Raw genomic sequence first — 57,671 nt, 5'->3', positions numbered from 1 at the left:
CTCATGGTTTATAAAGATCTTACTACGCAGGTGATGAAAGACAGGTATGTTGTAATGCTGCTTTCGTTTATCCTGGTAATTGTATTCTGGGGGGCTTTTGAACAGGCCGGTGGGCTTATGAATATCTATGCTCTAGAGAAAACCGACAGGTCATTGCCTTTTAGCTTGCCATTGATAGGCAGCGAAGTGCCTGCTTCCTGGTTTCAGTCTTTAAATGCACTTTTCATTATTATTTTCGGAGTGATCGTCGCCAACTTCTGGGCTAAGAGAAAATTGAAGAGTAAAGAAGCTTCTTCTATCTTTAAAATGGCAATTGGGGTTATCATCATGGGGCTTGGATTTGTTTTCATGGTATTTGCCTCTATGGAATTTCAGAACAATGGAGCTTCGGCTATGTACTGGCTGGTATTGGCTTATCTATTCCACACTATAGGAGAATTGAGTTCGTCGCCGGTGGCACTTTCATTCATTACCAAGCTTGCACCGGTAAAATACGCGTCTTTAATGATGGGAGTTTATTTTGCAGCGACAGGTCTTGGAAACAAGGTTGCGGGAATTGTGGGAGAATATTCTTCTGAAGCTGGTGATGGAACCATCTTTATGGGTATTACCATCTTCACCGTTGCCTTTGCTATTCTTGTCCTGTTAATGCTTAAGCCTCTTAAACGTCTTACTCACGGAGTAGAAGATGAAGAGCGCGAGTTACCACAGCAGGAAAAATTTGAACTCGGTGACGATGATCTTGTAGAAAAAGAAGCAAATAAAAGAAGAAGATAATGGCAGCTACGGTTCCAGCGGCAGAGAACGATTTCTTTAAATCAAAAGTTTTGGGCCATCCCGCCGGCCTATTTGTTCTTTTCTTTACAGAGATGTGGGAGCGCTTCTCGTTCTACGGGATGCGGGTGCTCCTCATCAACTTCCTTACAATGGCAATTGTGGGTGTTGATAATCCCGGATGGGGTTGGAGTGCAGAGAACGCAGGTGCCCTTTTTGGGACCTATGCAGGTTTACTTTACCTTACCCCTATTGCAGGTGGTATCATTGCCGATAAAATTACCGGCTATCGCTGGGCGGTGGTTATTGGTGCTGCAATTATGACCCTGGGGCATGCTTCTATGGCGTTAGAAACCGAATTCTCCCTGTACTTTGGGCTTGCGTTGCTGGTTATAGGAACAGGTTTCTTTAAGCCCAATATTACCTCGATTATTTCTGAAATGTATGATGGTAAGCCCGATAAGAAAGATGGGGCTTACACCATATTCTACATGGGCGTAAATGCCGGGGCTTTCTTCGGAATGATGTTATGCGGCTACCTGGCCGAAAGAGTAGGATGGAGCTGGGGCTTTGGTCTTGCTGGTATCTTTATGTTCCTTGGAACCCTGCAGTTCTGGCTGGCAAAACCTCTCTTTGGTAACATAGGTGGGGTGCCCGATAAAGCTAAACTTGCCGAAGAAAAGGCTAAAGAAGAAGCATCTGGAGTAAAAGATCATTCTCACAACCCATTCACGCTTTTAGACAAGATTCTGGTGGTTGCTACTTCAGTTATAGGGTTGTTGTATTTGATCAACGATCCGGTTTCCAGAATCGCTAATCTAAATTTACTTCCGGCTGTTATGCCTTTCGACTTTCAGGGGGAGCCTTTTTCGGGACCACTAGGGTTGGCATTAATTGGCCTCGGGCTGTTTCTGGTCCTGGTCATTTCCCGTATCTCACGATATGCTAAAGTGGTACGCGACCGGATGATCGCTGTAATTATCTTCGCATTTTTCACGGTTTTCTTCTGGATGTCTTTTGAGCAGGGAGCTACTTCCCTCATCATCTTTGCACGAGACTCTGTAGACAGGGTTTTAGTGGGCGCAGGCGCCACTGTTTTCAATGTTTTTAATACGCTCCTTACGGTGGTGCCGCTCATGATCATCACCTGGGTTTTGTATTTGTTATGGAAGCAGACTCATAAGCGAGTGCTGGGATCTAATGTTGTCCTGGTAATTTGCTTCGGAATAATTTGGGCTATCGTGATCTGGATGCTTGTAAGAGAATTCCAGGGAGACGCGACTGAAATCACTGTTTCATGGTTCAGTATTCTCAACTCATTCTTTATTATCGTATTTGCCTCTTTCTTCTCAAAATGGTGGGAAAGCAAGTACAATCCTTCCGCAGCATGGAAGTACAGCTTTGGTTTGATCCTGCTCGGGATTGGCTTCGGATTGCTGGCCTTTGGGTCAAGTGGTGTAGCCGAAGGAGCCAAAGTAAGTATGATCTGGCTTATTCTCGCATATCTTTTCCACACACTGGGCGAACTTTGTCTTTCTCCACTTGGTCTTTCTTATGTAAGTAAGCTTGTGCCGGCAAGGATGATTGCCTTTATGTTTGGGATGTGGTACCTGGCTATTGCGATTGGGAACAAACTGGCCGGTTCTTTTGGGGGTATGATCGATGAGATTACACAACAATACAGCCTCTCTACTTTCTTTCTTATTTTTACTGTTGTTCCTATCAGCGCCGGGGTTTTAGTGGCAGTATTGAATCCTTTACTAAAGAAATTGATGCACGGGGTTAAATAATTTCCTCCCTAAAATGCTATTTTTACGCCCTCATTCCCGAGGGCGTAGTTTTTTTGAAAATTTCGGAATGACTATTGCTAAAAGACAAAGAAAAAGTATGAAGAAAATTATTCTTAGCCTTGCTGTTTTGCTGTTTTCGGCTTCTGCCATGCTGGGGCAGGAGATCAAGTGGATGACCATGAATGAGGCCCTTGAAGCTCAAAAGAAAGCGCCTAAAAAAATATTCATGGATGCCTATACCACCTGGTGTGGCCCGTGCAAGATGCTCGATAAGAACACTTTTTCAAATAAAGATGTCATTAAATACATCAACCGGCATTATTATCCAGTAAAATTCAATGCTGAAGGTACCGAGGAGATCAATTACCAGGATATGTCCTTTAAAAACCCTAATTACGATCCTAAGAGAAGAGGTCGAAATAGTCAACATGATTTTGCAAGGGCCATGAAGATCACCGGCTACCCAAGTCTGGTCTTTTTTGATGAAGAGGCTAACCTCATAGGGCCAATTCCCGGGTACCGCACCCCGCAGCAGCTCGAGCTGTTTTTAAAGATGTTCGTAGATGAAGATTACAAGAAAATAACCAGTCCCGAAGCTTTCCAGGAATATTCCGCGGCTTTCGAAAATGAATTTACAGATTCAAAATAGCTTTTTTGAACATGAAATTTCTGGTCTCCCGGGTTTTTAAAACTGGTGAGGCCTTTTTTTATTCCAGGATATAAGCCCCGTCTTCACCGGTGTAGAAAAATGTAATGTGGTTCGCGCTTGCAGTTTTCTCCCACCTTTTTATAACCGCAGGATAATTACTGCCATCGGCAATGATCACTTCAGGTTTAAAATTCATTAATACCCGCTCCAGGTTGATCCTGGGAGTGCCCGAAAGTAGCAGGTGAGTGTTCAAAGGCGTTTGCTTCGGAAAGATTCCGCTACTGTCAGTCACCACTAAAAAATGCCTTTTTTGAAGGTATATATTTTGAAGTGGCACTTCCCTGATTTGTTGAAGATCTTCTCCCACCATGAAATTTTGAATTAGCTTCAGGTCTTTCGCAGGTGTTGTGAGGTTGTGGTAAAGCTTTAATCGTTCACTATTTTGTTGTGCTATCAGGCTGCTTCGGCTTTTGTGAAAAACAATAAGCCGATTCTCCCTATTTACTTCGGAAGAAATATAAACCAATTGCAGGATTATTACTGAAATAAGTACAGGGATGAGGCTTTTATAGCTGAAGTTTTTCCATAGCAGAAATGCAGCGAAAAGAAAGAAATACCAGCTCCATACTTCCGGTAAACTGAAGGCAATGTCTTTAAAGAGGAATTGTTCGTGCCCGGCAATCCAGTCCACGGTTTTAATCAGGATTTTGATGATGATTCCGTAGGTTTCAGCAATAAAAGAGGGCAGTACATCTACAACAGCCAAAAAGATGACCAGCACGCCCACAATAAGAATGAGACCCAGGAACGGAAGGATGAGCAGGTTTGTGAGAAAGAAGAGGCCGGGAAACTGGTGGAAATAATAGAGGCTTAGGGGCAATACTCCTATTTGCGCAGCAAGCGTAACGCTGAGTAAATCCCAAAGATATTTTACAATGCGGTTTGTAGGAGCGTATAGCCTGTTAAACAAAGGCTGAAAAAGCACAATAGAAAGCACCGCCAGATAGCTCAGTTGAAAACCGACTTCAAAGATCCATCCCGGCTTTATGAGTAGCAGTAGGAGCAGCGAAAGGAAGATGGAATTGAGGGTTCCGGTACGTCGTTTAATTTCCAGGCCCACGGCAATAAAGCTGAACATGGTCACTGCCCGCACCACCGAGGGCGAAAGTCCTGCCAGAACAGCAAAGCCCCAGAGGCATAAAATGACCAGGAAAGTCTTTAAGAATTTGCCATTTTTGAGACTTGTAAGAGGTTTAAAAAGCCAGTGTAACATCAATAAAATGATTCCCACATGCAGGCCCGATACCGCGAGGATGTGTATGGCTCCTGCAGCTGCAAAATTGTTGTAGGTCTGCGCTGAAATATCCTGTTTTTGACCCAGCAGCAGTGCCTGTACCAAAGAAAGTTCCTCCTGCTTAAAATTATTCTTTTTAAGTGCTAAAGTGATTTCACGCCTTAAGTTTGCCGCTGCTACTTTTATTCCGGATTCTTTTTTATGCAGGGTTTTTGAAACTCCATGGCGGAGATTGGCCTGTCGCCAAATTCCTTTTCTGTTCATAAAAGCAGCATAATCGAACTGGTGTGGATTGAGGGGCGCGGGGATGGGGGCTAAAGTGGAAGAAATAAGTAGATGCTCACCTTCCAAAAATGGCATTTTAAGACTGTCTTTTGGAATCAATAGCAGAAGCTTTCCGTGCGCAGATTTTCCGTTGACCGCGTTCACTTCAGCAAAATATTTATCGCTGTAGCGATCGGGTTTTAGTGTTTCCAGGATATTTAGCTTCAGAAGTGGTATTTCTTCCGAAGAAATCTTGTTAATGTAGTGCTGTGGCTGGTTTTTGGGAAGGTGAAGGCTTGCAGAAAAAATTCCGAAGAGAAAAAAGAGGAGGGCGACACTGCTTCCGAAGAAAAGATCTGGGAAAAGCAATTTTCGGGCTCTAATAAAAGTCAGGAGAAATAATAGGATTCCCGGCAGCAGTGCCAAAAATGCCATTTTTAGCGAGAGCTCCAAATAAAAGCCGATGCATGTTCCCAGCAGCAGCAAAATGGTAAGCCGAATGATTGCAGTGTTCAAATTATTATCTACCAGGTGTTTAGCCTAAGATAATAATTTACAGGATGCGGCGGGCCATCACAAAATGCTCTTTCCAGTAATTTTCATTGAGTGCCGAAATAATGACGCCGCGGGAAGTGCTGGAGTGAATAAAAAAGATATTGTCTTCATCAAGCTCTACCACCAAACCTACATGATTGATGTTCTTTTTGCGCCTGTCGGTCTTAAAAAACAGGAGATCGCCCAATTTTAGCTGCTTAAGTTCGAGCTCGTCACCCAAAAGAGCCATGTCTCTGGAAGAACGCGGTAATTCGATATTATTTTCGAGGAAGCAGGTATAGACCAGACCCGAGCAATCCATGCCCTGCGGGGTGGTGCCGCCGTATTTGTACTTTGTACCAAGAAACTGAAGGGCGTAATCTATGATGCTGAAGGTCTCTTCACCCACCTCTTCAATAATGTCTTCGGCATCGTTGTAGAAATCGGGAAGTTGGGCATAGTCATCCTGTCTGTCTACAACTGTAGCCTGATTCCCCACTGCAGATTTGCGTGCCCCGCAGGAAGTGAGGGTAAAGATGAGGGCCAGCAGCATGAACCTCAGGAACATCATTGAGCAGAGATCTTTTTAAAGATTAATTCGGCTGTCTTTTCACTTGCTCCTTTACCGCCGAGTTTTTGTTCCAGTTCGTGGTAATCGCTAAAGATCCTTTTCCTGTTTTCTTTATCGAGAATTTTGGTGAGTTCGGTTTTTAGATTTTTGCGGTTGAACTCGTTTTGGATGAGCTCTTTTACTACTTCGCGATCCATAATGAGGTTCACCAGAGAAATATAGTCGAGATTTATGATGCGTTTGGCAATTTGATAAGAAATGAAGTTGCCTTTGTAGCAAACTACTTCGGGCACTTTGAGCAAAGCAGTTTCCAGCGTTGCGGTACCCGAGGTTACCAGTGCAGCCGTGGATATTTCAAGAATATCATAGGTGCGGTTCATGACGAGGTGCACGTTTTTCTTTTTGATATACGGCCGGTAGAAGCTCTCTTCCTGGCTGGGTGCACCTGCGATAACAAACTGGTACTCTTTAAAATCATCGGTCACGCTAAGCATAACTTCCAGCATTTTGGATATTTCCTGTTTTCTGCTTCCCGGCAGGAGAGCGATTATTGGGCGATTATCAAGATTGTGCTCGGTTTTGATCTTTTCAGCCTGTACGGGAGGTCTTCCTGCAATCGCATCAATAAGCGGGTGGCCTACAAAATTGACTTTATAGTTGTGTTTCTTTTCGTAGAAATCTTTCTCGAACGGCAGGATCACGTACATTTCATCAATATCGCGCTGAATGTCTTTGATCCTGTTTTCTTTCCATGCCCAGATTTGTGGAGAAATGTAGAAATGGGTTTTATAACCTTCTTTGCGGGCCCATTTTGCAATACGCAGGTTAAACCCGGGATAGTCAACAAAAATGATGACATGAGGTTCCCATTTTTTAATGTCTTCCTTACAAAATGAAATATTGCGAAGAATGGTACGCAGGTTCATAAGCACTTCAGCAAACCCCATAAATGCGAGGTCGCGGTAGTGCTTCACCGGGGTGCCGCCTTCCTGTTGCATGAGATCTCCTCCCCAAAACCTGAACTCAGCCTGGGGATCGGTCTTCTTAAGGCCTTTCATGAGGTTTGCCGCATGTAAGTCTCCCGAAGCTTCTCCTGCAATAATGTAGTATTTCATATTAACTAAGCTTTATTACCGCAATCACAAGTGCAGCAAGTATAGAGGCCATTAAGACTCCTCTTGCTCTATAGGTGTATTCTTTTTTTATAAAATAAAAGAAAGGCAGGAAATTTAAAATTGCGCCTGCGGTGATAAGGGTACCAATAAAGCCGCCGCGCATAGATTCCTGTAGGGTTTCCCAAATGGGTAGATCAGAAAAAATGAGGATATAAATGAGCATTCCAACCAGATTGGCTGCAATCCCTGTTACAAAACCTAAAAAGATCTCTTTCTTAATCATTGAGTTCCCACGAATTTAGATCGCTTAGAAATTGATGTGCCGTAAGGTCAAACTGAACCGGCACCACCGATACATATCCCTGAGAAAGGGCATGTTCATCACTGTCTTCTCCTTCGTCTTCATTTATAAATTTTCCCGATAACCAGTAGTAGTCGCGACCCTGCGGATTGGTTCTCTTGTCAAATTCTTCTTCCCAGCGGGCCTTGGCCTGCCTGCAAACTTTAATCCCTTTTATCTCGGCCTCACTTAGCTTTGGAAGGTTTACATTTAAAACCACTCCTTTTGGAAGGCCGTGTTTTAGCACCTGCCTGGTAATGCGTTTTACAAATTTCTTGCAGGGTTCAAAATCGGCGTTCAGTGAATAATCAAGTAAAGAAAAACCAATGGCCGGGATGCCTTCAATACCGGCTTCTACTGCGGCACTCATGGTACCCGAATAGATCACATTGATAGAAGAATTAGAACCGTGGTTAATACCACTTACACAAAGATCTGGCTTGCGGTGAAGGATCTCCTGGGTTGCGATTTTTACACAATCGGCCGGTGTGCCCGAGCAACTGTATTCTTTATGCTTGTAGGTTTCTTTGACTGTAATTTGATCACAAAAGAGGGTGTCGCTAATGGTGATGGCGTGTCCCATCCCGCTTTGGGGACTGTCTGGGGCGACCACGATCACGTCTCCCAATTGCTTCATGACCTCAATAAGGGCTCGAATTCCGGGAGCCGTAATTCCGTCGTCATTGGTGACTAAAATGAGCGGTTTTTCCTGAGACATTATGAAAAATTTATGGCTGCTAAATTAAATTAATTTCCTGAGGAAAGGCTTATATTCGTAAATTAACAAAAAAGGAGAAAACTATATAAGTTGGCATAGTTTTTACTGTAGTACAGGTATACTAATGATGAAAATAAAAACCATAATGAAAAGGAACTATAAGCTACTGGTGCTGGTCTTGCTGTTTGCCGCGGCTTCTTGCAGCTTTACCACCAAGACATTCAATGACCCCAATAAAGATAAAACCCTAATTGAACTGATTTCTTATGTTCTTAAAAACGGACATTATGATGCCAAGGAGGTAGACGATTCCTTTTCTTCTGAAGTTTATAAAGATTACCTCGAGGCGCTTGACCCTCTAAAAAGGTATTTTTACGCAAGTGATATAGAGGAATTTCAGCAATATGAAACCCTTCTTGATGATCAGATAAAGAACAGCGAGATCACATTCTTTGATCTTACCCATACCCGACTTTTAGAGCGTATGGCTGAAGCTGAAGGAATCTATAAGGAAGTTCTTGATAAGCCTTTCAACTTTGACAAAGATGAAGTTCTAGATACCGATTACAGCAAACGCGATTATGTAAGCTCAAAGAAAGAGATGAAGGAAAGATGGAGAAAGCAGCTTAAGTTTTCGGCTATTTCCAATTATTACGATATAAAGAAAGAACAGGAAAGAAAGCTGGAGGATGATGCCGATTATGTTGCAAAATCTGACGCCGAGCTGGAAAAAGAAGCACGGGAGTTAACCCTAAATTCTCTCGATGAGTACTTCGATTTCAGTGATGACCTTGAAAGAAAAGATTGGTTTTCAGTATATGTAAATGCAATTGTTGAAGAATTTGACCCCCATACATTTTATTTTGCACCACAAGACAAAGATCGTTTTGATATGGCCATGAGTGGTAAACTTGAAGGGATTGGTGCACGCCTGCAAAAGAAAAACGACAATGTGAAGATTGTTGAAGTAATCTCGGGAGGGCCAGCCTGGAGAGGAGAAGAAGTAGAAGTTGGTGACGAGATCATAAAAGTAAAACAGGAAGACGAGAAAGAACCGGTAAGTGTGGTTGGAATGAGGCTTGACGATGCTGTAAACCTTATAAAAGGCCCTAAAGGTTCTAAAGTTACCCTTACTCTTAAAAAAGTTGACGGTACCATTGAAGAAGTAGACATTATTAGAGATGTTGTAGAGATAGAGGAGACTTATGCAAAAGCGGCTAAAGTAGAGAAGAATGGCCGTGTTTACGGAGTGATCAACCTGCCCAAGTTCTATTTTGATATGGAAGATTATTCTGAAAGAAATGCAGCTTCTGATGTGAAAGAGGAAATTGTAAGGCTAAAGAAAGAAGGAATGGATGGGTTGGTACTTGACCTGCGAAACAATGGAGGGGGATCTTTAAAGACGGTTGTTGATATCGCCGGATTGTTTATCAAGGAAGGGCCTATAGTACAGGTGAAGTCTAAACTTGAAGGCCAACAGGTTCTTGAAGATACAGATTCCTCAATTTTATGGGATGGTCCTTTGGTGATCCTTGTAAATGAGCTTTCTGCCTCGGCTTCCGAGATTCTTGCCGCTGCAATGCAGGATTATAAAAGAGCAGTTATTATTGGAAGTAAACAAACCTACGGAAAGGGAACCGTGCAAAACGTACTTGACCTTAACCGATGGATCAAGAACAACGACCTTGGTGACCTTGGAGCCTTAAAGATCACCACTCAAAAATTCTATAGAGTAAATGGAGGTTCTACCCAGCTTGAAGGTGTGAAAAGTGACGTTGTGGTGCCCGATCGTTATTCCTTTATTGATATAGGTGAGAAAGATCAAAAGAATCCCCTGCCATGGGATCAAATTGAAGCAGCTTCTTTTGAAGAATGGAACGGCTATATAGATTTTGAAGAAACCCTTTCCAACAGCCAGAAGAGAATGGCTGAAAATGAACATATCGACTTAATCAGGGAGAATGCCGAATGGATTAGAGATCAGCGTAACAGTACTACTTTTCCACTTAATTATGCTGAATACAGCAGGGAAATGGAACTGAATGAAGAGCAGGCAAAGAAATTTGACAGGCTCTCAGAATACCAGTCAGACCTCAGTTTTGAATCACTTCCTTACGAGATTAAATTATTTGAAGTAGATACTGTACTTTCTGAGAAAAGAGAAAGATGGCACGAGAATCTTAAGAGTGATATCTACATGGAAGAGGCGGTGCATGTACTGGAAGACATGAAGATGAATAACATCAAGAAGTCTGGTTTGGCCGATGTCAAAAAATAAAAGTAGAGAAACATAGTATTCAAAAAGGGCTTTTTTAAGCCCTTTTTTTATGGCTTATTTCAGCGTTCATAGTGATGACTAAAAAGAGGAAGCTAATGAGGAGTTTCTTGGTGGAATGTGTGTTGCGTTAATAACAGTTTTCGGGTTTAGATTGTGAAGAAAAAGCCTTATCCCGATTTAACCAAAGCACAGGTTTCTTGTGTCTAATTTCTTCGGAATAATTCAGTCGTAAAACACCTTTTTTGAGGTGTAGATTAGATATTTATTCCCGGCTGTAACCATGATCGTGACTCTAAACTATCGACTACCGACTACCGACTACTGACTATCAAATGAATCCATCGAAAGCACAGGTTTTTGTGTCTAATTTCTTCGGAAAAATTCAGTCGTAAAACGCCTTTTTTGAGAGGTATAGATTAGATATTTTTTCCCGGCTTGTAACCATGATCATGACTCTAAACTATCGACTACCGACTACTGACTACTGACTATCAAATGAATCCATCGAAAGCACAGGTTTTTGTGTCTAATTTCTTCGGAAAAATGCAGTCGTAAAACACCTTTTTTGAGAGGTATAGATCAGATACTTATTCCCGGCTGTAACAATGGTCGTGACTCTAAATTATCGACTACCGACTACTGACTATCAAATGAATCCATCGAAAGCACAGGTTTCTTGTGCCTAATTCTTCGGAATAATGCAGTCGTAAAACACCTTTTTTGAGAGGTATAGATTAGATATTTATTCCCGGCTGTAACCATGATCATGATACTCAACTACCGACTATCGACTACCGACTACTGACTATCAACCAATCTACCAGAAAGACATTCGGTCAGAATCTAGTTTCAGGAATATGAACAGGAGTATGGTAAAGCCCCACAATCCGGAGCCGCCGTAACTAAAGAACGGCAAGGGAATCCCCACGGTAGGGAAGATGCCAATTACCATCCCGATATTGACAAAAAAGTGTAAAAAGAGGATCCCGGCCACACTGTAGCCGTAAACCCTGTTAAACTGGGATTTTTGTCTTTCGGCCAGGTGAATTATCCGGAGGATCAAAAAGATAAAGAGAAAAATAACCACAGCACTTCCAACAAAGCCCCATTCTTCACCCACTGTACTAAAGATGTAATCTGTATGTTGTTCGGGAACAAAATTTCCTTTGGTCTGGGTGCCTTCAGTCCATCCTTTTCCAAACCAGCTGCCACTGCCAATAGCTATTTCACTTTGATTGGTGTTGTAGCCTATTCCGCGGTTATCTACTTCTTTTCCAAGAACGATGTTGAAACGGTCGCGATGACGTTGTTCAAATATGTTTTCAAAAATATAATCTACAGAAAAAGATAGCGCAATAGCTACAATAAGTAAGCTGAGAGAGGCCATTAGACCTGCTATCCTCTTTTTCTTTAAGAAGAACAGTAGCGCCACCAGGATCGTTGCCCCAACAGAAACCCAAATAGGGCCAAATAATAGGGTGAAAACGAAAACCAGCACGCCAATGACCACAACTATTAGATATCCTCCTGAGAGTCCTTCTCTGTACAGCGGAAAGAAGAAAGCAGCATACACCATTGCACTTCCTGCATCGGGCTGCATTAAAATGATCACAGCCGGTAAGGCTATAATAATAAAGGCCTGGAATTGATGGGAAAGACTATGGATGTTCGTTTGAATGTCGCTTATGAACTTGGAAAGCGCCAGGGCTGTGCCCACCTTTGCAAATTCAGCAGGCTGAAAGGTAAAACTTCCTATGGCATACCAGGAAGTGGCGCCATTAATTGTTTTTCCGAAGAAAAATAAACCTGTAATAGAAATCAGGGAGATGATATAGAATATACTGGAAAAGCGTTCATAAAACTTAGCTTCCAGGGAAAGAAGAATAACTATAAGAAAGACACTTAAAATGATAAACAACATTTGCTTACCGTAGATTTGATCAAGGTCAAAGAATGATCTTGCGGTGTCATCGAGAGATGCCGAGTAGATATTTACCCAGCCAATGATTACCAGTAAAAAATAAACAAGTATAGAAAGCCAGTCAAACTGGGAAATAGTTTTAGGCATAGTTACTGGTTAATTCTAAAAGGTTCCCCGCTTAATGGTTTTGCATATTCTTCTTCCAGGCTGTGGGTAAGTATCCATTCTTCCATATCCTTTCGGGTAATCTCTCCCTTTATGTATTTTTCAATCATTAAGCCTGCAATACGACCTGCGTAACGGCCTCCCCAATATCCATTTTCCACAAAGATTGCCAAAGCTATCTTAGGGTTATCTACAGGAGCAAAGGCTACGAAAATGGAATGGTCTGTAAGTTGTACCCTTTTTCCGTCGATCCTGGTAAAATTCTCGGCAGTTCCGGTTTTCCCTGCAATCTCTATCCCGGGGATTTGAAGCGCAGATGCGGTTCCCGACTTATATACCTGGTGCATTCCTTCTACCACAGGTTCAAAATGGCGGGGCTCTACAGTGGTGATTTTCTTTTCGGTAAACTCCTTTTCCTTAATGGGATTTCCTTCAATTTCCTTTAAAACATGAGGAGTATAGAACCATCCGCGATTTGCGATTGCAGCTGTCATATTTGCCAGCTGAATGGGGGTCATAAGAACCTCGCCCTGCCCTATGGCGTTAGAAAGTGTAGCTGTAGAAAACCATTTATAGGTGGGGTAATCATAGATCTTGTTGTAATATTTTGAAGTTGGGATCTTACCTGGCCTTCCGGTAGAAAGGTCAGATCCAAGATAATCACCCAAACCAAAACTTTTTAGATGATTGGCCCATACATCTACGCCCTCTTGCGGAGTGGGGTATTTTTCAACGATCCTTCGGTAAACATTTGCAAAATATGCATTACAGGACTGGGCAATCCCGGGAATCATGTTCAAGGGGCTGGAATGGGCGTGACAACCCATTTTTCGGCCTCTACCATAGAAATATCCTCCATGGCATGAGAAACTTTCCTGGGTAGTTACAACGCCTTCCTGTAAGGCAATTAAAGCATTAATGGTCTTAAAAGGTGATCCGGGAGGATACTCGGCCAGTAGTCCTCTGTCAAATAAAGGTTTTGAAATGGAATCAAGCCAAAGCTTGGTAAAGTTTTCTGATCTCTTTCGCCCCACCAAATCGGCAGGATCATAATTTGGAGCTGTTACCAATGCCAGGATCTCGCCGGTTGCCGGTTCAATAGCTACAATACCGCCTCTCTTATTCTTCATGAGGAGCTCTCCGTATTTTTGCAGTTCGGCATCAATGGTAATGGTAATATCTTTTCCCTTTTTTGGAAGGGTGTCGTAGATTCCTTCTTTATAAGGCCCTATATCACGGTTAAACCTGTCCTTCTGAATATATTTTACTCCTTTTACACCGCGCAGGAGTTCTTCGTAATAGCCTTCCACTCCCTGGCGGCCAATAAGGTCTCCAGAGAGGTAATAAGGATTCTCATTTACTATACGCTGGTTAACTTCGGTTATGTATCCCAACACATTTGCGCCATGTTCGGTATAATAATCACGCAGGGAACGTTTCTGGATGTAGAAGCCTTCGTATTTACGCATCTTTTCAGCAAGATAGGCGTATTCACTTTTGGTAAGCTGTGGGATTACTACCGATGGCAGGCGGGGGGAGTAGATCTTGGCTTTGTCAAGTCTCTCTACCAGCTGTTCTGTAGTAATACTTAGAATATTGCACAATTCGGTGGTGTCAAAAGGCTTGAGGTTGCGCGGTATCACCATAACGTCATAAGACGGTTGGTTGGAGACCAGCAGCTCTCCATTTCGGTCAAAGATAAAACCGCGTTGCGGGTAATCGTAGACTACCTTTATAGCATTATTCTCTGAAAGCCCTACAAAAGAGTCATCCATTACCTGTAGGTAGAAAAGCCGGGCCAGAAAGATAAGACCGGAGGTAATGACTATTATGTAGAGTAAAATTTTTCTCATCTTGACCTTTTGTTAAATAAGGCAAGCGTTATAAACACCAAAATTATTGTAAACGCTGCCGAAAAAAATGTTTTTTTAAGAAGTAACAATAAGTGTGCAAAATTGAAAAATTCTAATAAAAACAATACCAGGTGATGTACAAGTACAATAATTAAGACATAACTTATTCTTGAACCGGGCTGCGTACTTGAGAACTTGATAGTTTGATAATCATAACTCACCCCAAAAGAGAAACGAAGAACTGCCGGACGAATGTATGCAGCTACTACACATGCCGCAGCATTTATACCACCGCTATCTTCAAAAATGTCAATTCCCCAACCCAGTAAAAAACTCAGAAAGATGAAGAGGGTTTGATTTGCATTAAAAGGGTACAGCAGGATGAATACCACATAAAGGTATGGGTTGATATAACCCAGAAAATTGATATTGTTCAACAACAACACCTGTAGCATTAGTAATACTATAAAACGAAGGGCGTTATTGAATATCACACTATTCATCTTTAGAAAGATTTTGTAATTCTCTTATTTCAGTCTGGCTGGTGTTTTCAATAATATAAACATACCCAATGTTGGTCATGTCATTAAACAATTCAATATCTATATTATAGTAGCTCTCGCTTTGATCCAGGGAAAAGTTTTTTACTGCACCAATAGGTAAACCTTTTGGGAAAATGAGGGAGCGTCCTCCGGTAATTATAGTATCTCCTTCGGCTATTGGGGCTACAGATGGCACATCTATAAGCTGTACAATATTGGGATTATCCCCATTCCATACTAAAGTTCCAAAATGGTTGGAGCGTTTGAGCTGGGCATTGATTCGGGAGTTTGAATTGAGTATGGAGATCACTGTGGAATAGTTTGGGGAAACATTCTCCACTATTCCCACAATCCCTTTACTGGTTACCACCCCCATGTCTCTCTCAATACCATCCCGGCTTCCGCTTTTAATGGTAAGATAGTTATCTACCTTAGCGTAGTTGTTATTAATAACTTCTGAAGCTCTAAAGATATAATCGGCGTCAAAGCTACTGGTGTCTCGGTAGGTCTTTATTTCTAACGAGTCTTCATAGGTTGCCAGCCGCGTGCGCAGTCGCTCATTTTCCTCAAGTAAACGCAAATTGTATTCTTCAAGGTAAAAATAGCTGTTGATGTCGCTGGTCCAGCTATAGATACCACCACTTAAAAAATTAGCAGAACTAATAAATTTACTCTTCTGGTAGGAGTGAGACTGAATGGTTAAAAACAGGGAAAAGGTGAGCAGCAATAAGAATAGGATATTGTTCTTATTGCGAATAAGAAAATTAATTATTTGCTGCATAAATTACTCCTACTTTATCAGGATTCCCTTGTAACGATGAAGGGTCTTCAGGCAAATACCCGTTCCTCGAACAACTGCCCGTAAAGGATCTTCGGCGATATAAACCGGAAGATCGGTCTTTTGTGATAACCTTTTGTCCAGTCCGCGCAGCATTGATCCCCCACCGGCAAGATAGATCCCGGTGTTGTAGATGTCGGCTGCGAGCTCCGGCGGAGTTTGTGAAAGCGTCTCCATCACGGCATCTTCAATTCTCAATATCGACTTGTCCAGGGCTTTGGCGATTTCTCTATAGGAGATATTCACCTGCTTTGGTTTTCCTGTTAAAAGATCCCTTCCCTGCACATTCATTTCATCTGGTGGTACCTCAAGATCTTCGGTAGCGGCACCAATCTGAATTTTTATTTTTTCAGCAGTACGCTCACCCACATAAAGGTTGTGCTGCGTACGCATATAGTATACAATGTCATTTGTGAAAACATCTCCCGCGATCTTGACCGATTTATCACACACAATTCCCCCAAGGGCAATAACCGCGATCTCGGTAGTACCACCACCTATATCAACGATCATATTTCCTTTTGGCTGCATGATGTCAACACCAATACCTATAGCTGCAGCCATAGGTTCGTGTATCAGGTAAACCTCTTTTCCATTCACTCTTTCTGCACTCTCTTTAACTGCCCGCATCTCCACCTCGGTAATACCGGAAGGGATACAAATCACCATCCTTAGAGCAGGAGTGAACATTTTCTTTTTAAGCGCAGGAATTTCTTTTATAAACATGGTAAGCATCTTTTCAGATGCATCAAAATCGGCAATTACCCCATCTTTCAAAGGCCGAATTGTTTTGATATTCTCATGCGTTTTCCCCTGCATCATGGCAGCTTCCTTTCCTACTGCTATGATCTTTCCGGTAGTGCGGTGACGGGCTACGATAGAAGGACTGTCAACCACCACCTTATCGTTATGTATAATAAGGGTGTTTGCAGTTCCTAAATCTATAGCAATTTCTTCAGTGAGAAAATCGAAAAATCCCATGTTAAGTCAATTAGTTGAGGTTCGGTAAATGTAATAAAATTAATGTTTAAAATGTCTTGTTCCGGTCATTACCATAGCGAGATTATTATCGTTGCAATAATCTATACTTAGCTGGTCCTTAATGGATCCGCCGGGCTGGATAACAGCAGTGATTCCCGCTTTATCTGCAATTTCCACACAGTCTGGGAAAGGGAAAAAAGCATCACTGGCCAATACTGCGCCATTTAAATCAAATTCAAAAGAATTCGCTTTTTCAATACTCTGTCTCAACGCATCTACCCGTGATGTTTGTCCCGTACCACTGGCCAGTAACTGGTTGTTTTTTACCAGAACAATAGTATTTGATTTTGTGTGCTTGCAAATTTTGGAAGCAAACAACAGGTCATTTAACTCCTGCTGTGACGGTTTATTGTTGGTAGCATAAGTTAAATCTTCTGTAGTATCTGTTTTGGAGTCTTTATCCTGAACAAGAATACCGTTCAAACAGGTGCGTACCTGCTTTTGCGGCAGTTCGGTTTCTTTCTGTACAAGCAAGACCCTGTTTTTCTTCCCTTTTAAAACTTCCAGGGCTTCTTCGGAATAGCCAGGGGCAATGACCACTTCACAAAATAGCTCATGTATCTCTTCGGCAGTAGCCTTGTCTATTTCTTTGTTCGCAATAAGAATACCTCCAAAAGCCGAAACAGGATCTCCCGCCAAAGCATCTTTGTAAGCCTGAAGCAGGGTTTCCCGCTGCGCCAGTCCGCAGGCGTTATTGTGCTTTAAAATGGCAAAAGTTGGGGCTTCATTTTGAAACTCATTCATCAGGTTTACAGCAGCATCTACGTCCAGTAGATTGTTGTACGACAATTCCTTGCCGTGCAGCTTATCAAACATGGCCGAAAAGTCACCGTAAAAATGCCCTTTTTGATGGGGATTCTCCCCGTATCTTAATTCCAGCCCGCCGTTGAAGCTTTCCTTATAAGATTGTTCTTCGTTATTAAGGTAATTGAAGATCGCAGTGTCGTAATGAGAAGACACGTTAAATGCCTTTGCAGCAAATCTTTTGCGGTCATTCAGGCTTGTCTGGCCTTTTCCTTCAGTAATAATTTCTAAAAATTCGGCGTAATTGTCTACTGAAGGTACACAAATCACATCTTTATAATTCTTGGCAGCTGCCCTGATTAAAGAAATGCCGCCAATATCAATTTTTTCAATGATCTCTTCTTCCGAAGCATTTGAAGCAACCGTTTTTTCAAACGGGTAAAGATCAACAATTACAATATCGATCTGTGGGATTTCATACTGCTCCAGTTCGGCTTTATCCTGCTCGTTTTCACTGCGGTTAAGAATCCCGCCAAATACCTTGGGGTGCAACGTTTTTACACGTCCTCCAAGAATGGAAGGATGGGATGTTATATCCTCTACCGGTACTACATTTATTCCCAGGTTTGTAATAAACTTTTCAGTTCCTCCTGTAGAGTAAATAGTGATACCCAGCTCGTTAAGCTTTTTAACAACAGGTTCAAGTCCTTCTTTGCTGAAGACAGAAATAAGTGCAGATTTAGCCGATTTTAGGTCGCTCATTGTGTTGGTTTTGTTGAGGTTGCAAAAGTAATTATTTCAGTATAAAATAAAGAGGCTGCCGCTCTTATTTAAATAATTATTTTGTAACGAATATTTAAACCCGGCGTCTTATGATGTGCAGGTTTATAATAATACAGGAAAAGTACCATGTTAATATATCTAAGGGTTCTTAAAGAGAGTTTTTTTTTCGCCATTAACGCTCTTAAAAACAACAAGCTGCGAACCATGTTATCCCTTTTGGGGGTAACTATTGGAATTTTCTCTATCATAGCCGTACTTGCGGCAGTAGATTCTCTGGAGAAGGAGATTAAGGGTAGCCTTAGCGCGTTAGATAACCGCACCATGATACTTACCCGGTTTTCTTTTGGCTCTAATGAGGTGCCACAGTGGAAGAGGGAACAGTTTCCCGATGTGAGTTATGAAGAGTACGAATATTTGAGCCGTAGTGTGCCCGAAGTTTCTGCTATGTCTTACGTGCTTAACGTTCCTCCCGAAAATATTAAGTACAGCGACAAAACTGCCTCAGATGTGGGAATAGCTGCTGTCTCTGCTGAATATTACGACATTGAAGCCCTGCAAATTGAAGAAGGCCGCTTCTTTAATATGGCCGAATCTGTAAGTGGTACTCCTGTAGTTGTACTGGGCCACGATGTGTATGAAAATCTCTTCGGAAGTCGAAACGCCCTGGGCGAACAGGTGAGGCTTTATGGCAGAAAATTTTCGGTGATAGGGGTATTGGAAAAAAAGGGGGCAAGCCTGTTTGGAGGTAGTCATGACACCAATGTTTTTGTGCCGGTGAATGTGGTAAGAAGGATCTACGGCGGAAGCAATCGCGGTACCTTTCCGCAAATTGTGATTAAACCCGAACCCGATGCCGACACTAATGAACTTATAGCATACATTTCTCAACAACTCCGCAACTTTAGAGGCTTGAGGCGCGACGATATTAACAACTTCTTCGTGAATCAGCTGGAGGGTTTTACCGATCTCATTGATAATATGACCGGGCAACTCAATTTCTTCGGACTCATCATTAGCGGTTTCTCCCTTCTGGTAGGGGGCTTTGGTATTGCAAACATCATGTTTGTAAGTGTAAAAGAACGCACCAACCTCATCGGGATCCAAAAGTCGTTGGGGGCCAAGAATAAATTCATCCTCTTTCAGTTCTTGTTTGAAGCGGTAATTTTAGCGGTAATTGGTGGGCTTATTGGGTTGTTCCTCGTGTGGCTTGCATCTCTCATAGTTTCGCAATTTACCGGCAGCTTTGAATTCATCCTTTCTACCTGGAATATGTTTATAGGTACGGCGGTATCGGCAGTTATTGGGCTTATCTCGGGAATTGTTCCTGCAATTTCAGCCTCAAAATTAGACCCTGTAGAAGCTATTAGAACGGGAATGTAAATCCGAATGTACTTTGTATAGCATAATGCTTTTTTATGTATATTTTATTTGTCAATCAATCATTTAAAACAATCATTTACATGAAAAAATTATTTACAGTACTGGCTTTGGTTTGTTCCCTCTTTGCGGCAGCTCAGGATTTTGACAGGCAAAAAATGGACAGCCTTTTTACCGTTGTTGAAAAAAACGACAGGGGAATGGGCAGCTTTGCAATTCACAAACAGGGGGAGCCTGTCTACACGAATACTATTGGCTATAGCGATATATCAAAAGGAACTAAAGCCAATGCACTTACAAAATACCGTATAGGATCAATTTCAAAGACTTTTACGGCAGCTATGATCCTGCAACTGGTTGAAGAAGGAAAACTTTCACTGGATACCCAACTCTCAAAATTTTATCCCGGAATTCCTAATTCCGAAAGCATCAGTATAGAAGACCTTTTAAGGCACCAAAGCGGGCTTTTTAATTTCACTAATGAAGATGCTTATCTCAATTATATGGAGCAGCCAAAGTCGAAAGAGGAACTTCTCGCAATATTCAAAGCCCAGGAGCCGGTTTTTGCGCCCGGCGAGAAAAACGATTATTCCAATACAAATTACGTGTTGCTTTCTTTTATTCTTGAAGATTTAGACGGAAAGAGTTACGCCGAGATCCTGAAAAATCGAATTGCCCAACCGCTCAACCTCGAAAATACCTACTACGGAAGAAAAATTGATTCCGGTAATGCTGAAGCTTATTCCTATCAGAAAAAGAAAGACTGGCAACCTGCTACAGAAACCGATCTAAGTATCCCGCTGGGAGCCGGGGGCGTAGTTTCAACTCCAACAGATCTCAATTTGTTCTTCACTGCTCTCTTCGACGGAAAAGTTCTAAAATCTGACACTTTTGAAAAGATGAAAACACTCAAAAATGGCTTCGGAATGGGCCTTTTTAGCTTTCCTTTTAATGAGAAGACTTTTTATGGGCATACCGGCGGCATAGATGGGTTCAATTCTATGAGTATGTATTATCCTGAAGGTGATCTCGCTGTTTCTTATATTTCAAATGGAACCGTCCTGTCTCCAAACGATATAATGATTGGAGCACTCAGTATTTTTTGGAACCTTGATTACAGTTTACCTTCTTTTGAACCTGCCATCGAGGTTTCGCAAGAAAAACTTGAGCAATACACCGGCACCTATGGAAGCGAAACCTTTCCGCTGGAAGTAAAGATCTTCATTGAAGATGAAACGCTTATGGGGCAGGCTACCGGGCAACCTACTTTTCCGCTTGAAGCTTACGAGGAAAATAAGTTTCAGTTCACCCGCGCCGGACTCAAACTGGAATTTAATCCTGAAGCCAATAAGTTAACACTCCTTCAGGGAGGGGGAGCTTACGAACTAACGCGAAAGTAAAGACCTATTGCGATAACAAAAACGGGGTGCCAAAAATGACATTTTTGGCACCCCGTTTTTGTATGGTCTGGCCTGGCATCGGGGAATTGATAACAGTCTGTAGTACATTCAGAATTCTAGATGATCTCGGCCACCTTTTCGTTCACAAACTCGAGGAATCGCTCATCTTCTTCAGTAAATGGATCGGGAACATTGGAATCTATATCGATTTGTCCAATGTTTTCTCCATTCTTGAACAAAGGCACAACTATTTCGGCTTTTACATGTATGCTGCAGGCAATATAATTGTCCTGAGCGCTAACATCGGGAACTACAAAGTTTTGATTGGAAACAGCAACCTGTCCGCAGATGCCTTTTCCGAAGGGAATAATGGTATGATCTGTAGGTTCTCCCGCAAAAGGCCCTAATTTTAATTCATTTTTGTCCCCGTTCTTGAAATAGAATCCTACCCAGGTGTAATAATCTACTTCAGCTTTTAAAAGTTCGCACACTTTAGAGAGCCGCTCTTCAACCTGAACTTTATCATTCGCAAGGATTTCAGTAACCTCTTGTTTTAATCTTTCTAATGCCATTGTTTACTTTTTAAGCAAAAGTATTTAAAAAAACAGCTTTTTAAATAGGTATAAATAAATACTTTTGATGAAACCATTGGCTAAATTTTGCGACAACTCCTTCAAAGATACGCGCCGGTAATCCGCTTCATTTTTACCTTTTTAGGAGTTTACCTGCTGTTGGCCCTGCTGTACAACCTCTACCTGCAAAATTTTTATTACCCTGATTATTACCCCGATTTTCTTACACATCTGGTGGCGCTGCAAAGCGAGGCCGTGGTCTCTGCCATGGGGTACCACGCACAGGTGGCGCCGGGTTATCCCGAAACCAACATGCATCTTTTTGTAAATGGCAAGTTTGTGGCCCGTATTATTGAAGGCTGTAATGCCGCAAGTATTATTATCCTTTTTGTCTCCTTTATGTTTGCATTTTCGGGAAAATTAAAGACTACGTTTTTCTTTACCCTGGGGGGCGCCGTAATTATTTATGTAACAAATATCCTGAGAATCGCTCTAATGGCTGTGGGGATCTATGAATATCCATGGCATGCCCGTTTTCTGCATTCTGTTGCTTTTCCGCTGGTGATCTATGGAGTGGTTTTTCTCCTGTGGGTGCTTTGGATCATTATTTACACTAAAGAAATTAAGCATGAAAGGAATCTTTAAGATCATAATAATTCTTGGGCTGGTGGGAGTGCTGGCGATGATAAGGATATACGAGTACCGGTTTTTTTACGATCCTTTTATGTATTTCTTTGAAAGGGCTTACCAAAGCGGGGAGACTGTAAATTATACTTTTGAGATGTTTTCTAATCTCTTTTTGCGCTTTGTACTTAATACGTTCGTCTCGTTGTTAATTCTATGGGTGGCCTTCAGGAGTTGGGGGATCATAAAATTTTCAGCTCTTATTTATGCAGCTTTTTTAACAGTGCTTTTCCCTGTATTTATGTACCTCATGGAAAACGTGGAACCCGGACAATACCTGGCTGCTTTTTACGTGCGTAGATTCCTGGCCCACCCGCTGCTCATTCTCATTTTACTGCCTGCTTTCTATTATTATAGATTGAGCAGGAACATTGAAGACTGATGAAAATTTTCATAATATAATTTTTACTAAATTTGCATCTTGATGAAGCAGATTTTCCACAATATAGCCTCGTTTGCAATGGCATTTTTAGTGCTGTTCTCTACCGTGTCTTTTACGGTAGACAAGCATTTTTGTGGAGAAATCCTGGTAGATCAGGCTGTTTTTTCTGAAGCAAAGACCTGCGGAATGCATGGCGATATGCCTTCTTCTGCTGAAGATGATTGCTGCGATGAACAGAAGGTCGTAGTTGAAGGACAGAAGGAACTGAAGATCTCTTTCGATGATCTTGACCTGGACCAACAGGTTTTTCTGGCTACTTTCACCTGGTCTTATGCAAATCTTTTTGAAGGAGAAGCTCAGGCCGAAACTCCTTTTTTTCACTACAAACCGCCTTTACTCGTCTACGACATAAATTTGCTCGACGAGACTTTCCTTATTTGATATTTAATTTGATTTTTTGACCCCGCACGCCGGGGTTGCTGTGTTTGTTCACATTTAATCAATTTAATTTCAAAGAATGCTTTCTAAAATAATAAGTTACTTCCTTTATAATCGGCTGGTTACGACTTTGCTGCTAATCTTTATGATTGGCTGGGGAGTGGTCACTTCTCCTTTCGATTGGGATTTTGATCTTCTGCCTCGCGATCCTGTCCCGGTAGATGCCATTCCTGATCTGGGAGAGAATCAGCAGATCGTCTTCACCGAATGGCCCGGCCGTTCGCCACAGGATATTGAAGACCAGATCACCTATCCGTTAACCACTGCTTTACTCGGGATTCCCGGTGTGGAATCTATTCGTAGCACGTCTATGTTTGGGTTTTCCAGCATCAACATCATTTTTAGTGAAGATGTGGAGTTCTACTGGTCCCGTACCCGGATCCTTGAGAAGATAAATTCTCTGTCTCCTGGATTATTACCCGAAGATGCACAACCAACATTAGGACCAGATGCAACTGCCCTGGGGCAGGTTTTCTGGTATACGCTCGAAGGAAGGGATACAGCAGGTAATGTCACCGGTGGCTGGGACCTGCACGAGATAAGATCGGTGCAGGATTACTACGTGAAGCTCGGTTTAAGCGGAGTAGATGGAGTTTCAGAAGTTGCTTCTGTTGGTGGATTTGTGCGTGAATACCAGGTAGATGTTGATCCAGATGCTTTAAAGGCATTTAATGTGGGCATTGACGAAGTAATGATGGCAGTGCAGAACTCAAACCGCGATATTGGTGCCAAGACTATTGAAGTCAATAAGGTAGAATATTTGGTTCGGGGGCTGGGATATATAGAATCCCTTGAAGATATTGAGAACACTGTGGTCGCAGTGAATGAGAACAAACCTATCCTGATTTCCGATATTGGCGTGGTCACCCTGGGGCCTGCCGAAAGACGCGGAATTTTAGATAAGGCTGGTGCTGAAGTCGCCGGCGGAGTTGTAGTTGCCCGTTACGGATCAAATCCGCTGGCGGTGATCAACAATGTCAAAGAAAAAATAGAGGAGATCGCTCCCGGAATGCCAACAAAGGTTTTACAGGATGGAACGGTTAGCAAGTTGACCGTAGTTCCTTTCTATGACCGCACCCAGTTGATCCAGGAGACGCTGGGAACTCTTGAAAATGCTCTTTCGGACGAGATCCTTATTAGTATTATCGTTGTCATCATCCTGGTGCTCAATTTACGTGCGTCAATTCTTATTTCCAGTTTGCTGCCTATTGCGGTGCTCATGACCTTTATCGCTATGCGCTACTTTGGGATAGATGCCAATGTCGTTGCTCTTTCCGGAATTGCTATTGCGATTGGGGTCATGGTAGATGTGGGGATCGTTTTTGTGGAAAATACGCTGCGGCATCTCGAATTTCCTGAGAATCGGGACGCCCGGGGTTCAAAACTTCTTGAGGTAATAAGGAACGCAACTATAGAAGTTGGTCCTGCGGTTACAACGGCACTTGCAACAACAGTGGTAAGTTTCCTGCCGGTATTCTTTATGGAACATGCCGAAGGAAAGCTTTTTATACCCTTAGCTTTTACCAAAACTTTTGCCTTGGTAGCAGCTTTTATACTGGGCATCATAGTGCTGCCAATGCTGTCTTACTATTTCTTCTCTTTTAGATTGCAAAAGGAGAGGGTCAACCGCATCTGGAACTACAGTCTTATTGTTGGCGGAATTCTACTGGCAATAATTTTCAGCATGTGGTTGCCTTTAGCTTTATCGGTTATCGGAATTTTAAGGTTACTGGAACCCAGGAACCGTGGTTTCCTCGGAAAATATACCCGGGAGATCTCACTTTTCATTATCCTGGCGGTAACCATTTTCTTCCTCACTACGCATTGGATGCCGCTGGGAGTAAGGAATTCGATCATTGAAAATTACCTGTTTGTTATTGTTCTGCTGGTAATCACCCTGGCAGCGTTGCTGGCTGTGGTAAGGTTTTATGAGCCTATTCTTAACTGGTGCCTGGAGAACAAAAGGTCATTTTTGATGCTCCCGGTGATCACTATTCTTATCGGATTGTTGATCTGGCAGGGTTTCCCCAAGCTCTTCGGATTCATTGGTGACGGCGCAGAGAAAGTTGGCTGGGAGATTAGAGAAACTGCGGCCTGGGAAGGTGCTTCGGAAGCCTTTCCCGGGGTAGGTAAAGAATTTATGCCAACACTGAATGAAGGTAGCTTCCTTTTAATGCCGACTGCAATGCCGCACCTGGGGATTGAAGGCAGTAAAGAAGTGCTTCAAAAGCTGGATATGGCCGTTACCAATATTCCGGAAGTTGAGGTTTCTGTAGGGAAACTTGGAAGGGCCGAGACTGCGATAGATCCGGCGCCAATTTCGATGTACGAGAATGTCATCAATTATAAATCGGAGTACATGCTGAACGAGGAAGGTGAAATGCAGCGCTTCAGGGTAGATGATAACGGTAATTTTATTCTGAAATCAGGGGAAGCCTTTCCTCATGAAGAAGTGGTCCTTCAGAATATCACAGCTAAAGACCTGATACCTGATGAAGACGGGGAATACTTCAGAAACTGGAGAGACCACATCAATAGCCCCGATGATATCTGGGACGAGATCGTGAGCGCAACCAGGTTACCCGGAATTACTTCGGCTCCCAAACTGCAGCCCATTGAAACCAGGCTGGTAATGCTGCAAACCGGCATGCGTGCGCCAATGGGAATCAAAGTTTACGGGCCCGACCTGGAGACTATTCAAAATTTTGGATTTAAACTGGAAGAGATCCTAAAGCAGGTGCCTTCTGTCAAGGAAGAAGCCGTTTTTGCCGATCGAATTGTTGGTAAACCATATCTGGAACTTGATATTAATAGGCAGAATATCGCCCGTTACGGCCTTAGCATAGAAAAAGTACAGCAAACCATCGAAACTGCCATTGGCGGGATGGAGATCACCACCACAGTGGAAGGCAGGGAGCGATATCCGGTGAGGGTACGATATCCAAGAGAACTTAGGAATTCGCCTGAAGAGATCGAGCAGATCCTGGTACCGACACCTACGGGAGCGCAAATTCCTTTGGGGCAGCTGGTAGAGGTGCGGTACGTAAAAGGTCCGCAAATGATCAAGAGTGAGGATACCTTTTTAGTGGGTTATGTGCTTTTTGACAAAAAAAAGGATTTTGCCGAAGTTAACGTGGTGAATGATGCGCAGGATCTCATTGCTGAAAAAATCGCTACAGGAGAACTGATAGTCCCGCCCGGGGTGAGCTTTGAATTTTCAGGGAATTATGAGAACCAGGTAAGGGCTGTTAAGAGGCTCGCTATTGTCATTCCAATCTCTTTGATCATCATCTTCCTGCTTCTTTACTTCCAGTTTAAAACCGTGATTGCCTCTACGATCCATTTTTCGGGAGTATTTGTGGCTTTTGCCGGCGGATTCATCATGATCTGGCTTTACGGGCAACCGTGGTTTATGGACTTCAGTATTTCCGGAGTGAATATGCGCGACCTGTTCCAAATGGGCACGATCAACCTGAGTGTGGCTGTATGGGTCGGGTTTATTGCCCTTTTTGGGATCGCAACAGATGACGGGGTGCTTATGGGAACATACATCCACCAGGTTTTTGAGAAACGTGATCCGCAAACAGTGCCCGAAGTAAGGGCAGCCGTTCTTGAAGCAGGTAAAAAACGGGTAAGGCCTGCCATGATGACCACCGCAGTGACCATTATTGCCCTTTTCCCGGTTCTTACTTCCACTGGGAAAGGTGCAGATATCATGGTGCCTATGGCAATACCTATTGTTGGCGGAATGGTCATTCAGATCATGACCATCTTTGTAGTTCCGGTACTGCAGGCAATATGGCGTGAGACGGTGGTGACAAAAAATCAAAAGCCCCTCCCTAACCCTCCCCAAAGGGAAGGGAACTTAAATAGTTAAACTATGAAAATGGATTATAAAATATCATTTTTGACAGGTCTGTTTTTCCTGTACTTCGGAAGCATAGAGGCTCAGACGCTGGAGGATTACCTGTTGATCGCTGTGGAAAATAATCCGCAGGTCAAAGCTGCATATTCCGAATTTGAGGCGGCCCTGCAGGAAGCGCCGCAGGTGAAGAGCCTGCCCGATCCCACCCTCACCGTTTCGGCCTTTGGCCAGATGGTGGAGACACGGCTGGGGCCACAGGAAGCCCGTTTTTCTATCATGCAGATGTTCCCCTGGTTTGGAACACTTGAGGCACGGGAGAATGTGGCAACTTTAATGGCCGAAGCTAAATTCAAGGCTTTCCTGGAAACCCGCAATGAGATCCTGTTGCAGGTGAGCAGTAAATACTATGAACTTTACGAGCTCGGGCAACAGCTGCAGTATCAACAGGAGAATCTCGACATACTTCAGAACTATAAAGACCTTGCGCTTTCACGGGTAAGTGCCGGCAGCGGAGCATTGTCTGATGTTTTACAGGCAGACATTATGCGGAATGAATCTATTACAGGCTTGGACGTGATCAGGCTCAGAAAGGATGTGCTGCTCGCGCAGTTCAATGCTTTGCTGGACCGCGAAAGATCTGAAGCAGTAGTAGTGCCAAATGAGGTAGAAACACTTCCTGAAAACGCCATTTTTGACACTCTTGTTGATAACAACCCTCAGCTGGAGGAACTGGAGAATATGGCGGCATCGGCCCGGGCACGCGAAGAACTGGCGAAAAAGGAAGGAATGCCGAATGTGGGGCTGGGACTGGATTATGTAATTGTTGGGGAAAGAAGGGATATGGCAGTTGAAGACAATGGCCGCGATGCCATTATGCCTATGCTCACTGTGAGCCTGCCCATCTTCCGCGGAAAGTATAAAGCCGAGCGTAAACAGGCGGCTTTTTTGGCAGAGAGTTATGAGCAGCGAAAAGAAGGTTTGAAAAATCAACTTTCAGCAGAACTGGAGGCGGCTTTTTTTGAAGTCCGGGAGGCGCAGGCTATGCTGCAACTTTACAGGCGACAGGTAGAAAGTTCAGAACAGGTACTCAACTTATTGCTTTCCTCTTACCGAAATGCAGCTTCAGATTTTGAAGAGGTGTTGCGGGTGAGGCAGGAACTTTTAAAATATCAGCTGGCGGTGGCAGGGGCAGAAGCCAATTATCTCACCGCACTGGCAAGAATCGATTATTTATCGGGTAAAACTTTAGATTATGACAGGCAGAAATAAAAATATACTCATCATAGCCGGTACACTGGTGGCAGGGATCCTGCTTGGCTGGCTCTTTTTTGGTGGCAGCGATGATACAGAAATTCATGACCACAGCTCAGAAGTCGCGCAGGAAACCATTTGGACCTGTTCCATGCATCCACAGATTCGGGCAACTGAACCGGGGAAATGTCCTATCTGCGGAATGGATCTTATTCCGTTGGAAAGCTCAGATGCCATGGAAAATCCCGATGCAGTTCAAATGACCGAATACGCTATGAAACTGGCAAATATACAGACGCAGGAAGTAGGGAATACTTCCGCAGAAAGGGAGATAGAGCTTAATGGAAAAGTGGTGGTCGATGAAAGGATCTCCTATACCCAAAGTACCCACGTGCCGGGAAGGATTGAAAGGCTGCTGGTTAATTTTACGGGAGAGGAAGTCCGCAGGGGACAGGCGCTCGCAGTGGTCTATTCTCCCGAACTTGTTACAGCACAGGAAGAACTTTTACAGGCCTATGCCATTCGTGAGTCTCAACCTGAACTTTTTGAGGCCGCTAAACAAAAGCTGAGAAACTGGCGGATTGGTGAAAACCAGATCAACCGGATCCTCGAGAGTGGAAAGGCCACAGACCGTTTTACCATCACCGCCGATGTAAACGGCGTGGTGACCGAAAAATTAGTGGAGGTAGGAGATTATGTGGAACGAGGAATGCCGCTATACCAGATCGCCGACCTTTCAAAAATGTGGGTCCTTTTTGACCTTTATGAGCGGACCTTAAATATGGTAGATGTGGGAGACAAAGTAGAATTTACTGTAGCTTCCATTCCGGGTGAAACTTTTACCGGGACTATCAACTTCATAGATCCCATTATTGACCGTCAAACCAGGGTAGCCACTGCAAGGGTAGAGGTTTCTAATATTGATCAAAGGCTGAAACCGGAGATGTTTGTCTCGGGGGTTGTGACGGGAGGGGGCGATGAAAAAGTTGCTTCAGGATTAACTATTCCGCGGTCGGCAGTACTGTGGACCGGGAAGCGCAGCATCGTGTATGTGAACGAAGGCAGTGCAAATAATCCTCTCTTCGTGATGAGGGAATTAGTGTTGGGGCAACTCCTGGGATCATCGTACGTAATTCAGGAAGGACTGGCCGCAGGAGAAGAGATCGTGGTAAACGGAACTTTCACCGTAGATGCTGCCGCCCAGCTTGCAGGAAAACCGAGTATGATGAACCCGGTAACGGCAACTTCAGCCGCAGCACAGGTTGATGTAAGGCAGTATCTGCAGGATAGCGGTTATGACTACAGGGCGCAGGCTTCCAAAGAATTTCAGCAGCAACTGGATCTGCTCGTTAGAGATTATCTTCAGCTAAAAGATGCCCTTGTAGAGGGGCAGGCAGAAGAAAGTCTTAATTTTACAAAGCAGTTTGTAAATACGCTTCAGCAAATCACCGAAACAGGAATGGCGGGAGAAGCAGAGGCTTTTTGGAAGGAAAAGAAGAAGTTCCTGTTGCAACATTCCGAAGAAGGTTTGAATACGACCGACTTGCAAAAGCAAAGGGAGAATTTTGTTTATCTTTCTGAAGCAATTATCAAAACCGTAGCTGCTTTTGGAACAGGAGATAAAACCGTTTACGTAGATTATTGCCCTATGGCAAATTCAGACAAAGGTGCGTACTGGCTAAGCGATGTGGCCGAAATCAAGAACCCATATTATGGTGATGCCATGCTCACCTGTGGCGAAATTGTTGAACAAATTAAATAGTAACTAATCATAAAATCGAGAAAAATGAAAAGAACAAAAATGACAATTATGGCTTTGGCAGGAGCTTTTATAATGGCTTCATGCGGAGAGACTAAAAAAGAGAACGAAGTGGAAGAGGTTGCAATGCCAATGCAAAACGAGATGCATATGGAGGAGACCGGGGATCACGATATGGATAACATGAGCGGGAACCTTGATGACGGCCAGTCTGTTGCCGTTGAATTCAATAATGAACAGGTGGGCACCGTCTATCAACACTACATGCACGTAAAAACGGCATTGGTGAATACTAATGCTGAAGAAGCTATGAGCGGTGGGAAAATGCTTGTTGAAGCATTAGCTAACGTAGAGAACAATGCCCAGGCTCTTGAAGCGGCACAAACCATTGCCAATTCTGCCGAAATTAATGCGCAAAGAACCGCTTTTGAAGATCTTTCTATGGCGATGGAAGGAATGTTAAAAGGTGCAGTGAAATCGGGCGAAGTTTATAAGCAGTACTGTCCTATGGCTTTCGACGGAAAAGGGGCTTTCTGGCTGTCTTCTTCAGAAGAAATTAGAAACCCGTACTACGGCGACAAGATGCTGAAGTGTGGAAGGGTTGAAGAAACTATTAGCGGAAGCTAAGGGTGAAATTGTTCATCAAAAATATGGTTTGTAACCGCTGTAATATGATGGTGAAGTCTGAACTTGAACAGTTCGGGCTTCATCCTCTTACAGTAGAACTCGGGATGGCCGAAGTAGAGCGCGAACTTTCTTCGGAAGAAAAAAAGCTGCTGAATCAGCGCCTGGAAAAACTCGGTTTCGAACTTATTGACGACAAAAAGACCCGGCTCATTGAGAGCATAAAAACCACGATTGTTGAAATCATACAAAATCCTGCACACCTTCCAAAAATGACATTTTCGGAACATCTTTCCGGGAAGTTCCACCAGGATTATTCTGCCCTCAGCAAACTTTTTTCTGAAGTACAGGGCGTAACGATTGAGCAGTACGTGATCAATCAAAAGATCGAAAAAGTGAAGGAACTGCTGGTGTACGATGAGCTTTCCCTAAGCGAGATCGCACATCAATTGAACTATTCGAGTGTCTCCCACTTAAGCAAGCAGTTCAAAAAAGTAACAGGTTTAACGCCCACCCATTTTAAGCAGGTTAAGGAAAACAAACGTACACCGCTCGACGAACTTTAAGTAAACGAATTAACCAACAACAAAATCAAAGTAAGATGATTTCAGAAGATAAAAAACAGAACAAAATGGGCAAGAGTAATTACCGTAATTTCTTTTTAATGCTGGGCTTGTCCTTTGTAGCTATGTATATCACTATGTACATGAACACCTATGAATGGGATCATATTTATTTTAGTTTGACCCGCTTTTATATGGCTTGCCTTGGAATTTCGGCCATGGCGGTTATTATGCTCTCCCTCATGTTGAAAATGTATAAGAATAAGAAGAAAAATATTGCAATATACGTCGGCAGCTTAATTTTATTCGTGTCAGCATTAGGTTTGGTGAGAGCTCAGCAGCCTATTATTGGAGATGTTTTGTGGATGAAGGCCATGATCCCTCACCATTCAATTGCAATATTGACCAGTAAGCGGGCAGATATAAGTGATCCTGAAGCTAAAAAATTAGCTGAAGAAATTATTGAGGCTCAGGTCAAGGAAATTGCTGAAATGAAGAAGATAATCAAACGCCTGGAGAATAAGGAGGAATAGGAGAATCTTACCATAAATTTCCCGAATTGTATAACAGATTCGGCTTTAAATCCTGCGAACTTTGGGAGGTAAAGTTAGAGAGATGAAACACACCTATAAAATCACAGGAATGACCTGTAATGGTTGCAGAAAACACGTGGAAGAAGCCCTTCAACAGGTTAATGGAGTGGAGAAAGCTTCCGTAGATCTTGAAAGAGGAGAGGCTGTGATCAAAATGCAGCAGCATATTCCCTGGGATATTTTTGAAACAGCGGTTCAAAAAGCCGGTGGGAACTATCATGTTCTGGCGCCGGGAACTTCCGAAGAAATATCAGCAGACAAAGGTGTCAAAAATGGCATTTCTGAAGCAGATTTTGGAGCAGATGAATCTTTGATGACGCACACCTACAAAGTTACTGGGATGACCTGTAATGGCTGCAGGAAACACGTGGAAGAAAGCCTGAATAATATTCCGGGGGTTGTAAATACCGCTGTTAATCTCGAAAAAGCTGAAGCTGTGATCAAAATGCAGCAGCATATTCCCTGGGGTATTTTTGAAACTGCCCTTCAGAAAAGTGGTGGAAATTATCACATTTTGGCGCCGGGAACTTCTGAAGAAATATCAGCAGACAAAGGTGTCAAAAATGGCATTTCTGAAGCAGATTCTGGAGCAGATGAATCTGTGATGACACATACCTACAAAGTTACCGGGATGACCTGCAATGGTTGCAGAAAACATGTGGAGGAAAGCCTGAATAATATTCCGGGGGTGGTGAAGGCAGCTGTTGATCTCGGAAAAGCTGAAGCTGTCATAGAAATGAAAAAACATATCCCTACAGATGTTCTTGATGTTGAAGTAAAAAAAGCCGGGGCTAAATATGGCATTTTAGAGAGGAAAGGAGCAGCCGGTGCAGGTATTTCTGAAGTTTCAGAAATTGCAAAGACAAATTCAGGAGCAGGTTCGTCTGCAGAGCATAGCTCCGGTAAAGTTGAAGGGGAAAAGGCCATGACCCACACCTATAAAATCTCCGGAATGACCTGTAATGGCTGCCGTTCTCATGTAGAGGAAACCTTACAGAAGGTCGACGGAGTGAAAAATGCTTCGGTTGACCTGGATAAAGCAGCAGCGGAGATCGAAATGGAGCATCATATTCCCATTGGTGTTTTTGAGGATGCTTTACAAAAGGATGGGGAAAGATATCATATACATTCGGCCGGTTCAGAGGAGAAATATGAGGTGACGGGAATGACCTGCAGCGGGTGTAAGGCTCATGTAGAAGAGACTTTGCGGCAGGTTGATGGTGTGCTGGATGTTGCTGTAGACCTCGAAAAGGCTGAGGCGGTTATCTCTTCAAAAAGGGCAATTCCTGTTACAGTTTTTCAGGAAGTTTTGAGAAAGGATGGCAGCACCTATAATATTTACCTTCCCGGGCAGGATATTACCGCCCCACCAAAACCCGAAAAGCCCAAAGGCAAAGGCACAGGAACTTTTTACTGCCCAATGCACTGTGAAGGCGACAAGACTTACGATAAGCCGGGAGATTGCCCCGTCTGCGGAATGGACCTGGTGGAGGAAGTCAGTTTAAAAGCCGATCAGCCACAGTACACCTGCCCCATGCACCCGGAGATTGTGGAGGATGAACCGGATAGCTGCCCCATCTGCGGAATGGAGCTGGTACGCATGGAACCCGAAGCTTCTGCCGAGCAGAAATCCTATCAAAAGCTGCTGAAAAAGTTCAAAATCGCTGTGGCTTTCACGCTGCCCATCTTTCTTATCGCAATGACCGAAATGATTCCGGGCAATCCCATGTATGACTGGATGAGCATGGAGTCCTGGAACTGGGTGCAGCTGGTTTTGTCAATTCCGGTGGTTTTTTTCGCGACCTGGATGTTCTTTGAAAGAGCCTGGAGATCTATAGTGACCTGGAATTTGAATATGTTCACCTTAATAGGCATTGGTGCGGGAGTAGCGTGGACTTTCAGTGTATTTGGGATGCTGTTTCCGGGACTTTTTCCGGAGCAATTCCTCACGCACCACGGCACTGTACATGTCTATTTCGAGGCCGCTACAGTAATTCTTACCCTGGTCTTGCTGGGGCAATTATTGGAAGCGAGAGCCCACAGCCGTACAAATTCGGCTATCAAGGAACTGCTGAAGCTGGCGCCCAATAAAGCCACTTTGGTGGTGAATGGAGAGGAAAAAGAAATTCATGCAGATGAAATTAATGTAGGCGATATTCTTCGGGTAAAGCCGGGAGATAAAATTCCTGTGGATGGAAGTATTCAGAAGGGACAGACTAACATTGACGAATCCATGATCACCGGCGAACCTGTGCCTGTAGAGAAAGCTGAAGGGGACAAGGTAACTTCAGGAACAATAAACGGCAACAGGAGTTTTACTATGAAGGCCGAAAAAGTGGGGGATGAGACCCTGCTTGCCCAGATCATTAAAATGGTTAACGATGCGAGCAGGTCGCAGGCGCCAATTCAGAAGTTGGCCGACAGGATCTCCGCTTATTTTGTTCCCGTGGTTGTGATGATTTCGGTAATTACTTTCATCGTCTGGGCTGCTTTCGGGCCTGAACCCAGTTATGTTTACGCTTTGATCAATGCTATAGCCGTTTTGATCATCGCCTGTCCCTGTGCTTTGGGGTTGGCAACGCCAATATCGGTAATGGTTGGTGTGGGGAAAGGAGCCCAGAACGGCGTGCTTATCAAGAACGCCCAGTCTTTGGAGCAAATGGACAAGATTGATGTGCTTATCATAGATAAGACCGGTACCATTACTGAAGGAAAACCATCGGTGGAAAAAGTGGTGGCTACAGGAGATACTTCGGAAGAAGAACTAATTCGAACAATAGCTTCAGTTAATGCTCAAAGTGAACATCCGTTAGCAGAAGCCACGGTGCGTTATGCGAAAGCCAAAAACCTGAAGTTTACAGAGACCACCGACTTTGATGCAGTAACCGGAAAGGGAGTTACGGGAATTTCCGAAGAAAAAAAGATTGCGATAGGTAACGAAAAGTTGATGCAGGAAATAAGTACAGAGGTTAATAATAAGCTTCAGCAGCAAGTCAGGGAAGAGCAGCAACAGGGGAAAACAGTTTCTTACGTGGCGGTAGACGGCAAAGTTTCGGGATACGTCACTATAACAGATCCTATTAAAAAAACGAGTCGGCAGGCGATTTCCGAACTTATTGATGCCGGCGTGGAAGTGATCATGTTGACGGGAGATAACGAGATAACAGCCTCGGCGGTGGCGAAAGAGCTGCACCTAACCAGTTTCAAAGCCGGGATGTTGCCACAGAATAAACTTGAGGAAGTAGAGAAATTACAACAGCAAGGCAAAAAAGTGGCCATGGCCGGTGACGGGATTAATGATGCACCCGCACTTGCAAAAGCCGATATTGGGATCGCTATGGGCACCGGAACCGATGTGGCAATAGAAAGTGCAGAAATTACCCTTGTAAAAGGGGATTTGCACGGGGTGGTAAAGGCGAAAAACCTGAGCAAAAAGGTGATGAAGAATATTAAGCAGAACCTGTTCTTCGCCCTCATTTACAACACGCTTGGTGTGCCAATTGCGGCCGGAGTGCTGTTCCCGTTCTTCGGAATTTTACTTTCACCCATGATCGCGGCTTTGGCAATGAGTTTTAGCTCGGTATCTGTAATTGCCAATGCGCTGAGGTTAAGGGGCGTAAAACTTGACCATTAAAAATGGCATTTTTGAAGAGTCTTCTATAATTACTAATTTGTGAAGAAAAATTTATGCAGGATTTCTGGAAGAGCTGGGCAGAAGCAGCTTACACAAGTACAAGTTTTTTTTGGATGGCCTTATGGGCCTTTATTCTCGGCTACTTAATTAGCAGCGGGATCCAAATATTCGTAACCGAAAAGAAAATGCAGGAGACCATGGGTGGTAAAAACTCAAAAGGTGTTCTCCTGGGCACATTTTTTGGGTTTATAAGCAGCTCCTGTAGTTTTGCAGCTCTCGCTTCTACCAAAAGCCTTTTTAAGAAAGGAGCAGGTTTTATTCCGTCTATTGCTTTCCTTTTGGCTTCGACAAACCTTGTGATCGAGCTGGGAATCATTATTGCTATTTTCCTGGGCTGGCAGTTCGTAGTAGGGGAATATGTGGGAGGAATCCTGCTTATTCTCATCAGCTGGCTTATCGTAAGGCTTATCAATCCGAAGAAACTGATCAAAAATGCACGCGAGCGGCTAAAAGGAGAAGAGGATGACGATAAAGGATCTGACAAAGACTGGAAGGAGAAAATGAAATCTGAAACTGCCTGGGCCAAGGTGGCAAAGCAGTACGCGATGGAATGGAAGATGGTGTGGAAGGATGTGACCATTGGTTTCACCATCGCCGGAATTGTAGCTGCTTTTGTACCCGATTCTTTTTTCAGAACCCTGTTTATCAACAGCGGGCCTGAGGTTGAAAGCCATAGCTTTTTTACCATTTTAGAGCATATTATTGTGGGGCCCGTTGCTGCATTTTTAACCTTTATTGGTTCTATGGGGAATATTCCGCTGGCAGCGCTGCTCTTCGGAAAAGGCGTCAGCTTCGCCGGAGTAATGGCGTTTATATTCAGTGACCTGGTTGTATTTCCGGTGTTGCGGATCAATGCGAAATATTACGGCTGGAAAATGTCACTTTTCATACTCTTTTTATTGTTTACTGCACTTATTGGAACCTCCCTGGCCCTGCACTATTCTTTTGACCTGTTAAGCCTGCTGCCCGATCCAAACAACGTGAAGATCCTTGAATCTGAACATTTCCAGATAGACTATACTTTCTTTCTCAACCTCGCTTTTCTCATTATCTCCGGAATTCTTCTTTACATTGGCTTTTTTAAAAGGAACGATGTAAAGCACATGAAAGAAATGGCACCAAAGAGCCAGGTGATGGAAAACATTATGAAGTATCTTGCCTTTATTGCTTATGCGTGGTTAATAGGCGGCTGGATCGTAAGAATTTGGGTGGTATAAAAAAAGCCGGACGTTAATCCGGCTCTTTCATATATGCAAAAATGAGGTTTAGCTGTTAGGATCGAGAATAAGATTTACTCTTTCTAAAGCATCTTTCAAATGGTAGCGGGTCAATGTGTCTCTGCTGCGACCAATGCTGTTGCGAAGATCACGCTGCAGCTTTTTAAGCTCGCCTCTCACTACCGGGCGAATATCACTTTGTGCCACATCAATGTTTGAGCGGGTTATCCAGGAACGGTAACGTGCAGGGATAGCTTCCTGTTCTTCGTTCATTAGATATTCCATTCTGTCGATGTATGCACGCTGAAGATTTCTACGGTAGGTGTCAATGTCCTGGCCTCTTCTAAGTTCACTCCAGATTCCGGTTCTTAGGTCCTGCATCATATCGAGAAGTCCGTAAGCACTATTGCCGTTCATTTCACGATTCTCGATCAATCTTGCCATTCTTCCGAAGTCAAGCAGGTTATTCAAAGTGCGCTCTTGGGTATTTCTGATCCTTTCCACACTTCCGTCAAATTCGATCCTGTTGAAGATCTCCTGCTCAAGAAGCCATTCGGGAGTAGAAAACAATTCATCCTGAAGGAAATTCATTGCATTTTTCTGCTTTTCGGGAGTCACATGAAAGTATACTGCACCTTCCTGGTCGTAAGTCTTTGTTTCTTTAATAACACCACCCACGTTGGCAGCAACGTGCCCCATGTAACGGTTGTACTGACTAAGTACCTGCTCATACATAGTTTCAAGATCATCGTAGTCTTTACCTTTTTCGGCAGTCCATTCGATGAGGTTTGGAATTATCCTTTTCAGGTTTTTGATTCCGTACTGGCTGGCAAGCACAGAGTCATCACCAAGATCTTCGGTCTGGGAAGTAGGATCGATCACCCCGCTTTGCTGGGCACCAAATCTATAAACAGGATCTCCTGCTTTTTCAAGGATCCAGGAGTCGAGGACTTCTTTTTCCTCTTTTCCTGTTTTCCCCGGAATTGGCTTGTAGCCCCACATCACCGAATACTTGTCATAAGGCCCAATGTTTGGCATTAGCGCCACATCACCATCTTCGGGCTGTGCGATATAGTTGAAACGTGCATAATCCATTATTGAAGGAGCAGTTCCATATTTTTGTGTGAATTCAGCATCTCTCAAAGATTCTACAGCATAGGCTGCACTGCTTCCCATGTTATGAGGTAAACCAAGTGTGTGGCCTACTTCGTGAGAAGATACGAACCTTATCAAACGACCCATGATCTCATCTTTAAATTCCACACCACGGGCATCTTCATTGATGGCTGCAGTCTGTACAAAGAACCAGTTTCTCAACAGGGTCATTACGTTGTGGTACCAGTTTATGTCCGATTCCAAAATCTCTCCCGAACGCGGGTCACTTACGTGCGGCCCGTTTGCGTTTGGTATTGGAGAAGCTAAATAACGCACTACAGAATAGCGAACATCTTCAGGGCTCCAGTCGGGATCTTCCTCTTTAGATGGAGGATCTTTTGCAATAATGGCATTTTTGAAACCTGCAGCTTCAAAAGCCACCTGCCAGTCTTCAATTCCCTGTTTGATGTAAGGGATCCATTTCTTTGGAGTCGCACGGTCTACGTAATAAACGATCTGTTCTTTAGGTTCAACCAGTTCCCCACCCTTGAATTTTTCCATATCTTCTTCCTTCACCTCAAGTCTCCAGCGGTCAAGGTAGCGTACGGTTTCACTTTTTTGAGCATCAAGGCCGTAATCGGTTTGCCCGGTGGTGAACCAGCCAACGCGCTCGTCATAGTATCTTCTTTCCATAGGCACCTTTGGTAGGAGGATCATGGAGTTGCTCATTTTTACTGAAATAGATCCTGTACTTGAATTTGAAGGTGGTTCGCCAGCATTATAAGTTTTCACGTGACGTACTTCAATGTTTTCAGGATAACTCCGGATGGTGTCTATGTACGATCTGCTGTCATCCAAACGGCTGATCTTGTATTCTTTTCGGTTCCTTTCAGGAAAACCAAGCGCCTGCACGTCATTTTTGAAAAGGTCGGTTACCTTGATCACTGTTGCATTGTTCACCGAATCCTTGTGGAAAGCTTCAATGTCAAAAGAAAAAAGAATGGGCTCAAAGTTAGAGTTCACCACAGCTTCGTGCACCGGAAGCGAATCGGCAGCAAAAACGTCGTGAGAAACTACGCGAAGAAGAACGTTCTTATTTTTCTTTTCCCAACGCAGCACCTGCTCGTTTTGTTTGCCGCCACCAAAACCAATACCCGAAGCAGTCTGGGCAATCCTGGTAACCATAAGCATTTCACGGTTAAAGAGGCTATCGGGGATTTCGTAGTAGTAATCATCATCTACCTGGTGTACAGTAAATAAGCCGGTATCAGATTTTGCTTTTTTGGTGATCACCTTGTCATAAGGTTTGATCCCGTTTTTGTCTTTTTCAGAAGATTTGGCTGCTGTTGCTGACTTTTTATCTTTTTCAGGTTGAAAGACGGCACAACTCGTTATTGAAAAAGAGAAAAAAACAATAACCAGCCGGAACAAGAGTCGGTTGTTCATTAATTGTAAAATTTAAGTTAAGAATGGCTCAATTTAAAGAAACAGATCCCGGTTGCCTAATCCATGGCTGTTAAATAAAAAGAGAAGCACTTTGCTTATAGTTGGACAGTAGTAGCAGTAAAAGGTTTAAAATGAAATTATAACTGGTAGCATTTGCTTTTAAATAAGATGCTAAAAATTTCTTAAAATTTGAGGGTTTCCTGTACCTTTGAAAGAAGATGAGGGTTTCCTGCTTTCTTATTTTCTTCCTTTTATCTGGAAATGTCTTTTCCCAGCTGGGATTTTGTCCCGGCAGTAAGGGAGACGCTATTTTCCATGAAGATTTTTCGTCTGGTACTTTACCAGCCGGGACTACAAGTTATCCGCGTGTTTCGGGAGATCCTCAGGACGGTTATTATACTATTTCAAGTACAATTGGCCAGGGAATTCAAGACTGGCATTCTTCTCTGCCCAACACCACTTTATCTAATGGAAACGCATTAATAGTCAATGCCGACGATAAAAATGCCGGATTGTTCTTCAAAAGAGAAATCTCGGGATTGTGTGAAGCCACCACTTATGAGTTTTCGGCTTACCTTATGAATATTCTAAGTCCTATTCGTACTGGTTGTGCAAATGGAGGCATTCCAATAAATGTGAGGTTTCAAATTTGGGATAAAACCGACACTCAGTTACTTGCCGAGGGTGATACGGGAGATATCCATTCTTCATCTACCCCCTACTGGGAACAGTTTGCTTTGACCTTCCAGTCTCAGCCGGGACAGGACCTGGTGATCCTTAAAATGTTCAACAATGGGATTGGTGGCTGCGGAAACGATCTCGCTATTGACGATATTATTTTCAGGTCTTGTGGAGACCTCACAGAAATCACATCTGGTACAACGGCAGGAAGTTCTCTTGAAGTTTGTGAACCCGATGCTCCCGTGAGTGTGGCATTAACCGCTACCCCAGACCATACGGTGTATAAAAGTCATGCTTTTCAATGGCAGGAAAGTACAGATGCCAATAACTGGCAGGATATTTTGGGGGCAACAGGCACAGTGTACTCTTCTCCGGCTATTAACTCTACCCGGTATTACAGGGTTAAAGTAGCCGAAAATTCGGTAAATCTTGACGATAATCTCTGTAGCTCGGTTTCCGAATCTTTTGCTGTGTACTTTGTGGAAACTCCTTTGGCGCCGGTAAGTAGCGGAGATGAAAATATATGTGAGGGAGACCCATTTCCTGCACTTAAGGTAAATGTGGAGCCAGATGAATCTGTAACCTGGTTTGATAAAGTTACAGGAGGCGTTGAGGTTGGAACAGGAAATTCTTTTGTGCCTACAGCTGCCGGAACTTATTATGCCGAAGCTGTGAAATCGGGTTTTAATTGTGAACCCGGGCCCCGCACTCCGGTTACTTTGAAAATTTTTACTGTACCTCAAACAATGGATGAGGAGTTGCAATTGTGCGCCGGCAATACGGTCGAGCTTGATGCCGGGCCTGGAAATTTCAGCTACAACTGGAGCACCGGAGCTTCGGGCAGGACGATCTCTGTGACTAATCCCGGAAACTATTCAGTAATAGTGACAAATTCCAACGGCTGCAGTGCTTTGAGAACATTTGAAGTAGCAGCTGTAGCGGTTGCCGAAATTGCCAAAATTACTTCGGAAGCAAACAGGGTGATCATAGAAGCAGCAAATTCAGGGGAATTCGAATTTTCTCTGGATGGGATTCACTTTCAGCAGTCAAATGTTTTTCAGAATATTTCCGGCGGAATATATACTGCTTATATACGCGATCTAGAAGGTTGTAAAACTGTTTCCGAAGAATTTCCGCATATTGTCATTCCCCAATTCATCACCCCTAACAGTGATGGCTTTAATGACAACTTTGAACTTAAAGGAGTTGAATATTTCAGCAATTCTGAAATCAGGATTTTTGACAGGTACGGGAAGTTACTGGCTGCCGGAAGTGGCGCCGGATTTTCCTGGAATGGCACTTACAATGGAAAGGAACTGCCTTCAGAAGATTACTGGTATCAAATATTTATAGATGGTTTTGAGCCTCAAAAAGGCCACTTTTCATTAAAGCGTTAACATGGTTGAACAGAAGCAAAATAACAGCCTCTTAAAATCCCATTTTTGGATCCTTATTCTCTGTACTTTTTTCAATATTGGGGAGAGTAGAGGGCAGGAGATCATTCCGACATATTCAGACTATCTTACAGATAATCTTTTCCTGCTGCACCCCTCTCTTGCAGGGGCGGCAGTTAACAATCAACTGCGGTTAACGGCCCGGCAGCAGTGGTTTGATATAGATGATGCACCGGGATTGCAGACGCTTACCATTAATGGCAGATTGGGCAACAAAGAGGGGATAGGTGCCATTCTATTTAACGACAGGAATGGAAATTTCTCTAAATCTGGGGCGTATGGGGCATTCGCCTACCATTTGAGGTTACCTGCAGGAGACCTTCAATTGCATAGGCTGAGTTTTGGAATTAGTGCAGGGGTTATTCAGCATCGGCTTGACCAAAGCGGCTTTACCCAACCCGATCCGCTGCTGGGGCAGGAGAAGGCTTCGGTAAGTTACGCGAATATGGATGTGGGAATGTCGTACTTCAATAAAGATCTTTATATACATGCCACTGCAAAAAATCTTTTACCAGTTACGAGGGAATTGTTTAATAGTCATAACATCGCTACTAATCAAAGACGGTATTTTTTAACTGCCGGTTACATTATTTCACCGGCTTATGACTGGTACCTGGAGCCTTCGGCCATGCTGCAACTTGTGGAAGATACTTCGGAAAAACTTGCAGATGTTAACCTTAAGGCCTACCGGAATTTTGAGTTCGGGCAAATATGGGCCGGATTGTCTTACCGGCAGGGGCTGGATAAAATGGAAGGTGATACAGAAAACCTGAGATATCTCACTCCTTTTGCCGGTGTGGAATACAGGAAATTTTTGGTGGGTTACACGTTTTCCCGGCAGTTTAATGAAGTGGTGCTTAGTAACAGTGGTTTTCATCAAATTACCCTTGGATATAATTTTGGTGCACCAAGAACCCGATATCACTGTGGGTGCCCGGCCATAAACTAAAAGAGGAACCCGAAGGCTCCTCTTTATAAACTGTCAAAAATGGCATTTTAGAACCACTTTTCTACCTCTTCCAGCTGCAGTGCAGCAATGGGTAATTTATTTTTCTTTCTTAGTCCGTTGAGCTTTTGATGAACCTGGGTAGGTTTGTTTTCCTGAAGTTTGGCAACAGTACCAAATTCGTGCATCACTGTATCTACCCATTCCTGCGGAACTCCGATTTTTATGAAATCCTCAGGTTTTGGTGTGGCTGCTTTCTTTTCGGGCTTCATCTGTGGGAAGAACAATACTTCCTGTATAGATTGTTTGTTGGTAAGGAACATGATCAAACGATCCATTCCAATACCAAGGCCCGATGTTGGGGGCATTCCGTATTCCAGTGCTCGTAAGAAATCATTGTCTATAAACATAGCCTCATCATCGCCTTTTTCAGATAATTGTAGCTGCTCTTCAAAACGGTTTCTTTGGTCTATAGGATCATTTAACTCAGAATAAGCATTGGCAATCTCTTTTCCGCAGACCATAAGCTCAAACCTCTCTGTAAGCTCCGGATTTTCACGGTGCTCCTTACAAAGCGGACTCATTTCTTTTGGATAATCTGTGATGAATGTGGGCTGTATGAAGTTGCCTTCACATTTCTCACCGAAGATCTCGTCAATAAGTTTTCCTTTACCCATAGTGTCATCAACTTCGATGCCCATGCCTTTTGCGGCCTCAAAAAGTTCTTTTTCAGACTTGCCTGTAATGTCAAATCCGGTGAATTGTTTGATGGCATCGGTCATTGTCACTCTGGCATAAGGCGCTTTAAAATCTACCTGATGTTTTCCAAAAGTGGCTTCTGTAGTTCCGTTTACGGCAACAGCGCAGTGTTCCAGGAGATTTTCGGTAAATTCCATCATCCAGTTGTAGTCCTTATAAGCTACATAGATCTCCATCGCCGTGAATTCGGGGTTGTGCGTGCGATCCATTCCTTCATTTCTGAAGTTTTTCGAAAACTCATAAACTCCGTCAAAACCACCTACAATAAGCCTTTTAAGGTAAAGCTCGTTGGCAATCCGCAGGTAAAGAGGGATGTCGAGCGCATTGTGATGCGTGATGAAAGGCCGCGCAGCAGCTCCTCCCGGAATGGATTGTAAAATGGGGGTTTCAACTTCAAAATAACCTTTGTCGTTAAAGAAGTTCCTCATTGCGGTGAATAGCTTTGTTCTTTTTACAAAGATCTCTTTCACTTTTGGGTTCACCACCAAATCGGCATAACGCTGGCGGTAACGCAACTCGGGATCGTTAAATTCGTCGAAGGTTTTACCTTCTTTATCGGTCTTTGGAAGTGGAAGCGGTTTTAATGATTTGCTAAGAAGTGTGAAATTCTCAACCATTACTGTTTTCTCACCCACCTGCGTGTTGAAGAGCTTACCTTCAATCCCGATAAAATCTCCTATATCAAGAAGTTTTTTATAGACGTCGTTGTATTTGCTTTTATCATCTCCCTTGCAAATCTCGTCACGGTTGAAATACACCTGAATTCTTCCGGTGGAATCCTGAATTTCAGCAAAAGAAGCCTTTCCCTGTATTCTTCGGGACATAAGTCTCCCGGCGATGACGACCTTTTTATTTTCTTCAAATTCAGACTTTATTTCCGAAGTAGTATGATCTACGGGATAAAGTGCCGCGGGATAAGGGTCAATATTCAGTTTTCGCAGGGAATCGAGTTTCTCCCGGCGAATGAGTTCCTGTTCAGATAAATGCATTTTCTTTAGTTCAAGATTCGACTTGCAAAGATACAGACTATACCGCAACCAATCAATTGTTTTTTAACGGGCAAAGCGCTAATTTGGTTGGTGTAGATTTTAATATATTTGTAGCTGCCTATGAGTGTTTGGAGAGTAATATTGTCGATCCTTTTTCCACCCCTTGCTGTGATAGACAGAGGTTGTGGTTCTATTCTTATCGTGCTTATACTTACACTTTTAGGTTGGGTGCCGGGAGTAATTGCCGCACTAATCATCCTGAATAATAACAAAGGCAGGTAAAAAGAAAAGATTTGAACAGGAACATTGAATTTGTGGAGTTAGGGCAGCGGGATTATAAGGAGATTTGGGAGTACCAGGAGAAATTGTTTCAGGGAATACTCGATCAAAAGATTGCCAACCGCAGAGAAGGAACTTCAAAGGCCACCAAAAATCACCTGCTTTTTGTAGAGCATCCCCATGTCTATACCCTCGGAAAGAGCGGAGATATGTCGCATCTCCTCATCAATGAGGAACAACTGGGGCTAAAAAATGCCACCTTTTACAAGATCAACAGGGGTGGTGATATTACTTATCACGGACCCGGACAAATTGTGGGGTATCCTATACTCGATCTTGAAAATTTCTTTTCAGACATCCATAAATACTTAAGGCTTCTTGAGGAAACTATTATTCTCACTCTTGAAGAGTACGGGATCATAGCAGGCCGTAGTAAAGGGGAAACAGGAGTGTGGCTGGATAGTGATACGCCTTTTGCGCGAAAAATTTGTGCAATGGGGGTGCGTGCCAGCCGCTGGGTTACCATGCACGGTTTTGCCTTTAATGTGAATACCGACCTGGGATATTTTGATAACATCATTCCCTGTGGAATTAAAGGAAAAGCAGTAACTTCACTCAATGTAGAGCTGGGCGTAAAGGAAGTTCCTGTAGAGGAGGTGAAGCAAAAAATAAAGAAGCATTTTTCTGCCCTTTTTGAGGCTGAATTAGTACCCCCAACCCCCTAAAGGGGGCTTTAGCTGTTTCTGAAAAGTCCCCTTTAGAGGATATGGGTTTGAAGTTAAGGAGATGCTGCTATTACTCACCTGAAGTGGCTTTACCTAAGGTTATCAACCTGATTTTTTATTAATCTTACCACATGCTCAGTTGTATTGAAGATTTCTGAATTCCTAAATCTCATTAGAGTAATCCCAAATTTCTGAAGATGTTCATTCCGCATATGATCGTATTCTTTTTGTTCTTTCCGATCATGAATCCCTCCATCTGCTTCTATCACTAATTTTAGCTCATGGCAATAGAAGTCAACAATATATTGATTTATTGGATGTTGTCTTCGGAATTTCACCTGTAGTTGGCGGTTGCATAGAAAACTCCAAAGTAGCTTTTCTGCCTTTGTTTCCTTTCCACGTAATTCTCTCGCCTGCTTATGAATAATGGGAGATGCTCCATAGAACATATCATAAATATTGCTCTCCATAATTCTTTATTTACTTGAAAAATATGAAAATTTGAAAAATCTCCCACAAGGAACCTAGAGATGAAAAGTGCAATATATTTCAGTTTTGCTCCCACCTTTCAGAAGGCGCTTTATTTTGGAAGTAAAATAAAAATAAACAGAAATTTAAAGTCCCCTTTAGGGGATTTAGGGGTTAAGATCAATTCACCTCATAAACCAAAATCCCATTCTCTTCGCCCTGCACCACTAATTCCAAAGCTGCATCTGCGTCGGCATTGGAGAGGTCTATTAAAGAATTTCCGTAAACAGGGAACCCGTCTATTAAACTGGCATTGCTGTCAAACAGATATACTTTTTTAGCTTGAAGATCGGTTACTGAGACGTAGATCTTGTTGTTGAGGAAGAAGATCTGCGGATGGGCGTAGAGCCCAAAATCCAGGGTGACGGAATTTCCTTTGATACTGAGCTCATTTTCTGAAAGCGTGACCAGCGTTTTTTCGGTGGCTGTGATGCGGGTATTTTCAGCAAGGCCAAGATCCTCCTTTTTCACATTTCCCTTTTCGCTGATCTTTAAGATCTGGCCTGAAGTGTTTGTAGAAACAAAATTCCCGTTGTACTCGTACCATGCATTTTCAGAGAAATTTAGATCTTGCTTCACAGGAACGCGAATTTTTCCGCTGCGGCTAAGAATATTCAGTTTTTCGGAAGTTTCAGGAATTACGATGTAATCTTTTCGGCCTATCCTAATGTGTTTTGGAGGCTGTATAATTTCCGAAGTTGCTTTAGAGAAATTGAACCCCTTTACACCTTTTCCCTTGCGATCGTACATGTAAACTTCCCGGCCCTGCGTGACCATAAAGCGATAATCACGTTTCTTATCGTAATCAAAAACAGACAAAGGCTGGGTGATCTTATCTCTAAACTTAAGCGGGAAGGGCTTAACCGGGTTCCCATCACGATCTATGACATGAACTTCATTTTGAGTCGCAAAGGCAAGTTGATATCTGCCATTTTTTAAAATATCTACCGTTTGTACTTCCCCTAAAATGGGAGATCCAAGATCTTTTTTCCAGTGAATCTTTCCTTCGGGCGAGATGAGGTACAGCGTATTTTGAACATCCTGCGCTACAATATCCATTCCGTTTGAGCGATGGTTTTTGAAGAAGACCGGCGGAGAGTTCAGGGGTGCTGCCAGGGTAACATTCGCGGCCTGCGAAGTAGGTTTGTCGGTTTTTAGAGCAGCGCTCTTCGCCACTACACTGTGCAGGTGGGCAAAATTGTCCTGGTAAATGTATTGAATCGCCGTAATGGGATAATTAGTGTAGTCAGGTTGCTCTGTTTTATTTGCTCCTTCTGCCTGGTTGTTCCTCACGATTAAAAGTGAAGCTTCAGAACTTAAATTTTCTGAAGAAGTTTTGTAAGCTTCAGTATTTGACAGCACAAGATCATCCTGAAAGGCAGCAATGACAGCTTTTAATGCTTCGGAAGTTTCAGAAAAGAGTATATAACTTTCCAAAAATGTCAAAAAATGGAGGTCTTCTGGATCCAGTAACGGCTGAAGTATTTCGGAAAAAGAATTGGAGTGGGGGAATTTGTAGATGGGTAGCCCACGGAATTCTTCAGTTTGTTCCGCCTCATAATTTAATGTCTGCAGGCCATTTTCAGCTTCCGCAGAGCGTATAGCGAACACTAAACCTTCAGCAAGATGAATACTTCCCGCTTCGCTGGCTGCTGTGAGGAGGGAAATTTCTTCAGTAAAGGTAGTTTCTGTTTCATTACCTCTCAAAAAGAGCAAATTCTCATTCAATTTTTTAAAATCCTGAAAGCTTACGGAATTGAATCCGGAGCTGGTCACGGGAGTGATATTGGCCAGGGTATTTTTTGAAACACCTACTCCCTTGAAGACATTGATGAGGCGTGGAAGAAAATCGGAAGCAATGGTGATACCGTTAAGCCTGATGTCGTTCTGGGAAATGTCGGTATCAACGACAGTCCATTTAGTAAAGTTTGAAAAAGGTGTCAAAAAGAGCTTTTTCAGGAAAGGAGCTGCTTTATCGGAATTCAGAAATACAGAAGTTTTTTTGGGAGAGGCTGCTTTGAAAGCCACCTGTAGATCTTTACTCAAGGCTGAATTGCCCCTGGCGGTTTCTTTTAATAAGGGAAGGGAGTTACTTAACAAACTGATGCTATCTATATGTGTTGAAAAAGCCGTTTTACCTTCCAAAACATATTTTTGCACCTCGAGATCATCAAAGTTCATTGTTTCTACCTGCCGGTTGGGGATTGAATCAAGGTTTTTAGGTTTGAGGTTATCGCGACTAATAAATAGAAAGTCCAGGGATTTTTCGGCTTTAGGATCAAGGACGAGTAATGCCTCTTTTTGATGAGGGAAATATTTCAGGATCTCGAGTCCTTCTTTAATTTTAATGTAAAGTTCATTTTCGGAATTGAGCTTGAGAAAATCATTGTTTTGAATATTGCTGAAGAAGAGATCGGGGTTTTTCATCTGCACTATTACCGCCGGATCTTGGGGCAAAAAATCGGTAAGTTCTCCCGAAACCGAGGCTTCGTTGGCGCAGGAAAAGAATAACAGGCTGGTGAAAAATGACAGGATCTTCTTCATGGAAAGTTGAATGTAGTAAATTTTAAAGAGAAAGTTCCAGTTGCTCGGGCAGGAGCTTAAAGCTTTTGCGGTGGTATTTTGTGACTCCGTATTTTTTGATGGCTTCGCGATGTTCAATTGTGGGGTAGCCTTTATTTTGTTTCCAGTTGTATATGGGATATTCTTCGTGAATCCTGGTCATGAATTCGTCTCTGTAAGTCTTGGCTAAAATTGACGCTGCTGCAATACTTAGAAATTTGCCGTCTCCTTTTATAATACACTCGTGCGGAACTTCTTTATAGTTCTTGAACCTGTTGCCGTCTACGATAATGAATTCGGGTACCGGGTTCAGGTTTTCTATGCATTTGTGCATTGCCCTGATAGAAGCGTTTAAAATATTGATCTCGTCAATTTCTTCCATATAAATATGTTGCACCGAATAACAGACTGCCTTTTCCCTGATGATTTTCTGCAATTTGTTTCTGGAAAGTGCGTTGAGCTGCTTTGAGTCATTGATGATCTTATTCCGGAAATTTTTAGGCAGGATAACGGCAGCCGCAGTTACCGGCCCTGCAAGGCAACCCCTGCCGGCTTCATCTGTGCCGCATTCTAGTGGAAGTTTAGAAAAGCTCTTTGCTAACATGGGAAAGCTGAATTAAGAAGAAATGTAATGACCATAAATATTAAGGTAACTGCAAAAGTAGAAATTTCAAAACAGCGGGAAAGTCTTATGTTGAAAAGCTGTGTTCAATTTGTTCAATATAGAACAACTTAGATGTTTGTGTTTTATTATTAAAGAAATCTCTTTTTTTCGGCTATAACGGCAAAATCGAGAAATTAATTTTATCAACTATAAGGTTATAGATGTGGAGTTTCATCAACTTCTTAAATAATTAACAGCTTAGTTTATAAGCCAACGTTGTTTTATTAAGATTTTATTACCATTTTTGGCGTTGGCTAATTCAAATAATTTATAAAATGAAAAGAAAATTAAGTGGAATTCTAACACTTTTACTGGTGTTAGTTGTGCAAATTGCCTTTGCACAAGACAATTTGATTACCGGGACGGTGACCAACGGACAGGGGATGCCTCTGCCTGGTGTGAACGTTCTGGTGAAGAATACCTCACGGGGGACTCAGACTGATTTTGATGGAAATTATGCTATTAGAGCAAGCGAAGGCGAAGTTCTTGTTTTTTCCTATGTAGGCTTCAAGGCTGCAGAATATGTTATCGATGAGTCAACTACCAGAGTGAACCTTACTTTAGAGGAAGATGCGGCACAGCTTGAAGAAGTAGTGGTTGTTGCATATGGTACTCAAAGTAAAAGATCTATCGTAGGATCTGTTGTTTCTCTTGGAGAAGAAGTTCTTGAAGAGCAGCAGTTAACTACGGTTACCAGTGCCCTACAGGGAAATGTGCCAGGGGTGAATATGTTGACCTCAGGTGGGCAGCCCGGAGAGAATCCAACAATAAGGATTCGTGGTATTGGTTCTATTAATGCAAGTGCAGAGCCTTTGATCATTGTTGATGGTGCTCCTTTTAATGGAAACATCAACTCTATTAGTGCAGACCAGATTGAGTCTATGAACGTGCTTAAAGATGCTTCTTCAACTGCTCTTTATGGATCTCGTGGTTCTAACGGGGTGATTGTTATTACAACTAAAAAGGGAGCTTTTAATTCTGAGCCTGGACTAACAGTGACAGCTATAGGTGGTGTTTCTACACCAGCTGTTGAGTTGCATGATGTATTGGGAACTAACCAATACATGACCTATGCCTGGGAGGCGTCAAGAAATGCTTACGTTGCAGCAGGTAATGCTCCTGCAGCTGCAGGACAATTAGCTTCGAATAACCTAATTAGTCAACTTGGATACAATCCTTATGATGTTGCACAGCCCGTTGATGCTAATGGGAATCTTGTTCCTGGTGCTAATCTACTTTGGGAAACAGATTGGGAGGATGAAATTTTACGCAGTGCCGCTCTTCGTCAGGAATATACCGTTGGTTTAAACGGTGGTGGTGAAAAAACAAGATACTTTCTTTCGGCAAATTATCTTGAGCAGGAAGGTTCTGTGAAGGAGTCTAACTTTGAGAGAGTTACTACCCGTTTGAATCTTGAAAGCGATGTAAGAGATTGGTTAAAGGTTGGTCTTAATACGGCTTATTCTACCTCAAGCCAAAATTATCCAACTCAGTCAGGAAGCTCATATCAGAGTTCTATCCAGTGGATTTATAGTGTAGCTTCACTTTATCCATTGTACAGGAGAGATGAGCAAGGAGGACTTATATTGGACGGTTTTGGAGATCCAATTTATGATTATGGTCAGAATGAAGGTTTGGTTAACGCTTCTAGACCAGTATTTAATAATGAAAATGCTGTTGGCTCTTTATACAAGTATAGAATCTTAAATAAAAGACACAATTTTAACGCAAATGGTTTTGCTGAATTAACTTTCACAGATTATCTGTCTTTTAGATCAAACCTTTCTTATGAGCAGTATGTTTTTGACAGCTATAACTATGCTGACACTGAAGTAGGTTATGCTTCTAACGTGGGAGGTAGAATTACCCAGAATAGAAATGTTACTACTACAACTAACTTCATTAACTCCTTAAATTTCAATAAGACGTTTGGTAATCATACTATAAATGCAGATGCAATTATGGAGGCTTACGAAGTTGAGTTTGATGCATTTTCTGCAGCAGGAGAAGGATTTCTTCCAAATGTTTATTCTTTGAGTGGTAGAACAACTCCAACTAGTGCTTCTGGTTCAATTAATTCTGAGAGGCTTGTTGGTTATCTTGGGCGTTTAGGGTATAACTATGCCGACAAATATTTTATTGAAGGTTCTTACCGTAGAGATGGATCATCAAGGTTTTCAGCTGATACACGTTGGGGTGATTTTTACTCCGTTGGTGGTTCATGGGTTATTTCTGATGAGAACTTCTTGAATGACAGTACAGTTCTTAACTATCTTAAGTTAAAAGGTTCATATGGAGAGCTAGGAAATAATAACATCCTCGATTCAGATGGAAATACCTTGTATTTCCCTTATATTCAGGCTTTTGAAACAGGATGGAACCAGGGGGAAAATACAGGAGTTCTTCTTGGCGGGGTTGTTGATCCATTGTTGACATGGGAGACTACTGCTATGCTTAACGTAGGACTTGACTTTACTTTGTTGAATAACAGAGTTGAAGGTAGTGTTGAATATTACAACAAGGAGTCAGTCGATTTGATTTATTCCCAGCCACTGGCACCTTCTACAGGTAATACCGATATTACTACGAATGTTGGAAGTATCAGAAACTATGGTTTGGAGTTCATGTTGAGAACGAGAAACATTATTACTGATGATTTTACATGGTCAACTAGTTTGAACTTCTCTGTAGATAACAATGAAATTACTGAGCTTACTCAGGATTCTTTCATTAGCGGAACAAAAAGGTGGGAAGAAGGAAGATCTCTTTATGAATTCTGGATCCAGGAATATGCTGGAGTTGATCCTGCAACAGGAATGGCTCTATGGTATATGGATGTTGAAAATTCAGCAGGTGAGCAAACTGGAGAAAGAACTCTTACCAGTGACTATTCACAAGCTGACAGATACTACGTTGGGGAATCTTTACCAGATATTATTGGTGGTTTCTCTACAGATTTCAAGTACAAGAACTTCGACCTAAATGCGCTGTTTAACTTTAGCTTTGGTGCTCAGTTGTATGACTATGACTATGCAGGTTTAATGGATGGATTCGGCACATTAGGTTATCAGCAATCTCCTGATCTTGCTGCAAGATGGCAAGAGCCCGGAGATATTACGAAAGTTCCTAAGCTTTTGAATGCAAACCAGGATTTTGGTTCTACATCTACAAGATTTTTATTTGATAATGATTATGTAAGGTTAAAAGCGGTAACTCTAGGATACAATCTTCCTCAGAGTACTGTTGAGAGCCTGGATCTGTCTTCTTTGCGTCTATACCTTAGAGGAGATAATCTTTGGACATGGCAAACACATGACGGAGTTGATCCAGAGCAAAGTATTTCGGGTACTACAAATAGTAGATCCTATATCTTAAAGACTGTGTCATTAGGATTAAACGTTAAATTTTAAAAAAAATAAAAATGAGAAAAAATTTTTTTAAATCAATTTTTCTTTTGGGTATTCTACTTTCAATAGTAGGATGTTCGGAGGAATATTTGGAGGATCCAAAGCCGGCGGGTCAGGTTTCTGAGGATGTTGTTTTCAATTCTCGTGCTGGGGTGGAAGCCTATATTTCAGGTATCCACAGAAGAGCCAGAGGTCAATGGACAACGGGTCATGATGCCGGGGGTATTAATTCAGTTTACTTTGCACGTGTAGCAAAAGGTAATGATGTAATCATTGGTACAAGTTGGTTTCGTTTCGATTATGAGCAGGCTAATAGGGAGCCTACCTACAGGAGAACTAGTTTCACCTGGGAGTTCCCTTATTTTATGATCAATCAGGCTAATACTTTGATCAACGGTATTGAGGCTTCTGAAACACTTTCAGAAGAAGAGAAAACCGAATTAAAGGGGCAAGGGCTAGCTTTACGTGCTTTCTATTACTTCCAGTTAGCTATGGAATACCAGCACACTTACACTTATGATGCCACCTTACCTGCGCCTCCTATTTATTTGGAGTTATCTTTGGAAGGAAAGCCTTTAACTACGCTACAGGAAATGTATGACCTAATTATTTCAGATCTTACTACTGCTGTTGCTGGACTTAATGATTCAAGATTAAACAAATCTTATATTAACAAAGCGGTCGCTCAGGGTATCCTGGCGAGAGTTTATCAGGTTACCGAGAATTGGGAAGGTGCCGAAGAAATGGCACATGCTGCCTATGGTGGTAATGTTGAGGCTGTTTTAGACGCCTCTACCTATGATGATGGCTTCAATGAAATGTCAAACCCTGAGTGGTTGTGGGCAATGCCTCAATATGCCGATCAAACCATGTACTATTTTAGTGCGCCACATGCCCAGGCAGATTTTAATAATCCATCTTACAATAATGCTTATATAAATAGTAATTTTGTAGACGAATTCAGTGATACAGATGTGCGAAAATTATTCGTATCCTACAACCCTTCAGTTTCCTGGCAGAACTACATCACTACAAAATTTAATTTTGTTGATTTTGGTGTTGACTTTTCTATCATGAGATATGCAGAGATGATTCTTATTGAAGCTGAGGCACTTTACTGGCAAGAGCAAGTTGATGCTGCTCACGATCTTCTTTATAAGTTACAGGTTAACCGTGATCCACAGGCTGTGAAATCTGGAGCAACAGGTCAGGCTGTTTTAGAAGAGATCTTAGTCGAAAGAAGAAAAGAACTTTACGGTGAAATAGGAGTAGAGTGGTTCGATGCTAAACGTCTAAGAAGAGGCATCTCTAGAGATGCTACTCATCGCGTTGTTGTAGATCTTGCTCCTGATGATAAGAGGTTCTTCCTTAAAATTCCTCAGAGTGAGATCGACGCTAACGATGCAGTTGATGAGTCTGTAAATTCCAATAGATAAATTAAAAAAGATATGAGAAAACATTTAATATTATTTATAGCTGCTATTTCAGCGTCCTTTTTCGTAGGGTGTAGCAGCGATGATGATTTCACCCCTCCAAATTATGTTACATTTGAAGCGGATAATCCGGTTGGAGTTGGTGTTGAAATAGGTGGAACATCAAGTCATGAAGTAACTGTATATACAGCGAATGTGACTAGTAATGATAGAACCTTTGATTTGGTTGTCGCTGGTGGAACCACAATTGATGCAGCTGGATATACAATTCCTGCTACAGTAACTGTGCCTGGAGGTACTAATGAAGGTACCTTGACAGTGGAGGTATCAGACATGAATTTGGGCTTGACTGGTAAAAATTTAGTATTTGGTATTGCAGGAGAAGATGGTCTTTATGTTGGAAAACCTTATACTATTACCGTTACCCGTACATGTGAAGGAACAGAGTTCGTTGCTGATTTCGAATTTGATGGCTACGCCAGTGAATTTAGTTGGTCATTAGAAAATGCAGATGGTGAAGTGTTAGTAACTGGTGGAGGATATGAAGATGGTGTTGAGAGTGCCTCAAGATCACTTTGTCTTGATCTTGGATCTTATACTATGACTGTAAATGATTCATATGGTGACGGTTTAACCTATCCTAATGTTGGGTCGGTTACCTTAAGCTATGCTGGAGAAGAGTTTGTTGTACTTTCCGGAGATTTTGGATCATCTGAAACTGTCAATTTTACATTAGCAGCCGATGGAGCAACAGTAGATGCTGGAGACACTGATGGTGGAGACACTGATGGTGGAGACACTGATGGTGGAGACACTGATGGTGGAGACACTGATGGTGGAGACGCATAGTCTGTTATAAATCTTTATTTCAAAGCTGCCTGATATCGGGCAGCTTTTTTTTATCTTATTTTTAAGGTAGCTTATCAATCATTAGGTTTTTCACTTCAGGAAAAGTGGTATTTCTTCTAATTATCATACTTTTGTTCCATTCAAGAATTTTATGGACAAAAAGAACATCTTACTCCTTTTTATATTCTTAATCCCCTTTGGTTTACTGGCCCAGGAAAGAAGGCTTAATCGTGGTGGGAATAATATTCAGGGGCAGGATCAAACTGCCCGTGACTCAAAAAATGAATCTGCTGTTGAAAAAGCCCCAATTGATCTCTACAAGATTATTTCTGTAGAAAACGATACCACAACAGTAGATACAACGCTTCATATATACAAGGATTACCGGTTTAACTATCTTAGAAAAGACAATTTTGGATTACTGCCATTTTCAAATGTCGGTCGTTCTTATAATCGGCTAACGTATAATTTTATTGAAGAGCGGGAGGTACTTCCTCAATTTGGCGCAAGAGCGAGACATTATAATTTTATGGAAGTAGAAGACATCTTCTACTATAACGTTCCTACCCCGTTTACCGAACTTTTTTTTAAGACAGTATTCGAACAAGGTCAGGCAGCTGATGCTCTTTTTACTGTAAACACCTCTCCTAATCTCAATATTTCAATAGGATATAAAGGACTTCGGTCGTTAGGTCGATATCGGCATATGCTCACAAGTACCGGAAATTTTAGAACTACACTCAGTTATAGTTCCCCAAACGGCAGGTACAAAATGCAAACACATTTTGTTTCACAGGACCTTCTCAATGAAGAAAACGGCGGACTTACAGCCACCTCCCTTGATCAATACATTGCAGAAAATCCCGAATTCGAAGATCGCTCCCGTCTTGACGTGAACTTTGAAGATGCCCAATCTACTTTGTTCGGGAAACGATTTTTTCTCGATCATTCTTACGCCCTTTACAAAAGAGCTGATTCGCTTGTACAGCGGGATTTTAGAATTGGTCATCGTTTAAATCATACCTATAAAAAGTATCAGTTTCAGCAGTCTTCGGCCAGTGAACTCTTTGGGCCCTCTTTTGAAGAGGTGGGTTTAAAAGATGTAACACGGCTCACTACTACATCCAACGAGGTCTATGTAGGTTTTACAGCCGGGAATCTTGCAAGAATTATTGCCCGCGGAAAGCACACCCACTATAACTATGGCTATAATACCGTGCTAGATCTTGAAGGAGGGTATATAGTGAACAGGCTTCAGGGAGATATACTTTCAGCAGGGGGAGATTATCTGGGTACTCTGGGTGACTTTCAGTTCAAAGCGAGCGGAATGATCAACTTAACAGGAGATTTTAAAGGATATGACCTCGGCGCCCGACTTTCATATGCGCTGTCCTCAGATTTTGTGGTCGCAGCCACGGCCAATATTAATGATCATGCCCCCAATTATAATTTTCTACTCTACCAGAGTGACTATACAAACTACAACTGGCAAACCTCTTTTTCAAATGAAAGTCGGCAGTCTCTGGGTTTTGACCTCTGGGCACCTCAATGGTTGAATGCCAACGTAGAATTCTCTACAATTAATGATATGGCTTACTTCGCTGTAGGGGAAGCAGGATTTGTAAGGCCATTTCAGCACAACGATCAGGTGAGTTATGTAAAGGTGAAGGGGAGCAGGGAATTTAGCCTGGGCAAATTTGCGCTTAATAACACCTTGCTTTACCAGACTGTTTTAGATGGGGGGCAGGTACTAAATGTACCCGATTTGGTCACCAGGAACACCTTTTACTATAAAGACTACTGGTTCCAGCGGGCACTTTATCTTCAGACCGGTTTTACGCTAAATTACTTTACAAACTACGAGATGAATGGGTATGATCCTGTTCTTGCAGAATTTTATGTTCAGAATTCGCAACAAGTCGAAGGCTTTCCAACTGTAGATTTTTTCTTCAATGGTAAAATACGACAGGCCCGGATCTTCTTCAAACTGGAAAACCTGAATTATCTAATTGAAGCAAATAACAATTTCTCGGCACCACTCTATCCCTCACGCGATTTTGGAATAAGGTTTGGATTGGTCTGGAATTTCTTTATGTAATTATTTGGGCGTTCCCCGCCTTCGCTACCGCTCATGCGGGTCGGGCTATCCGCTTCAATCTTTTTGCTCGTGCCTTGCAAAAAGGATTTCCGCTGCTCTCCCTAACGCGGACAAACATCTTCGATTCATAATAATGTTATGGGATTGGGGTTTTTCGTTTTCAATTGACATTAAAATAATCGGATTTGATTGTATGTTTTTGATTCCTATTAATGTAATTCGATGGATATTTCGTTTATCAGCTATAAACATTTGACCGCTTCGGGGTCATCCCTGCCGAAGAATAATACAAATACCGGATCCTTTGGATCCGGATGGTTAGACCTTATCGGGTCTTATGTTTGTAACGTAGCAGGTCATGACTTCAAGACCCCAATGTGTTTCCTTCTTTCAATAACAGGAACACTTCACGAACCAGACCCTGAAGGGATCTCCTGCTTATAACAACTTATGCTGTCAACCCCACGACCCCAACGGGGTCATATGTTTTTAACCTGGATGCCGTGATGATCCCGACCCCGAAGGGGTCGCACCTTACGAAACGCCACCTCTCAAAAATGCCATTTTTAGGACCTCTTATCTCATAAGGTATGTCTTTAGCGTCTGAAGAGGGTATATATAGTGCTTTCATAAAATTGTACCTCCTCATGGTGTGATTCACACCACATATTATATATAAGAATATATCACGAACCTACAATCGCGGAGAAATTGCATAATTATAACAGGAGTGGAGGAAAGCCATGACCCTGAAGGGGTCTCATGTATATAACACCTGAAGCCGTCAACCACACGACCCCGACGGGGTCACATGTTTTTAACCTGGATACCATGATGATCCCGACCCCGAAGGGGTCGCACCATCGAAAAATGCCCATCCTTGTAACCATACATCCTCTACTTTCAATTTCAGGATAAAAAAGTGTAGAAAAAATCTCTCTTCAAAAATTTCATTTTCAGCACCTTAGTTTTAGGATTTAGAAAAATGTCAAAAAAACCTTAAAATATTTTTGTTGGAGGCTTGTGGGATTAGAATTCAGTTGTATATTTGCAGCCGCTTTGA

General features: G+C 42.6%; 43 protein-coding genes and 1 pseudogene (1 of these 44 running past the window's edge). 27 read left to right on the top strand and 17 right to left on the bottom strand.

Annotated elements, in window-relative coordinates; translation table 11 throughout:
• The 3 genes from OQ279_RS08010 to OQ279_RS08000 all read left to right on the top strand — a co-directional run.
• Positions 1–777, top strand: partial view of a peptide MFS transporter gene (locus tag OQ279_RS08010; RefSeq protein ID WP_266069351.1) — the 3' portion only. It extends 819 nt beyond the left edge of the window; 777 of the gene's 1,596 nt are visible here — the last part of the coding sequence; its start codon lies off the left edge, out of view; the stop codon is at positions 775–777.
• Complete coding sequence (locus tag OQ279_RS08005; RefSeq protein WP_266069350.1) at positions 777–2,564, top strand: peptide MFS transporter; 1,788 nt, start codon at positions 777–779, stop codon at positions 2,562–2,564. The genes OQ279_RS08010 and OQ279_RS08005 overlap by 1 nt, the downstream gene beginning before the upstream one ends.
• A gap of 97 nt (positions 2,565–2,661) precedes the next feature.
• The gene (locus OQ279_RS08000; protein WP_266069349.1) at positions 2,662–3,213 is read left to right on the top strand and encodes a thioredoxin family protein; all 552 of its coding nucleotides are present in this window, start codon (positions 2,662–2,664) and stop codon (positions 3,211–3,213) included.
• A 58-nt stretch (positions 3,214–3,271) separates the two neighbouring features.
• Here OQ279_RS08000 and OQ279_RS07995 read toward each other — a convergent pair whose 3' ends face one another.
• The 5 genes from OQ279_RS07995 to surE form a co-directional block, all read right to left on the bottom strand.
• Positions 3,272–5,206, bottom strand: coding sequence for a ComEC/Rec2 family competence protein (locus OQ279_RS07995; protein ID WP_266069348.1), 1,935 nt, complete (start codon positions 5,204–5,206; stop codon positions 3,272–3,274).
• Positions 5,207–5,324: 118 nt separating this feature from the next.
• Positions 5,325–5,876 carry a C40 family peptidase gene (locus tag OQ279_RS07990; RefSeq protein WP_306419756.1) on the bottom strand — a complete coding sequence of 184 codons (552 nt, stop codon included), beginning with the start codon at positions 5,874–5,876 and terminating at the stop codon, positions 5,325–5,327.
• On the bottom strand, positions 5,873–6,991 hold the full coding sequence (gene lpxB / locus OQ279_RS07985; RefSeq protein WP_266069347.1) for a lipid-A-disaccharide synthase: 1,119 nt from the start codon (positions 6,989–6,991) through the stop codon (positions 5,873–5,875). The genes OQ279_RS07990 and lpxB overlap by 4 nt, the downstream gene beginning before the upstream one ends.
• A 1-nt stretch (position 6,992) precedes the next feature.
• Positions 6,993–7,274: a hypothetical protein gene (locus tag OQ279_RS07980; RefSeq protein ID WP_266069346.1), complete on the bottom strand. Its 282-nt coding sequence runs from the start codon at positions 7,272–7,274 to the stop codon at positions 6,993–6,995.
• On the bottom strand, positions 7,267–8,049 hold the full coding sequence (gene surE / locus OQ279_RS07975; RefSeq protein ID WP_266069345.1) for a 5'/3'-nucleotidase SurE: 783 nt from the start codon (positions 8,047–8,049) through the stop codon (positions 7,267–7,269). The genes OQ279_RS07980 and surE overlap by 8 nt, the downstream gene beginning before the upstream one ends.
• Positions 8,050–8,194: 145 nt before the next feature.
• Here surE and OQ279_RS07970 point away from each other — a divergent pair, with 145 nt between their 5' ends.
• Positions 8,195–10,327 carry a carboxy terminal-processing peptidase gene (locus tag OQ279_RS07970; protein ID WP_266069344.1) on the top strand — a complete coding sequence of 711 codons (2,133 nt, stop codon included), beginning with the start codon at positions 8,195–8,197 and terminating at the stop codon, positions 10,325–10,327.
• Positions 10,328–11,144: 817 nt separating this feature from the next.
• Here the strand turns inward: OQ279_RS07970 and rodA are convergent.
• Genes rodA through purH form a run of 6 tightly spaced genes read right to left on the bottom strand, consistent with a single transcriptional unit; the run spans position 11,145 to position 18,193 of the window.
• The gene (gene rodA / locus OQ279_RS07965; RefSeq protein ID WP_266069343.1) at positions 11,145–12,395 is read right to left on the bottom strand and encodes a rod shape-determining protein RodA; all 1,251 of its coding nucleotides are present in this window, start codon (positions 12,393–12,395) and stop codon (positions 11,145–11,147) included.
• 2 nt (positions 12,396–12,397) lie between these two features.
• Positions 12,398–14,266: a penicillin-binding protein 2 gene (gene mrdA / locus OQ279_RS07960; RefSeq protein WP_266069342.1), complete on the bottom strand. Its 1,869-nt coding sequence runs from the start codon at positions 14,264–14,266 to the stop codon at positions 12,398–12,400.
• On the bottom strand, positions 14,263–14,769 hold the full coding sequence (locus tag OQ279_RS07955; protein WP_266069341.1) for a rod shape-determining protein MreD: 507 nt from the start codon (positions 14,767–14,769) through the stop codon (positions 14,263–14,265). The genes mrdA and OQ279_RS07955 overlap by 4 nt, the downstream gene beginning before the upstream one ends.
• Complete coding sequence (mreC, locus tag OQ279_RS07950) at positions 14,762–15,589, bottom strand: rod shape-determining protein MreC (RefSeq protein ID WP_266069340.1); 828 nt, start codon at positions 15,587–15,589, stop codon at positions 14,762–14,764. Before mreC ends, OQ279_RS07955 begins: the two co-directional genes overlap by 8 nt.
• Before the next feature lie 9 nt (positions 15,590–15,598).
• Positions 15,599–16,627 (bottom strand): rod shape-determining protein, encoded by a 1,029-nt coding sequence (locus OQ279_RS07945; protein WP_097055686.1) that lies wholly within the window; start codon positions 16,625–16,627, stop codon positions 15,599–15,601.
• 39 nt (positions 16,628–16,666) lie between these two features.
• The gene (gene purH / locus OQ279_RS07940; protein WP_266069339.1) at positions 16,667–18,193 is read right to left on the bottom strand and encodes a bifunctional phosphoribosylaminoimidazolecarboxamide formyltransferase/IMP cyclohydrolase; all 1,527 of its coding nucleotides are present in this window, start codon (positions 18,191–18,193) and stop codon (positions 16,667–16,669) included.
• 147 nt (positions 18,194–18,340) lie between these two features.
• Here purH and OQ279_RS07935 point away from each other — a divergent pair, with 147 nt between their 5' ends.
• Together OQ279_RS07935 and OQ279_RS07930 are read left to right on the top strand one after the other, a co-directional pair.
• Positions 18,341–19,594 carry an ABC transporter permease gene (locus OQ279_RS07935; protein ID WP_266069338.1) on the top strand — a complete coding sequence of 418 codons (1,254 nt, stop codon included), beginning with the start codon at positions 18,341–18,343 and terminating at the stop codon, positions 19,592–19,594.
• A gap of 80 nt (positions 19,595–19,674) precedes the next feature.
• Entirely contained in the window at positions 19,675–20,991 is a 1,317-nt protein-coding gene (locus tag OQ279_RS07930) for a serine hydrolase domain-containing protein (protein ID WP_266069337.1), read from the top strand.
• A gap of 116 nt (positions 20,992–21,107) precedes the next feature.
• Here the strand turns inward: OQ279_RS07930 and OQ279_RS07925 are convergent, their stop codons facing one another.
• Entirely contained in the window at positions 21,108–21,563 is a 456-nt protein-coding gene (locus OQ279_RS07925; RefSeq protein ID WP_266069336.1) for an XrtF-associated fRMsr-like GAF protein, read from the bottom strand.
• Positions 21,564–21,650: 87 nt separating this feature from the next.
• On the opposite strand from OQ279_RS07925, the gene xrtF reads away from it, so the two are divergent.
• The 12 genes and pseudogenes from xrtF (at position 21,651) to OQ279_RS07865 (ending at position 36,693) form a co-directional block, all read left to right on the top strand.
• Positions 21,651–22,208, top strand: coding sequence for an exosortase family protein XrtF (xrtF, locus tag OQ279_RS07920; protein ID WP_266069335.1), 558 nt, complete (start codon positions 21,651–21,653; stop codon positions 22,206–22,208).
• Positions 22,192–22,629, top strand: a complete 438-nt coding sequence (locus OQ279_RS07915) for an exosortase F system-associated membrane protein (RefSeq protein ID WP_266069334.1) — start codon at positions 22,192–22,194, stop codon at positions 22,627–22,629. The genes xrtF and OQ279_RS07915 overlap by 17 nt, the downstream gene beginning before the upstream one ends.
• A gap of 42 nt (positions 22,630–22,671) precedes the next feature.
• Positions 22,672–23,070 (top strand): HYC_CC_PP family protein, encoded by a 399-nt coding sequence (locus OQ279_RS07910; protein WP_266069333.1) that lies wholly within the window; start codon positions 22,672–22,674, stop codon positions 23,068–23,070.
• A gap of 76 nt (positions 23,071–23,146) precedes the next feature.
• On the top strand, positions 23,147–27,004 hold the full coding sequence (locus tag OQ279_RS07905; RefSeq protein WP_266069332.1) for an efflux RND transporter permease subunit: 3,858 nt from the start codon (positions 23,147–23,149) through the stop codon (positions 27,002–27,004).
• Positions 27,005–27,013: 9 nt separating this feature from the next.
• Complete coding sequence (locus tag OQ279_RS07900; RefSeq protein ID WP_266069331.1) at positions 27,014–28,261, top strand: TolC family protein; 1,248 nt, start codon at positions 27,014–27,016, stop codon at positions 28,259–28,261.
• Positions 28,245–30,005: an efflux RND transporter periplasmic adaptor subunit gene (locus OQ279_RS07895; RefSeq protein ID WP_266069329.1), complete on the top strand. Its 1,761-nt coding sequence runs from the start codon at positions 28,245–28,247 to the stop codon at positions 30,003–30,005. The genes OQ279_RS07900 and OQ279_RS07895 overlap by 17 nt, the downstream gene beginning before the upstream one ends.
• 24 nt (positions 30,006–30,029) lie before the next feature.
• Positions 30,030–30,629, top strand: coding sequence for a DUF3347 domain-containing protein (locus OQ279_RS07890; protein ID WP_266069328.1), 600 nt, complete (start codon positions 30,030–30,032; stop codon positions 30,627–30,629).
• A 44-nt stretch (positions 30,630–30,673) separates the two neighbouring features.
• On the top strand, positions 30,674–31,192 hold the full coding sequence (locus tag OQ279_RS07885; protein WP_266069327.1) for a helix-turn-helix domain-containing protein: 519 nt from the start codon (positions 30,674–30,676) through the stop codon (positions 31,190–31,192).
• 35 nt (positions 31,193–31,227) lie between these two features.
• On the top strand, positions 31,228–31,722 hold the full coding sequence (locus tag OQ279_RS07880) for a DUF305 domain-containing protein (protein ID WP_266069326.1): 495 nt from the start codon (positions 31,228–31,230) through the stop codon (positions 31,720–31,722).
• A gap of 82 nt (positions 31,723–31,804) precedes the next feature.
• Positions 31,805–32,215, top strand: a pseudogene (locus OQ279_RS07875) (heavy-metal-associated domain-containing protein); the annotation flags it as partial.
• A gap of 168 nt (positions 32,216–32,383) precedes the next feature.
• The gene (locus OQ279_RS07870) at positions 32,384–35,416 is read left to right on the top strand and encodes a heavy metal translocating P-type ATPase (protein ID WP_266069452.1); all 3,033 of its coding nucleotides are present in this window, start codon (positions 32,384–32,386) and stop codon (positions 35,414–35,416) included.
• A 53-nt stretch (positions 35,417–35,469) separates the two neighbouring features.
• Positions 35,470–36,693, top strand: a complete 1,224-nt coding sequence (locus OQ279_RS07865) for a permease (RefSeq protein WP_266069325.1) — start codon at positions 35,470–35,472, stop codon at positions 36,691–36,693.
• A 48-nt stretch (positions 36,694–36,741) separates the two neighbouring features.
• Here OQ279_RS07865 and OQ279_RS07860 read toward each other — a convergent pair whose 3' ends face one another.
• Positions 36,742–39,234, bottom strand: coding sequence for a zinc-dependent metalloprotease (locus OQ279_RS07860; RefSeq protein ID WP_266069324.1), 2,493 nt, complete (start codon positions 39,232–39,234; stop codon positions 36,742–36,744).
• Between the two features lie 218 nt (positions 39,235–39,452).
• Here OQ279_RS07860 and OQ279_RS07855 point away from each other — a divergent pair, with 218 nt between their 5' ends.
• Together OQ279_RS07855 and OQ279_RS07850 are read left to right on the top strand one after the other, a co-directional pair.
• On the top strand, positions 39,453–41,312 hold the full coding sequence (locus OQ279_RS07855; protein WP_266069323.1) for a T9SS type B sorting domain-containing protein: 1,860 nt from the start codon (positions 39,453–39,455) through the stop codon (positions 41,310–41,312).
• 1 nt (position 41,313) lies between these two features.
• Complete coding sequence (locus OQ279_RS07850; protein WP_266069322.1) at positions 41,314–42,318, top strand: PorP/SprF family type IX secretion system membrane protein; 1,005 nt, start codon at positions 41,314–41,316, stop codon at positions 42,316–42,318.
• Between the two features lie 47 nt (positions 42,319–42,365).
• On the opposite strand, the gene lysS is transcribed toward OQ279_RS07850, so the two are convergent.
• Positions 42,366–44,063 carry a lysine--tRNA ligase gene (gene lysS / locus OQ279_RS07845; RefSeq protein WP_266069321.1) on the bottom strand — a complete coding sequence of 566 codons (1,698 nt, stop codon included), beginning with the start codon at positions 44,061–44,063 and terminating at the stop codon, positions 42,366–42,368.
• Between the two features lie 120 nt (positions 44,064–44,183).
• Between lysS and OQ279_RS07840 the strand changes: the two genes are divergently transcribed.
• Positions 44,184–44,345, top strand: a complete 162-nt coding sequence (locus tag OQ279_RS07840; protein WP_266069320.1) for a YqaE/Pmp3 family membrane protein — start codon at positions 44,184–44,186, stop codon at positions 44,343–44,345.
• An 11-nt stretch (positions 44,346–44,356) separates the two neighbouring features.
• A complete protein-coding gene (gene lipB / locus OQ279_RS07835; RefSeq protein WP_266069319.1) occupies positions 44,357–45,067 on the top strand; it encodes a lipoyl(octanoyl) transferase LipB in 711 nt (236 codons plus the stop codon).
• 89 nt (positions 45,068–45,156) lie between these two features.
• On the opposite strand, the gene OQ279_RS07830 is transcribed toward lipB, so the two are convergent.
• The 3 genes from OQ279_RS07830 to rnhB form a co-directional block, all read right to left on the bottom strand.
• Positions 45,157–45,537 (bottom strand): endonuclease domain-containing protein, encoded by a 381-nt coding sequence (locus tag OQ279_RS07830; protein ID WP_266069318.1) that lies wholly within the window; start codon positions 45,535–45,537, stop codon positions 45,157–45,159.
• Positions 45,538–45,715: 178 nt separating this feature from the next.
• On the bottom strand, positions 45,716–48,139 hold the full coding sequence (locus tag OQ279_RS07825) for a hypothetical protein (RefSeq protein WP_266069317.1): 2,424 nt from the start codon (positions 48,137–48,139) through the stop codon (positions 45,716–45,718).
• A gap of 22 nt (positions 48,140–48,161) precedes the next feature.
• Positions 48,162–48,761: a ribonuclease HII gene (rnhB, locus tag OQ279_RS07820; protein ID WP_266069316.1), complete on the bottom strand. Its 600-nt coding sequence runs from the start codon at positions 48,759–48,761 to the stop codon at positions 48,162–48,164.
• A gap of 374 nt (positions 48,762–49,135) precedes the next feature.
• On the opposite strand from rnhB, the gene OQ279_RS07815 reads away from it, so the two are divergent.
• The 5 genes from OQ279_RS07815 (at position 49,136) to OQ279_RS07795 (ending at position 57,052) form a co-directional block, all read left to right on the top strand.
• Complete coding sequence (locus OQ279_RS07815; protein ID WP_266069315.1) at positions 49,136–52,231, top strand: SusC/RagA family TonB-linked outer membrane protein; 3,096 nt, start codon at positions 49,136–49,138, stop codon at positions 52,229–52,231.
• A gap of 11 nt (positions 52,232–52,242) precedes the next feature.
• Positions 52,243–53,664 carry a RagB/SusD family nutrient uptake outer membrane protein gene (locus tag OQ279_RS07810; protein WP_266069314.1) on the top strand — a complete coding sequence of 474 codons (1,422 nt, stop codon included), beginning with the start codon at positions 52,243–52,245 and terminating at the stop codon, positions 53,662–53,664.
• Positions 53,665–53,676: 12 nt separating this feature from the next.
• Positions 53,677–54,510 carry a hypothetical protein gene (locus OQ279_RS07805; RefSeq protein ID WP_266069313.1) on the top strand — a complete coding sequence of 278 codons (834 nt, stop codon included), beginning with the start codon at positions 53,677–53,679 and terminating at the stop codon, positions 54,508–54,510.
• A gap of 151 nt (positions 54,511–54,661) precedes the next feature.
• Positions 54,662–56,608 (top strand): putative porin, encoded by a 1,947-nt coding sequence (locus tag OQ279_RS07800; RefSeq protein ID WP_266069312.1) that lies wholly within the window; start codon positions 54,662–54,664, stop codon positions 56,606–56,608.
• 222 nt (positions 56,609–56,830) lie between these two features.
• Entirely contained in the window at positions 56,831–57,052 is a 222-nt protein-coding gene (locus OQ279_RS07795; RefSeq protein ID WP_266069311.1) for a hypothetical protein, read from the top strand.
• Positions 57,053–57,671: the final 619 nt, after the last annotated feature.

It is taken from the genome of Salinimicrobium profundisediminis (assembly GCF_026241755.1).
Taxonomy (GTDB): domain Bacteria; phylum Bacteroidota; class Bacteroidia; order Flavobacteriales; family Flavobacteriaceae; genus Salinimicrobium; species Salinimicrobium profundisediminis.
Note: the sequence above shows the minus strand (reverse complement) of the source record. Positions and strands in the feature narration are given on the sequence as shown.

Excerpts from the sequence above, each read along its gene's own strand:
- OQ279_RS07860 (WP_266069324.1), bottom strand. The coding sequence starts at position 39,234 with ATGAACAACCGACTCTTGTTCCGGCTGGTTATTGTTTTTTTCTCTTTT.
- OQ279_RS07855 (WP_266069323.1), top strand. The coding sequence starts at position 39,453 with ATGAGGGTTTCCTGCTTTCTTATTTTCTTCCTTTTATCTGGAAATGTC.
- surE (WP_266069345.1), bottom strand. The coding sequence starts at position 8,049 with ATGTCTCAGGAAAAACCGCTCATTTTAGTCACCAATGACGACGGAATT.
- rodA (WP_266069343.1), bottom strand. The coding sequence starts at position 12,395 with ATGCCTAAAACTATTTCCCAGTTTGACTGGCTTTCTATACTTGTTTAT.
- OQ279_RS08005 (WP_266069350.1), top strand. The coding sequence starts at position 777 with ATGGCAGCTACGGTTCCAGCGGCAGAGAACGATTTCTTTAAATCAAAA.
- OQ279_RS07830 (WP_266069318.1), bottom strand. The coding sequence starts at position 45,537 with ATGGAGAGCAATATTTATGATATGTTCTATGGAGCATCTCCCATTATT.
- OQ279_RS07935 (WP_266069338.1), top strand. The coding sequence starts at position 18,341 with ATGTTAATATATCTAAGGGTTCTTAAAGAGAGTTTTTTTTTCGCCATT.
- OQ279_RS07800 (WP_266069312.1), top strand. The coding sequence starts at position 54,662 with ATGGACAAAAAGAACATCTTACTCCTTTTTATATTCTTAATCCCCTTT.
- OQ279_RS07995 (WP_266069348.1), bottom strand. The coding sequence starts at position 5,206 with ATGGCATTTTTGGCACTGCTGCCGGGAATCCTATTATTTCTCCTGACT.
- OQ279_RS07890 (WP_266069328.1), top strand. The coding sequence starts at position 30,030 with ATGAAAAGAACAAAAATGACAATTATGGCTTTGGCAGGAGCTTTTATA.
- OQ279_RS07910 (WP_266069333.1), top strand. The coding sequence starts at position 22,672 with ATGAAGCAGATTTTCCACAATATAGCCTCGTTTGCAATGGCATTTTTA.
- OQ279_RS07990 (WP_306419756.1), bottom strand. The coding sequence starts at position 5,876 with ATGATGTTCCTGAGGTTCATGCTGCTGGCCCTCATCTTTACCCTCACT.
- OQ279_RS07900 (WP_266069331.1), top strand. The coding sequence starts at position 27,014 with ATGGATTATAAAATATCATTTTTGACAGGTCTGTTTTTCCTGTACTTC.
- mreC (WP_266069340.1), bottom strand. The coding sequence starts at position 15,589 with ATGCAGCAAATAATTAATTTTCTTATTCGCAATAAGAACAATATCCTA.
- OQ279_RS07825 (WP_266069317.1), bottom strand. The coding sequence starts at position 48,139 with ATGAAGAAGATCCTGTCATTTTTCACCAGCCTGTTATTCTTTTCCTGC.
- OQ279_RS07795 (WP_266069311.1), top strand. The coding sequence starts at position 56,831 with ATGGATATTTCGTTTATCAGCTATAAACATTTGACCGCTTCGGGGTCA.
- OQ279_RS07980 (WP_266069346.1), bottom strand. The coding sequence starts at position 7,274 with ATGATTAAGAAAGAGATCTTTTTAGGTTTTGTAACAGGGATTGCAGCC.
- OQ279_RS07805 (WP_266069313.1), top strand. The coding sequence starts at position 53,677 with ATGAGAAAACATTTAATATTATTTATAGCTGCTATTTCAGCGTCCTTT.
- OQ279_RS07930 (WP_266069337.1), top strand. The coding sequence starts at position 19,675 with ATGAAAAAATTATTTACAGTACTGGCTTTGGTTTGTTCCCTCTTTGCG.
- OQ279_RS07850 (WP_266069322.1), top strand. The coding sequence starts at position 41,314 with ATGGTTGAACAGAAGCAAAATAACAGCCTCTTAAAATCCCATTTTTGG.
- OQ279_RS08000 (WP_266069349.1), top strand. The coding sequence starts at position 2,662 with ATGAAGAAAATTATTCTTAGCCTTGCTGTTTTGCTGTTTTCGGCTTCT.
- OQ279_RS07810 (WP_266069314.1), top strand. The coding sequence starts at position 52,243 with ATGAGAAAAAATTTTTTTAAATCAATTTTTCTTTTGGGTATTCTACTT.
- OQ279_RS07885 (WP_266069327.1), top strand. The coding sequence starts at position 30,674 with ATGATGGTGAAGTCTGAACTTGAACAGTTCGGGCTTCATCCTCTTACA.
- lpxB (WP_266069347.1), bottom strand. The coding sequence starts at position 6,991 with ATGAAATACTACATTATTGCAGGAGAAGCTTCGGGAGACTTACATGCG.
- OQ279_RS07915 (WP_266069334.1), top strand. The coding sequence starts at position 22,192 with ATGAAAGGAATCTTTAAGATCATAATAATTCTTGGGCTGGTGGGAGTG.
- OQ279_RS07880 (WP_266069326.1), top strand. The coding sequence starts at position 31,228 with ATGATTTCAGAAGATAAAAAACAGAACAAAATGGGCAAGAGTAATTAC.
- OQ279_RS07895 (WP_266069329.1), top strand. The coding sequence starts at position 28,245 with ATGACAGGCAGAAATAAAAATATACTCATCATAGCCGGTACACTGGTG.
- OQ279_RS07945 (WP_097055686.1), bottom strand. The coding sequence starts at position 16,627 with ATGGGATTTTTCGATTTTCTCACTGAAGAAATTGCTATAGATTTAGGA.
- OQ279_RS07955 (WP_266069341.1), bottom strand. The coding sequence starts at position 14,769 with ATGAATAGTGTGATATTCAATAACGCCCTTCGTTTTATAGTATTACTA.
- lysS (WP_266069321.1), bottom strand. The coding sequence starts at position 44,063 with ATGCATTTATCTGAACAGGAACTCATTCGCCGGGAGAAACTCGATTCC.
- purH (WP_266069339.1), bottom strand. The coding sequence starts at position 18,193 with ATGAGCGACCTAAAATCGGCTAAATCTGCACTTATTTCTGTCTTCAGC.
- rnhB (WP_266069316.1), bottom strand. The coding sequence starts at position 48,761 with ATGTTAGCAAAGAGCTTTTCTAAACTTCCACTAGAATGCGGCACAGAT.
- OQ279_RS07905 (WP_266069332.1), top strand. The coding sequence starts at position 23,147 with ATGCTTTCTAAAATAATAAGTTACTTCCTTTATAATCGGCTGGTTACG.
- OQ279_RS07925 (WP_266069336.1), bottom strand. The coding sequence starts at position 21,563 with ATGGCATTAGAAAGATTAAAACAAGAGGTTACTGAAATCCTTGCGAAT.
- OQ279_RS07970 (WP_266069344.1), top strand. The coding sequence starts at position 8,195 with ATGAAAAGGAACTATAAGCTACTGGTGCTGGTCTTGCTGTTTGCCGCG.
- OQ279_RS07840 (WP_266069320.1), top strand. The coding sequence starts at position 44,184 with ATGAGTGTTTGGAGAGTAATATTGTCGATCCTTTTTCCACCCCTTGCT.
- mrdA (WP_266069342.1), bottom strand. The coding sequence starts at position 14,266 with ATGAGAAAAATTTTACTCTACATAATAGTCATTACCTCCGGTCTTATC.
- OQ279_RS07865 (WP_266069325.1), top strand. The coding sequence starts at position 35,470 with ATGCAGGATTTCTGGAAGAGCTGGGCAGAAGCAGCTTACACAAGTACA.